General features: G+C 71.6%; 52 protein-coding genes (1 of these 52 running past the window's edge). 31 read left to right on the top strand and 21 right to left on the bottom strand.

Annotated elements, in window-relative coordinates:
* Together TSO221_RS22345 and TSO221_RS22340 are read right to left on the bottom strand one after the other, a co-directional pair.
* Positions 1 to 466, bottom strand: partial view of an acyl-CoA synthetase gene (locus TSO221_RS22345; RefSeq protein ID WP_247878189.1) — the start only. It extends 1,157 nt beyond the left edge of the window; the window shows 466 of its 1,623 coding nt (coding positions 1-466); its start codon is at positions 464 to 466; the stop codon falls past the left edge of the window.
* A gap of 260 nt (positions 467 to 726) precedes the next feature.
* Positions 727 to 1,695, bottom strand: coding sequence for a lytic transglycosylase domain-containing protein (locus TSO221_RS22340; protein WP_109120731.1), 969 nt, complete (start codon positions 1,693 to 1,695; stop codon positions 727 to 729).
* 391 nt (positions 1,696 to 2,086) lie between these two features.
* On the opposite strand from TSO221_RS22340, the gene TSO221_RS22335 reads away from it, so the two are divergent.
* From TSO221_RS22335 to TSO221_RS22325, 3 genes are read left to right on the top strand one after another with little or no spacing between them, the layout of a single operon-like run.
* Positions 2,087 to 2,698: a hypothetical protein gene (locus TSO221_RS22335; protein ID WP_109120730.1), complete on the top strand. Its 612-nt coding sequence runs from the start codon at positions 2,087 to 2,089 to the stop codon at positions 2,696 to 2,698.
* Positions 2,689 to 3,780: an NnrS family protein gene (locus tag TSO221_RS22330; RefSeq protein WP_158284173.1), complete on the top strand. Its 1,092-nt coding sequence runs from the start codon at positions 2,689 to 2,691 to the stop codon at positions 3,778 to 3,780. Before TSO221_RS22335 ends, TSO221_RS22330 begins: the two co-directional genes overlap by 10 nt.
* A gap of 25 nt (positions 3,781 to 3,805) precedes the next feature.
* Positions 3,806 to 4,309, top strand: a complete 504-nt coding sequence (locus TSO221_RS22325) for a hemerythrin domain-containing protein (RefSeq protein WP_109120728.1) — start codon at positions 3,806 to 3,808, stop codon at positions 4,307 to 4,309.
* On the opposite strand, the gene TSO221_RS22320 is transcribed toward TSO221_RS22325, so the two are convergent.
* Complete coding sequence (locus TSO221_RS22320) at positions 4,294 to 4,881, bottom strand: TetR/AcrR family transcriptional regulator (RefSeq protein ID WP_109120727.1); 588 nt, start codon at positions 4,879 to 4,881, stop codon at positions 4,294 to 4,296. The genes TSO221_RS22325 and TSO221_RS22320 overlap by 16 nt on opposite strands.
* 121 nt (positions 4,882 to 5,002) lie before the next feature.
* Between TSO221_RS22320 and TSO221_RS22315 the strand changes: the two genes are divergently transcribed.
* The 4 genes from TSO221_RS22315 (at position 5,003) to TSO221_RS22300 (ending at position 8,723) form a co-directional block, all read left to right on the top strand.
* Positions 5,003 to 5,488, top strand: coding sequence for a MaoC family dehydratase (locus TSO221_RS22315; RefSeq protein ID WP_109120726.1), 486 nt, complete (start codon positions 5,003 to 5,005; stop codon positions 5,486 to 5,488).
* Positions 5,489 to 5,801: 313 nt separating this feature from the next.
* Positions 5,802 to 6,179: a response regulator gene (locus tag TSO221_RS22310; protein WP_109120725.1), complete on the top strand. Its 378-nt coding sequence runs from the start codon at positions 5,802 to 5,804 to the stop codon at positions 6,177 to 6,179.
* A gap of 16 nt (positions 6,180 to 6,195) precedes the next feature.
* A complete protein-coding gene (locus tag TSO221_RS22305; RefSeq protein WP_109120724.1) occupies positions 6,196 to 6,819 on the top strand; it encodes a chemotaxis protein CheC in 624 nt (207 codons plus the stop codon).
* Between the two features lie 11 nt (positions 6,820 to 6,830).
* Entirely contained in the window at positions 6,831 to 8,723 is a 1,893-nt protein-coding gene (locus TSO221_RS22300) for a PAS domain S-box protein (RefSeq protein ID WP_109120723.1), read from the top strand.
* A gap of 325 nt (positions 8,724 to 9,048) precedes the next feature.
* On the opposite strand, the gene TSO221_RS22295 is transcribed toward TSO221_RS22300, so the two are convergent.
* From TSO221_RS22295 to TSO221_RS36035, 5 genes are all read right to left on the bottom strand, one after another.
* Positions 9,049 to 9,876 (bottom strand): 3-keto-5-aminohexanoate cleavage protein, encoded by an 828-nt coding sequence (locus tag TSO221_RS22295; protein ID WP_109120722.1) that lies wholly within the window; start codon positions 9,874 to 9,876, stop codon positions 9,049 to 9,051.
* A complete protein-coding gene (locus TSO221_RS22290; RefSeq protein WP_109120721.1) occupies positions 9,876 to 13,004 on the bottom strand; it encodes an efflux RND transporter permease subunit in 3,129 nt (1,042 codons plus the stop codon). Before TSO221_RS22290 ends, TSO221_RS22295 begins: the two co-directional genes overlap by 1 nt.
* On the bottom strand, positions 13,004 to 14,203 hold the full coding sequence (locus TSO221_RS22285) for an efflux RND transporter periplasmic adaptor subunit (protein WP_247878188.1): 1,200 nt from the start codon (positions 14,201 to 14,203) through the stop codon (positions 13,004 to 13,006). The genes TSO221_RS22290 and TSO221_RS22285 overlap by 1 nt, the downstream gene beginning before the upstream one ends.
* A gap of 11 nt (positions 14,204 to 14,214) precedes the next feature.
* On the bottom strand, positions 14,215 to 14,835 hold the full coding sequence (locus TSO221_RS22280) for a TetR/AcrR family transcriptional regulator (RefSeq protein ID WP_109120719.1): 621 nt from the start codon (positions 14,833 to 14,835) through the stop codon (positions 14,215 to 14,217).
* An 84-nt stretch (positions 14,836 to 14,919) separates the two neighbouring features.
* On the bottom strand, positions 14,920 to 15,741 hold the full coding sequence (locus TSO221_RS36035; protein ID WP_199229577.1) for a hypothetical protein: 822 nt from the start codon (positions 15,739 to 15,741) through the stop codon (positions 14,920 to 14,922).
* A gap of 137 nt (positions 15,742 to 15,878) precedes the next feature.
* On the opposite strand from TSO221_RS36035, the gene TSO221_RS22270 reads away from it, so the two are divergent.
* The 3 genes from TSO221_RS22270 to TSO221_RS22260 all read left to right on the top strand — a co-directional run bounded on the left by TSO221_RS22270 (position 15,879) and on the right by TSO221_RS22260 (position 20,996).
* Positions 15,879 to 16,538 carry a TetR/AcrR family transcriptional regulator gene (locus TSO221_RS22270; protein ID WP_109120718.1) on the top strand — a complete coding sequence of 220 codons (660 nt, stop codon included), beginning with the start codon at positions 15,879 to 15,881 and terminating at the stop codon, positions 16,536 to 16,538.
* Positions 16,531 to 17,676, top strand: a complete 1,146-nt coding sequence (locus TSO221_RS22265; protein WP_109120717.1) for an efflux RND transporter periplasmic adaptor subunit — start codon at positions 16,531 to 16,533, stop codon at positions 17,674 to 17,676. Before TSO221_RS22270 ends, TSO221_RS22265 begins: the two co-directional genes overlap by 8 nt.
* A 188-nt stretch (positions 17,677 to 17,864) precedes the next feature.
* Positions 17,865 to 20,996, top strand: coding sequence for an efflux RND transporter permease subunit (locus tag TSO221_RS22260; RefSeq protein ID WP_109120716.1), 3,132 nt, complete (start codon positions 17,865 to 17,867; stop codon positions 20,994 to 20,996).
* 3 nt (positions 20,997 to 20,999) lie between these two features.
* Here the strand turns inward: TSO221_RS22260 and TSO221_RS22255 are convergent, their stop codons facing one another.
* Complete coding sequence (locus TSO221_RS22255; protein WP_109120715.1) at positions 21,000 to 21,179, bottom strand: hypothetical protein; 180 nt, start codon at positions 21,177 to 21,179, stop codon at positions 21,000 to 21,002.
* Between the two features lie 397 nt (positions 21,180 to 21,576).
* Between TSO221_RS22255 and TSO221_RS22250 the strand changes: the two genes are divergently transcribed.
* The 10 genes from TSO221_RS22250 (at position 21,577) to TSO221_RS22205 (ending at position 32,897) form a co-directional block, all read left to right on the top strand.
* Complete coding sequence (locus tag TSO221_RS22250; RefSeq protein ID WP_109120714.1) at positions 21,577 to 22,128, top strand: Uma2 family endonuclease; 552 nt, start codon at positions 21,577 to 21,579, stop codon at positions 22,126 to 22,128.
* A 3-nt stretch (positions 22,129 to 22,131) separates the two neighbouring features.
* The gene (locus TSO221_RS22245) at positions 22,132 to 23,088 is read left to right on the top strand and encodes an MBL fold metallo-hydrolase (protein ID WP_109120713.1); all 957 of its coding nucleotides are present in this window, start codon (positions 22,132 to 22,134) and stop codon (positions 23,086 to 23,088) included.
* Between the two features lie 44 nt (positions 23,089 to 23,132).
* Positions 23,133 to 23,627: a chemotaxis protein CheW gene (locus TSO221_RS22240; protein ID WP_109120712.1), complete on the top strand. Its 495-nt coding sequence runs from the start codon at positions 23,133 to 23,135 to the stop codon at positions 23,625 to 23,627.
* A complete protein-coding gene (locus TSO221_RS22235; RefSeq protein ID WP_247878187.1) occupies positions 23,624 to 25,000 on the top strand; it encodes a CheR family methyltransferase in 1,377 nt (458 codons plus the stop codon). The genes TSO221_RS22240 and TSO221_RS22235 overlap by 4 nt, the downstream gene beginning before the upstream one ends.
* The gene (locus TSO221_RS22230; RefSeq protein WP_109120710.1) at positions 24,997 to 25,575 is read left to right on the top strand and encodes a chemotaxis protein CheW; all 579 of its coding nucleotides are present in this window, start codon (positions 24,997 to 24,999) and stop codon (positions 25,573 to 25,575) included. Before TSO221_RS22235 ends, TSO221_RS22230 begins: the two co-directional genes overlap by 4 nt.
* Positions 25,572 to 27,248 (top strand): methyl-accepting chemotaxis protein, encoded by a 1,677-nt coding sequence (locus TSO221_RS22225; protein ID WP_109120709.1) that lies wholly within the window; start codon positions 25,572 to 25,574, stop codon positions 27,246 to 27,248. The genes TSO221_RS22230 and TSO221_RS22225 overlap by 4 nt, the downstream gene beginning before the upstream one ends.
* A gap of 12 nt (positions 27,249 to 27,260) precedes the next feature.
* On the top strand, positions 27,261 to 29,396 hold the full coding sequence (locus TSO221_RS22220) for a response regulator (protein ID WP_109120708.1): 2,136 nt from the start codon (positions 27,261 to 27,263) through the stop codon (positions 29,394 to 29,396).
* Positions 29,393 to 30,469, top strand: coding sequence for a chemotaxis protein CheB (locus TSO221_RS22215; protein ID WP_109120707.1), 1,077 nt, complete (start codon positions 29,393 to 29,395; stop codon positions 30,467 to 30,469). Before TSO221_RS22220 ends, TSO221_RS22215 begins: the two co-directional genes overlap by 4 nt.
* Positions 30,469 to 31,254 (top strand): response regulator, encoded by a 786-nt coding sequence (locus TSO221_RS22210; protein ID WP_247878186.1) that lies wholly within the window; start codon positions 30,469 to 30,471, stop codon positions 31,252 to 31,254. Before TSO221_RS22215 ends, TSO221_RS22210 begins: the two co-directional genes overlap by 1 nt.
* A gap of 86 nt (positions 31,255 to 31,340) precedes the next feature.
* On the top strand, positions 31,341 to 32,897 hold the full coding sequence (locus tag TSO221_RS22205) for a hybrid sensor histidine kinase/response regulator (RefSeq protein WP_247878185.1): 1,557 nt from the start codon (positions 31,341 to 31,343) through the stop codon (positions 32,895 to 32,897).
* A 7-nt stretch (positions 32,898 to 32,904) separates the two neighbouring features.
* Here TSO221_RS22205 and TSO221_RS22200 read toward each other — a convergent pair whose 3' ends face one another.
* The 5 genes from TSO221_RS22200 to kynB all read right to left on the bottom strand — a co-directional run bounded on the left by TSO221_RS22200 (position 32,905) and on the right by kynB (position 38,252).
* A complete protein-coding gene (locus TSO221_RS22200) occupies positions 32,905 to 33,774 on the bottom strand; it encodes a VOC family protein (protein WP_109120705.1) in 870 nt (289 codons plus the stop codon).
* Between the two features lie 164 nt (positions 33,775 to 33,938).
* Positions 33,939 to 35,294: a TrpB-like pyridoxal phosphate-dependent enzyme gene (locus TSO221_RS22195; RefSeq protein ID WP_109120704.1), complete on the bottom strand. Its 1,356-nt coding sequence runs from the start codon at positions 35,292 to 35,294 to the stop codon at positions 33,939 to 33,941.
* 236 nt (positions 35,295 to 35,530) lie between these two features.
* Positions 35,531 to 36,364 carry a tryptophan 2,3-dioxygenase gene (gene kynA, locus TSO221_RS22190; protein WP_109120703.1) on the bottom strand — a complete coding sequence of 278 codons (834 nt, stop codon included), beginning with the start codon at positions 36,362 to 36,364 and terminating at the stop codon, positions 35,531 to 35,533.
* 11 nt (positions 36,365 to 36,375) lie between these two features.
* A complete protein-coding gene (gene kynU / locus TSO221_RS22185; protein ID WP_109120702.1) occupies positions 36,376 to 37,602 on the bottom strand; it encodes a kynureninase in 1,227 nt (408 codons plus the stop codon).
* Positions 37,599 to 38,252: an arylformamidase gene (gene kynB / locus TSO221_RS22180; protein ID WP_199229576.1), complete on the bottom strand. Its 654-nt coding sequence runs from the start codon at positions 38,250 to 38,252 to the stop codon at positions 37,599 to 37,601. Before kynB ends, kynU begins: the two co-directional genes overlap by 4 nt.
* Positions 38,253 to 38,380: 128 nt before the next feature.
* Here kynB and TSO221_RS35585 point away from each other — a divergent pair, with 128 nt between their 5' ends.
* From TSO221_RS35585 to TSO221_RS22160, 4 genes are all read left to right on the top strand, one after another.
* Entirely contained in the window at positions 38,381 to 38,806 is a 426-nt protein-coding gene (locus tag TSO221_RS35585) for a hypothetical protein (protein WP_158284172.1), read from the top strand.
* Positions 38,807 to 38,957: 151 nt separating this feature from the next.
* Entirely contained in the window at positions 38,958 to 39,434 is a 477-nt protein-coding gene (locus TSO221_RS35580) for a bacteriohemerythrin (RefSeq protein WP_158284171.1), read from the top strand.
* A gap of 89 nt (positions 39,435 to 39,523) precedes the next feature.
* The gene (locus tag TSO221_RS22165) at positions 39,524 to 40,762 is read left to right on the top strand and encodes an MFS transporter (RefSeq protein WP_109120699.1); all 1,239 of its coding nucleotides are present in this window, start codon (positions 39,524 to 39,526) and stop codon (positions 40,760 to 40,762) included.
* 90 nt (positions 40,763 to 40,852) lie between these two features.
* Positions 40,853 to 41,071, top strand: coding sequence for a hypothetical protein (locus TSO221_RS22160; protein ID WP_109120698.1), 219 nt, complete (start codon positions 40,853 to 40,855; stop codon positions 41,069 to 41,071).
* Here TSO221_RS22160 and TSO221_RS22155 read toward each other — a convergent pair.
* Positions 41,068 to 41,328 (bottom strand): hypothetical protein, encoded by a 261-nt coding sequence (locus tag TSO221_RS22155; protein WP_109120697.1) that lies wholly within the window; start codon positions 41,326 to 41,328, stop codon positions 41,068 to 41,070. The genes TSO221_RS22160 and TSO221_RS22155 overlap by 4 nt on opposite strands.
* Positions 41,329 to 41,396: 68 nt before the next feature.
* On the opposite strand from TSO221_RS22155, the gene TSO221_RS22150 reads away from it, so the two are divergent.
* The 5 genes from TSO221_RS22150 to TSO221_RS22130 all read left to right on the top strand — a co-directional run bounded on the left by TSO221_RS22150 (position 41,397) and on the right by TSO221_RS22130 (position 46,471).
* Entirely contained in the window at positions 41,397 to 42,422 is a 1,026-nt protein-coding gene (locus tag TSO221_RS22150) for a hypothetical protein (protein WP_109120696.1), read from the top strand.
* 278 nt (positions 42,423 to 42,700) lie between these two features.
* Positions 42,701 to 43,732: a quinolinate synthase NadA gene (nadA, locus tag TSO221_RS22145; RefSeq protein ID WP_109120695.1), complete on the top strand. Its 1,032-nt coding sequence runs from the start codon at positions 42,701 to 42,703 to the stop codon at positions 43,730 to 43,732.
* A gap of 10 nt (positions 43,733 to 43,742) precedes the next feature.
* Positions 43,743 to 45,353, top strand: a complete 1,611-nt coding sequence (locus TSO221_RS22140) for an L-aspartate oxidase (protein WP_109120694.1) — start codon at positions 43,743 to 43,745, stop codon at positions 45,351 to 45,353.
* Complete coding sequence (gene nadC, locus TSO221_RS22135; protein ID WP_109120693.1) at positions 45,338 to 46,171, top strand: carboxylating nicotinate-nucleotide diphosphorylase; 834 nt, start codon at positions 45,338 to 45,340, stop codon at positions 46,169 to 46,171. Before TSO221_RS22140 ends, nadC begins: the two co-directional genes overlap by 16 nt.
* Positions 46,172 to 46,183: 12 nt before the next feature.
* Entirely contained in the window at positions 46,184 to 46,471 is a 288-nt protein-coding gene (locus tag TSO221_RS22130; RefSeq protein WP_109120692.1) for a DUF1488 family protein, read from the top strand.
* Between the two features lie 26 nt (positions 46,472 to 46,497).
* Here the strand turns inward: TSO221_RS22130 and TSO221_RS22125 are convergent, their stop codons facing one another.
* From TSO221_RS22125 to TSO221_RS22105, 5 genes are read right to left on the bottom strand one after another with little or no spacing between them, the layout of a single operon-like run.
* Positions 46,498 to 46,806 (bottom strand): hypothetical protein, encoded by a 309-nt coding sequence (locus TSO221_RS22125; protein WP_199229575.1) that lies wholly within the window; start codon positions 46,804 to 46,806, stop codon positions 46,498 to 46,500.
* 41 nt (positions 46,807 to 46,847) lie between these two features.
* Positions 46,848 to 47,348, bottom strand: coding sequence for a sarcosine oxidase subunit gamma family protein (locus tag TSO221_RS22120; protein WP_109120691.1), 501 nt, complete (start codon positions 47,346 to 47,348; stop codon positions 46,848 to 46,850).
* Positions 47,341 to 50,280, bottom strand: a complete 2,940-nt coding sequence (locus tag TSO221_RS22115) for a sarcosine oxidase subunit alpha family protein (RefSeq protein WP_109120690.1) — start codon at positions 50,278 to 50,280, stop codon at positions 47,341 to 47,343. The genes TSO221_RS22120 and TSO221_RS22115 overlap by 8 nt, the downstream gene beginning before the upstream one ends.
* Complete coding sequence (locus TSO221_RS22110; protein ID WP_109120689.1) at positions 50,277 to 50,552, bottom strand: sarcosine oxidase subunit delta; 276 nt, start codon at positions 50,550 to 50,552, stop codon at positions 50,277 to 50,279. The genes TSO221_RS22115 and TSO221_RS22110 overlap by 4 nt, the downstream gene beginning before the upstream one ends.
* A 12-nt stretch (positions 50,553 to 50,564) precedes the next feature.
* Positions 50,565 to 51,815, bottom strand: coding sequence for a sarcosine oxidase subunit beta family protein (locus TSO221_RS22105; RefSeq protein ID WP_109120738.1), 1,251 nt, complete (start codon positions 51,813 to 51,815; stop codon positions 50,565 to 50,567).
* Positions 51,816 to 51,989: 174 nt separating this feature from the next.
* Here TSO221_RS22105 and TSO221_RS22100 point away from each other — a divergent pair, with 174 nt between their 5' ends.
* Entirely contained in the window at positions 51,990 to 53,168 is a 1,179-nt protein-coding gene (locus TSO221_RS22100) for a pyridoxal phosphate-dependent aminotransferase (protein ID WP_109120688.1), read from the top strand.
* Between the two features lie 206 nt (positions 53,169 to 53,374).
* Here the strand turns inward: TSO221_RS22100 and TSO221_RS22095 are convergent, their stop codons facing one another.
* Positions 53,375 to 54,895: a DegQ family serine endoprotease gene (locus TSO221_RS22095; protein WP_109120687.1), complete on the bottom strand. Its 1,521-nt coding sequence runs from the start codon at positions 54,893 to 54,895 to the stop codon at positions 53,375 to 53,377.
* Positions 54,896 to 55,281: 386 nt separating this feature from the next.
* On the opposite strand from TSO221_RS22095, the gene TSO221_RS22090 reads away from it, so the two are divergent.
* Positions 55,282 to 55,619 (top strand): helix-turn-helix domain-containing protein (locus TSO221_RS22090; RefSeq protein WP_199229574.1); only part of this gene is annotated, 338 nt, incomplete at its 3' end.

Genomic DNA, 55,619 nt, shown 5'->3' with positions numbered 1-55,619 from the left:
CGCCGACCGGCTCGGCGCCCTGGGCGTGCGGGTCGTCGATCCAGACGACGCGCGGCTTGCTCTCCATGCCGTCCAGCGCCGCGCGGGCGATCGACGCCAGGCCGCGGTCGACGATGAACAGCTTCGCCTCGCAGTGGCCGAGGATGAAGGCGACGGTGGCGGCGTCGAGCCGCGTGTTGATGGCGTTCAGCACCGCGCCGCAGCCGGGCACGCCGAAGTGCGCCTCCAGCATCGCCGGCGTGTTGGGGATCAGCACCGAGACCACGTCGCCGGTGCGGATGCCGGCGCGCTCCAGCGCGCTGGCGAGGCGGCGGGCGCGCTGCTCCAGCTCACGGTAGGTCAGACGGCGGTCACCGTAGATGCACGCCGTCTTGGTCGGATAGACCTGCGCGGAGCGGCGCAGGAAGTCGAGCGGCGTCAGCGGCTGGTGGTTGGCGGCGCGCTTGTTCAAACCGGACTCGTCCACGGCATCCTCCCTTTGGGCGTTCGCCGGCATGGTAGGGCGGGCGCGACGGGCCGGGCAAGGGAAAGGCGCGCGGCGGGGCGTTAAACCGCAGCTCCGAACACAAGATTTACACGGATTTCACGGATTTAGGCACGGATTGCACGGACGCTCTCAAGCCTGCGCGTTTGGGACGAACAGGCATTCTGCACGGATCAGGAAAGATCCGTGCAATCCGTGCCTAAATCCGTGAAATCCGTGTGAAAGCCCTTGTTTTCCGGCGATCAGAACCGCGTCGACGCACTCGGCGGGGTCTGGGCGACGCAAACGCTGTCCTTGCCCTTCAGGCTGCCGCAGCCGTCGCTGCGCTGGGTGACGAAGCGGATCTGCACGCGGTCGGGGTCGATGCCCGGCTGCAGGAACGCCTCGGCGATCTGGTAGCGGATGTTCGGCTTGGCCGCCTTGGCCGCCGGCTGGGCCGCGGCAACCTGCACCGGCGCCGGCAGCGGCGCCGTTTGCGGCTTCTCCCGGGCGGGCGCGGGGGCGAGCGCCGGCGGCGGAGCGGGCGGCGGAGCGGGCGGCGGCTCGGGCGCGGCGGCGACGAAGACCGGCGGCGGCGGGGCCATCGGCGCCTCGCTGCGGGCCGGCTCGGCCTTCGCCGGTTCCGGCTTGGCCTGTTCCGGCTTGGGGGGCAGGACGGCGACCTCCACCGCGGTGGCGCTGCTGGAGGCCGACGGCATGCGCGGCTCGTCCTTGCCGACCTTCGGCGTCAGCGCGGCGAGGTACATCTTCGTCTCACGCGGAAGCTTCTGCTTGCCGGCGAGGTGCTGCGCGTAGCACTTCGGACCGCAGTTGTAGGCGGCGAGGAAGCCCGGCGCGCCGAACAGATCGTACATCTCGCGCAGGTAGGCGGTGCCGGCCATGATGTTGTCGCGCGGGTCGGCCGGGTCGGAACCCAGGCCGTAGGCGTTGCGCATCAGGTCGTAGGTGCCGGGCATCACCTGCATCAGGCCGAGCGCGCCGGCCGAGCTGGTGATGACGCGCCCGTTGACGGTGGCGCGGCCGCCGCTCTCGCGCAGCATCACGGCGCGGATCCACGGCACCGGCACGTCGAAGCGGGCCGACGCCTCGCGCATGTGGGGGACCCAGCGGGCCAGGGGATCGTTGGGATCGATCGGCGCCTCGGCAGCCGGAGCTTCCGCCACCGGGGTCGGTTGGGTGGTTGCGCACCCCGCCAGACTGGCCCCGATCATCAGGAGAGCGCCAAGGGCAAACCGCGCCGAACGCTCTTTCGTGCCCGCCAGGGCCAGATTGCCGTGAATATTCACTAAAAAGCGCCCGATCCGATGTCATACGATCGATAGGAGTAGTTCGCTTTTTCAGTGAGACGTCCGGCCAAGTCAAGCGGCAAGGGCAGACTGCGACATCAGCTACGCCGTTTTTCCGATCTGTTCTGCCCAAGACGGAACATTTTGCAGACAAGCGTGGGACACAGCATTATCCGAACCCGAACCTTTTCCGAATCGTGCGCGGCACCGGTCGCGACTCGGACATGACCGCGCAACGGTTTGTCCGCGGTCAAATCGGACGGCGCCGCGCCGGGCTAGCGTGCACCCTCCCCTCACCGGCCGGAGTCTATGCCCCATGCCCTTCCCCGCCTTCTACGACCACGCTCCGCGCATCCGCGTCCGCGACCCGCTCAGCGCCTTCCTCGGCGCCAGCGACGACGGCGTGCTGGAGTACGGCTACGCCGACGCCGTCCGGCTCGCTGGGCATTCCTGCCCGACGCTGGCCGGCGCCTACCTGATGACGGTGAAGGCGCTGAACCACCTCTACGGCGACACGCTGCCGGAGCGCGGCGGCATCCAGGTGCACTTCCGCGAAACCGAGACCACCAGCGCCACCGGCGTGATGGGCCGGGTGGCGGCGCTGCTCACCGGGGCGGCGGGCGACGACGGCTTCAAGGGCATCGCCGGCCACTTCGACCGCCGCGACCGCCTGTTCTTCGGCGCCAACATCACCGGCGACATTGCCTTCCGCCGGCTCGACACCGGGGCCGGCGTGCAGGCGAGTTTCCGCGGCGCCGCCGTCCCCTCGTCGCCGGAGACGCGCGACCTGCTGCCGGCAGTGCTGAACGGCGCCGGCTCGGCCGGGGACGCCGAGCGCTTCCGCGCGCTGTGGCAGGGCCGGGTGAAGGCGATCCTTGTCGATCACGCCGACGACCCGGCGCTGGTGGAACTCGCCGCGTGGGCCTAGACGCCCCCGCCGCGCGCCGGCCGAGCGGCCACCGGGTGTTCTTCCCGCTGGCCCTGGCCTACGCCGGCCTGTCGGTGCCGTACTGGACGGCGGCCTACGCCGGCCTGCTGCCCGCCGCCTGGACACCGGCCGTGCACGCGCACGAGATGGTCATGGGCTACGCGCTGGCGGTGGTCGGCGGCTTCCTGCTGACCAAGCCGTCGCGCGGCGCGCTGGCCCTGGCGGTCACGGCGTGGCTGCTCGGCCGGGCGGCGGTACTGGCCGGGCTGCCGGCGGCACTGGCGGTGCCGATGACGCTGGCCTACCCGCTGGTGCTGTTCGCGCTCGGCGGCTGGCCGTTCCTGCGCGCCGCCAAGAGCGGCCACAACGCCGTCTTCGGCCCGCTGGTCGGCGCCTTCGCGCTGGCGGAAGCGCTGTATTGGGGCGGCGACGGCCGCACCGGCGCGCTGTTCGCCCTGCACGTGGTGGGTCTGCTGCTGTTCGCCATGGGCGGCCGCGTCATCCCCGCCGCCACCGCCGGCGAGGTGCGCCGCCAGGGCGGCCTGCTGGTCGAGCGGGTGCAGCCGCGCATCGAGTGGATCGGCATCGCCGGCGGCGTCCTCGCCACGGCATCGGTCGCCACCGGCTGGCTGCCGGAGGCGGGTGCCGCCGGCGCGGCGGTGACCGGGCTGGCGGCGTGGCTGCGGCTGGCGCGCTGGCGGACCTCGGCGGTGCTCGGGCGGCCGGACCTGTGGAGCCTGCACTTGGGCACCGCATGGCTCGGCCTCGGCTGGCTCGCGGCGGCGGTGGAGCGCGTCGCTCCCCTGCCCGGCGGCGCCGGCTGGCACCTGCTGGGCACGGCGGCGCTCGGCACACTGGCGGGCGCCATGATGGTGCGCGTCACCCTGCAGCGCGAGGCCTGCCCGCCGGACTTCCCGCCCGCCGCCACGCTGGCCGTGGTGCTCATCGGCGCCGCGGCGCTGCTGCGGGTTGGTGCGGGGTGGCTGGCGCCGGGCCTCTTGCTTCCGTTGGCCGTGCTCGCCTGGATGGCGGCGCACGGCTTGCTTTTCGTCGTGGTCGGGCGGATTCTGCGCCGCCGCTGACCGTTTGGACCGAGGAGGGTCCCCCATGCAGGCCATTTCCCAGACCGGCCGCCTCATCAACGAGGACCACGATCGCACCGCCGCCCTCCTCAACCGGCTGGAGACGCACCTGGAGCAGGCCGAGGCCCGCGGCATCCCCGCGCTCGATGAGGAGGTTCGCGCCCTGGTCGCCGACCTCAACACCGAGCTGGAGAGCGAGCTGACCACCCACTTCGACTTCGAGGAGCGGGTGCTGTTCCCGCTGATCGCGGACTCCGGCGGGCACGAGATGGTGCAGCACCTGTTCAACGAGCACGAGGTGATGCGCCCCATCGGCCGGCGCCTGCAGCGCTACTGCGCGCTGGCGCTGCGCGACGGCTTCGACGAGGACAGCTACGGCGCCTTCGTCCATTTCGGCTGGGACATCCTGGACCGGCTGGAGCGCCACCTGCAGATCGAGGAGACCGCCTTCCTGCTGGCCGTCGAGGCGCTGATGCTCAACAACCCGGACCTGGACGCGAAGATCGCGGCGGGCTACCGCGCGTCCTGACCGCACGCCGCGTCGATCAGCGCCGCCGCCGCCGCGGGGATGGCGCGCGCCGCCACGTCGGGGCCCAGCATCCGGCCGCCGGCGTAGGCACCCTGCATCAGCAGCAGCAGATGCTCGGCCAACGCCTCCGGCTCGCGTGCGGTGGCCTGCACCGCCAGATCGCGCAGATGGTCGCGCATGGCGCGGGCGTGGCGCTCGGCAATGGCGCGGCCGGGATGGTCGGTGTCGCGAAACTCCACCGTGGTGTTGATGAACGGGCAGCCGCGGAACTTCGGGTGCGCCGACCACTTGCCGAGCGCCGCGAACAGCGCCTTCAACTGCGCCCGCGGGTCGCCGGGGTGACGGGCCACGACACCCTGCCACCACGCCCAGAACTTGGCCTCGGTGTCCTCCAGCCACGCGCAGATCAGTTCGTCCTTGGAGGCGAAGTTCCGGTACAGGCTCATCTTCGCCACGCCGGAGCGGGCGATGATCGTGTCGATACCAACCGCGCGGATGCCCTCGCGGTAGAACAGCTCGGCCGCCGTGTCCAGGATCCGCTCGCGCGCCGTGCGGCGCCCCTCGTCGCTCATCGTCCCGCCCGCCAAAAACCGCGTTGACATGATACAGACCTGTCTCTACCATCGCAAGCCATGAGACAGATCTGTCTCAACACCATTTCGGCCCGCATTCCTATCGAGGAGCCCCGGACGCATGCTCTACCTCGACGACCTGAAGCCGGGCGACCGCCACACCGGCACCTCCGTGACCGTGAGCGAGGAGGACATCTTCGCCTTCGCCCGGCAGTTCGACCCGCAGCCCTTCCACCTCGACCCCGAGGCGGCGAAGGGCACGGTGTTCCGTGGTCTTGCGGCCAGCGGCTGGCACACCGCGGCGCTGACCATGCGGATGATCGTCGATGGCCCGCACACCTTCGCCGGCGGCTTCATCGGCATGGGCGTGGAATCGCTGGCTTGGCCGCGCCCGGTGCGTGCCGGCGATACGCTGACCGCCGAGAGCGAAGTGCTGGAGGTGCGCCCCTCCACGAAGCGGCCGGACCAGGGCGTGGTCCGCGTGCGCGTCGTCACCCGCAACCAGAACGGCGAGGACGTCCTGCACTGGACCGCGAACCTGCTGGTCCAGCGCCGCTCCCCCGCCGACGCGAGCGCCGAGGTGGATCGGCGCGCCGCCGCCGAATAGGCGGCCTCCCCACCTCCAAAGGCGGCGCCGGGCTCCCGGCCGCCGCCTTTTTTCTGTTTGATGACAAAGCGTTCCGCCTCACCATCGATACTTAAGAAAAATGCTGGGCATATCCGCCTATACGGCAGTCATGGCGCCCCGTCCAAACGGGCTAATGACCGTCTTCTTGTTGACGGCACTGGATAAACCCCTATTTGATCAACCCTGAAGTGGGAGAACATTCGCGGCATTGCAGCGTGTACGTGTCCAGCAACACGGCGCGCGAATCCTTGCCGCGGCGGCGATCCGACGCGGGCACGACGGCAAGGGCATCATGGCGGAAACGTTTCTTGTGGTGGACGACAGCAAGCTCGCCCGCATGGTGGTGCGCCAAGCCCTGCGCGACCTGCACCCGGACTGTGCCATTCTCGAAGCGGCCACCGGCCCCGAGGCCGACCAGGTGGACGGGGTCGACACGCTGACCGCCGCCTTCATCGATTTCAACATGCCCGATGAGGACGGGCTGAAGCTGGCCGCGCGCCTGCGCGCCCGCCGGCCCGACCTGCCGATCGCCATCGTCTCCGCCAACGCACAGACCGACGTGCTGGAGCGAGCCCGCGACCTCGGCGCGGCGTTCCTGGAAAAGCCGGTGTCCCGCGACGCGCTGGCCGGCTTCGTCGCCGCGCCCGCCGCGCAGCGCCGCAGCGCCTGAGCCGCGGGACCGCGCCATGCTGGAATCCTTCAGTGAGCTGGAGACGGACGCTCTGACCGAACTGGTCAACGTTTCGGTCAGCAAGGCGGCGGTGACGCTCAGCAAGATGGTGCAGGGCGGCGTGGCGCTGACCGTGCCGAAGGTGCACGTGGTGCCGCGCGCCTCGGCCGCCGCGGCGCTGACCGCCCGCCCGGACGACCAGCTGGTCGCCGTCGGCGAGGAGTTCCACGGCAGCTTCTCCGGCGCCGCGGTTATGGTCTTCCCGGTCTCGAACAGCCTGGAGCTGGTGCGCGCCGTGCTGCCGCACATGGCCGACCTGGACGAGATCATCGAGATGGAGCAGGAGGCGCTGAGCGAGATCGGCAACATCCTGATCAACAGCTGCCTGTCGACGCTGGCCAACATGCTGCACCAGCGCATCACCACCTCGCTGCCGCGGGTCATCTATGGTGCCGCGCTGGAGATCCTCACCTACGGCGGCACCGTGGAGTCCGACCAGGTGATGGTCTTCCACGTCGACTTCACGATGAAGGAACGCGGGATCAAGGGCTTCATCCTGATCGTCATGAGCGTCTCGTCGCTGATGGCGCTGCGCCAGAGCGTGGCGGCGATGATCGCGCCCTACGCCGGCCAGGCCTGAGGGGCGGCGCCATGTCCGACCTCGACTCACCGGCAGGATTCGACGACCTCGACGTCGGCATCATCGTGCTCGACGGGGCGCAGGCGGTGCGCGGCTGGAACCGCTGGATGGCGGAGCAGTCGGGCCTGTCCGCCGCCGACGTCCTGGGCAAGCCGCTGTTCGCGCTGTTCCCCGACCTCGCCGACAGCCGCCTGGCGCGCGCGGTGGAGGAGACGCTGGCCTTCGGCACCTCGTCGGTGGTCTCGCACTACCTGAACCCGAACCTGCTGCCGCTCGGCAACCGCGTCGGCGATCAGACGCAGCCGACGCACCAGTCGATCATCACCAAGCCGCTGCAGGGCCGCACCGGCTGCCTGCTGCAGGTGCACGACATCACCGTGTCGGTGCGGCGCGAGCGGCAGTTGCGCCAGGGGCGCGCCGCACGCTACCGCGCCATCGTCGACACCGCCACCGACGCCATCGTCACGGTGGACGAGAGCGGCATCATCCACTCCGCCAACCGCGCCGCGCACGCGCTGTTCGGCAGCGTCGACGGCGCGCTGGTCGACACCCCCGTCGCCGTGCGGCTGGAGCAGTTCGAAGAGGGCCGCACCCGCGTGCACCGCGCCGACGGGCGCGAGGTGCACGTCGACATCTCCATCGGCGCCTGGACGGCCGAGGGACGGCGCTTCTTCACCGCGATCATGCGCGACGTCACCGCGCGCATCGAGATGGAGCGCACCATCATCGCCGCGAAGGAGGAGGCCGTCGCCGCCCGCATCGCCGCCGAAACGGCGAACCGCGCCAAGTCGAAGTTCCTCGCCGCGGCGACGCACGACCTGCGCCAGCCGGTGCAGTCGCTGATGCTGTTCTCCGCCGCGTTGGCCACCGGGCAGGAATACGGCCGCACTCACGAGGTGCTGAGCCACATGGACAAGGCGCTGGGCGCGCTGAAGGGCCTGCTGGACAGCCTGCTGGACATCTCCAAGCTCGACGCCGGCATCGTCCACGCCAAGCGCGAGGCGTTCCCGATCTCCGACCTGATGGACGCCATCGATTCCGGCTACGCCGGGGTAGCCGCCGCCAAGGGGCTGGGCTGGTCGGTCAGCGCGCCGGACGTGGCGGTGCACAGCGACCCCAACCTGCTCGGCCGCATGGTGCGCAACCTGGTCGAGAACGCCATCCGCTACACCCGGCACGGCGTCATCGGCGTCGAGTGCGCGGTGCGCGGCGCCCGGCTGGCCATTTCGGTGCGCGACACCGGCATCGGCATCCCGCCCGAGAGCCTGGAGGAGATCTTCACCGAGTTCCACCAGCTCGCCAACCCGGAGCGCGACCAGAAGCAGGGCCTCGGCCTCGGCCTCGCCATCGTGCGGCGGCTGGCCGGGCTGCTCGACCACCCGGTGGACGTGCGGTCGGTACCGGGCCAGGGGTCGGTGTTCACGGTGGAGGTGCCGCTCGACCGCGTCGAGGCGGTGGGACCGGACGCACCCGAGCGGCTGGACGGAAGCGGCGTCTTCGCCATCCTGATCGACGACAACCCGGTGATCCTGATGGGTCTGCGCGCCCTGATGGAGCAGTGGGACTACACGCTGCAGACCGCGGAATCCTGCGACGAGGCGGTGGCCGAGCTGTCCGGCGCGGCGCGGGCGCCGGACGTGATCGTCGCCGACTACCGCCTGCGCGAGGAGCGCACCGGCACCCAGGCGATCCACACCATCCGCGCGCGCTTCGGCACGCACATCCCGGCGGTGATGCTGACGGGCGAGAACAGCCCGGAGTGCGTGCACGACAGCCAGACCGAAGGCTTCACCATCCTGCACAAACCGGTCGAGCCCGAGCAGTTGCGCCGCACGCTCGCCGAGGCGATCCGCGCTGCCGGCCTGCGCCGCCCGCGCAGCCGGCACGGGGTGAAGCAGGCCTAAAGGTCGCTCACCCCACTATCGCGACTCTATCCAAACCAGCAAGAGCAGAACCGGCTTCCGCACCACACACACTGGTAATACCGCTTTGGCCCGAAGACATGAAAAAGCCCGGTCGCCATAAGCGCCGGGCTTCAGTTGTTTCTATTTATTTAACTATTGGCGTTTCCTCCCCCGAAACCGATCCGGGGTTCCCCGTTCGACTTCGCTTGAAGGCTTTATGCCAAAGTCGAAGGCCACTTTGAAGCGATCTATGGTAATAGCGCCTTTATGCTTTCGGAGGGTCGGAACCTGCTGCCTAAGGCGTATTCCGTAAAGGGAATACGCCTTAAGTAGAAGCGCCGGCAAACAGCGCCCGCGCCTGCTCCGCGGTCGCCAGGGGGCGGCCCAGAAGCGGAGCGAGGTCCGCCGCCTGCCGCACCAGCGCCGCGTTGTCCGGCGCCACGCCACCATCGGCCAGCAGCAGGTTGTTCTCGAAGCCGACGCGGCCGTGCCCGCCAAAGGCCGCCGCCGCCGCGATGCAGGCCGTCTCGCGCCGACCGAAGGCACACACCGCGAAGGGCAGCGACCGGGTCCAGGCCGCCAGGAAGGGCAGCAGATCGCGCGGGTCCGACTGCTGGCCGGCGCTGTAGCGGCCGAGCACGAACAGCACGCTCGCCCCCGTCGCCGGCACCACGCCGCGCGCCAGCAGGTCGTCGAAGCGCCGCACATCGTCGGCGTCGTAGAGGATGTACTGGATCAGCGTTCCCGCCCCCGCCTGCTCGGCCAGGAAACGCGCGGCCTCGGGCTCCGACGCGGCGTCGGGCACGAGTTCACGCACGGCGGCGGACAACGCCTCGGGCCGCAGGGCACGCATCGCCGCCATCTGCTGGGCCGGGGTGTAGATCCCCACCGCCTCGGTGGTCGCCTGGATCAGCAGCCCGTCGCCCACCGCGCGCCGGATGGCGGCGGTGGCGGCGCGATAGGCGTCGGCGTCCAGCGTGTGCCGGCCATCGGCGTCGCGCACGTGCAGGTGGATCATCGCCGCTCCGGCCTCCCGGCAGCGAGCGGCCTCGCGGGCAAGCTCGTCCGGCGTCATGGGCAGCGCCGGGTGGTCGGCCTTGCCGCGGCGGGCGCCGTTCGGCGCCACCGCAACGATCAACGGCGCGTCGCCCATCAGTCCTCGCCCGCCGGCAGCGCGTGGCCGTGCTCGTCGTGCGCCGGGCGGCGGTGCAGCAGCCGCGCGGCGAGGCGTCCGGCGTCCTCCATGTACAGGAACAGCACCGGCGTGATGTAGAGCGTCAGCACCTGCGACACCACGAGGCCGCCGACCACCGCGAGGCCGAGGGGCTGGCGCAGCTCGGCCGCGGCGCCGTGGGCGACGGCGATGGGCAGCGTGCCCATGATCGCCGCCATGGTCGTCATCATGATCGGGCGGAAGCGCAGGACGCAGGCGCGCTCGATGGCGTCGCGCGGGGACAGTTTCTGCTCGCGCTGCGCCTCCAGCGCGAAGTCGATCATCATGATGGCGTTCTTCTTGACGATGCCGATCAGCATCAGAATGCCGATGACCGAGATGACGTTCAGCTCCTGCCCGAACACCTGCAGCGTCGCCAGGGCGCCCACCGCCGCCGCCGGCAGGCCGGACAGAATGGTCAGCGGGTGGACGAAGCTCTCGTACAGCACGCCCAGCACGATGTAGATCACCAGCACCGCCGCACCGATCAGCAGCGCCTGCCCCTTCTGGGCGTCCTGGAACACCTGCGCGGTGCCGGCGAAGCCGGTGGACACGGTGGCCGGCAGGCCGAGCCGCTGCTCCACCGCGCGCACCTGCTCCACCGCCTCGCCCAGCGCCGCGCCGGGGGCGAGGTTGAACGAAATGGTGACGGCCGGCAGCTGGCTCTGGTGGTTCACCGACAGCGGGCCGGCGGTGCGCTCGACGCGGGCGAAGGCGTCGAGCGGGATCAGCTTGCCCGTCGTGTTGCGGACATAGACGCGCGACAGCGCGCTGTCGTCCTGCTGGTACTTCGGGTCCAGCTCGATGAGGACCTGGTAGTCGTTGGACGGGGTGTAGATGGTCGACACCTGCCGCTGCCCGAAGGCGCTGTAGAGCGTCGAGCGCACCTGGTCCACCGCCACGCCCAGCGTCGCCGCCTTCTCGCGGTCGACGTGCACGTAGGCCTGCGGGCTGTTGAGCTGCAGGTCGGTGGTGACGTCCTGCAGGATCGGCACGTCGTGCAGCGCGCGCTCCAGCTTCTGCGACCACAGGTACAGGTCGGAGAGGTCGAGCGCCTGGACGGTGTACTGGTACAGGCTCTTCGACGCGCGGCCGCCGATGCGCAGGTTCTGGATCGGCTGGATGAAGGCGGCGAGACCGGGGATCTTCTGCATGTCGCGGCGCAGCTCCTGCACGATCTGCTGCGCCGGGGCACGCTCGTCCCGTGGCTTCAGGGCGACGAACATGCGCCCGGCGTTGCCGGTGGCGTTCGGGCCGCCGGCGCCGGCCGCGGCGTTGACGTACTCCACCGCCGGGTGCTGCTGCACCAGCGCCGCCGCCTGCCGCTGCAGCTCGGCCATCGCCGGGAAGGCGATGTCGGGCGCCGCCTCGGTGGTGACGAACAGCTGGCCGATGTCCTCGGTCGGAAAGAAGCCCTTGGGGATGGCGTTGTACAGGTAGGCCGAGCCCGCGATGGTGCCGAGGAACACCAGCCCGGTGATCGCCCGCCAGCGCAGCGCGCCACGCAAGGTCGCCTCGTAGCCGCGCAGCATGGCGTTGAAGCCGCCCTCCAGCACGCGGCCGAAGACGCCCTCCTCCTCGCCGTGCTTCTCGCGGGTCAGGAAACGCGAGCACAGCATCGGCGTCAGCGTCAGCGACACGAAGGCCGAGGCGGCGATGGACATGGTCACCACCACCGCGAACTCGTGGAACACGCGCCCCACCACGCCGCCCATCAGCAGGATGGGGATGAACACCGCCACCAGCGACAGCGTGATCGACACGATGGTGAAGCCGATCTCGCGCGAGCCCTTCAGCGCCGCCTCGAACGGGCGCATGCCCTCCTCGATGTAGCGGACGATGTTCTCCAGCATGACGATGGCGTCGTCCACCACGAGGCCGACGGCGAGCGTCAGGCCCATCAGCGACACGTTGTCGATGGAGAAGCCCATCTTGTACATGCCGGCCGCCGTGGCGATCAGCGAGATCGGCACCGCCAGCGCCGGGATCAGCGTCGCCGACAGCTTCCGCAGGAACAGGAAGATCACCATGATCACCAGCCCGATGGTGAGGGCCAGGGTGAACTGCACGTCCTCCACCGCCTCGCGGATCGACTGCGAACGGTCGTTGGTGACGCCGATCTCGACGCTGGGCGGCAGCTGCTGCTTGAAGGCGGGCAGCAGGGCGCGCACGCGGTCCACCACCTCCACCGTGTTGGCGTCGGGCTGGCGCTGCACCGCCAGCGTGATGGCGCGGGTGCCGTTGTACCAGTTGGCGATGCGGGTGTTCTCGACCGAGTCCAGCACCGTGGCGACGTCGCCCATGCGCACCGGCGCGCCGTTACGGAAGGCGATGATCAGGTCGCGGAACGCCTCGGCGTTGGGCAGCTGCGGGTTGGCGGCGAGGACGAGTTGCTGGCGCACACCCGACAGCGTGCCGACCGGCGTGTTGGCGTTGGCGGACGCCATCGCCTTCTGCACCTCGTCGATGCCGATGCCGCGGGCCGACAGCGCGTCCGGGTCGATCTGCACGCGCACCGCGTACTTCTGCGAACCATAGATCTGCACCTGCGCCACGCCGTCCAGGGTCGAGAGGCGCGGCTGCACGATGGTCTCGGCGTAATCGTTCAGCGTGGAGAGCGTCTGCGTGGGCGAGCGCAGCGACAGGAACAGGATCGGCTGGTCGGCCGGGTTGACCTTGCGGTAGCTGGGCGGGGTCGTCATCTCCGCCGGCAGGCGGCGCTGGGTGCGGGCGATGGCCGCCTGCACGTCGGCGGCGGCGGCGTCGATGTCGCGCTCCAGCACGAACTGGATGGTGATCGACGTGCTGCCCAGCACCGAGGACGAGGTGATGGTGTCGATGCCGGCGATGGTGGCGAACTCACGCTCCAGCGGTGAGGCGATGGAGGCCGCCATGGTCTCCGGGCTGGCGCCGGCCAGCGTGGCCGACACGCTGATGACCGGGAAGTCCACCCGTGGCAGCGCCGCCACCGGCAGCTGCCGGTACGCCGCCAGACCCGCGAGGACCAGCGCCGCCGTCAGCAGGATGGTCATCACCGGACGGCGGATGCACAGCTCGGAGATGTTCATCACGATTGCCCTCCGGATTGGGTCGGCTTCGCCGGGTCGGCGTTGCCGGTCTTGGCCCCGCCCTTGGTGTCACCGCCCTTGTTGTCGCTTGGGCCGCGCTCGGCGACCGGGGCGCCGGGGAACAGGCGGGACTGGCCGTCCACCACCACGCGCTCGCCGGCGGTCAGACCGCTGCCGATGATGGCGAGGTCGCCGTAGGTGCGCGCCACCGTGACGGTGCGCATGTCCACCGTGTTGTCGGGCTTCGCCACATAGACGAAGCGCCCCTCCTGCCCGGTCTGCACCGCGACCGCCGGCACCGTCAGCGCCTGCGGCTCGACGCGCAGCGTCAGCACCGTGTCGACGAACTGGCCGGGCCACAGCAGCGTGTCGGCGTTGGCGAAGGTGGCGCGCACCAGGATGGTGCCGCTCTGCTGGTCGACCTGGCTGTCCACGAAGGTCAGTTCACCCTCGGCGCGCGGGCCCTTGCCGCCCGGGATGCCCGCGGTGACCTTCAGCTTGCCGGCCGCCAGCGCGGCGCGGATCGCCGGCAGGCTGCGCTCGGCGACGTTGAAGGCGACGTTGATCGGGCGCAGCTGCGTGATGGTGACCAGCGGGTTGGCGTCGGCGGCGCGCACCATGGTGCCGAGCTTGGCGTTCACCGTGCCGGTGCGCCCGGCCATCGGCGCGTAGATGCGGGTGTAGCTGAGCGAGACCTTGGCGCTCTCGATGGCGGCCAGGTCGGCCTTCACCGTGCCTTCCAGGGCGTTGGCGGCGGCGACCGCGGCGTCGTACTGCTGGCGCGCGGCGACGGCGCTGCGGAGCAACTCGCCGTAGCGCACGACGTCGCCGCGGGCCTTCTCGAAGTTGGCGCGGTCGCGCTCCAGGTTCGCCTCGGCGACGCGCAGCTGCGCCTTCAAGGCCCGGTCGTCCAGCGAGAACAGCAGGTCGCCGGCCGCCACCTCCTGGCCCTCGGTGAAGTGCACGGTGTCCACCACCGTGTTGTCGACGCGCGCCTTGATGGCGATGGTCGCGATCGGCTGCACGGTGCCGATGGTGGACAGGTCTTCCGGCACCGCCTTCACCGCGGCCGCCTGCAGCACCACCGGGATCGACGGCTTGCCGCCGCTCCCCGCCTTGGCCGCCGTGGCGCCGGCTTCCGGCGCCATCTGGGTGTACCAGTAGCCGCCCGCCGCCAGCGCCGCGACCAGGAGGAGCATCACCAACCGCTTCATAGACCGAAACTCCCCGCGTCGTCGCCCGCCGGCCCCGCCAGCGCGCCCTTGAGTATGAGATCGAGAATGACGGCCTCCAGCCGCTCCGGCTCCGCGTCGCCGGCCATCATCACGGCGCCGCGCGCCATGCCGATGATCAGCAGCGGCGTCATCTCCATGTCCAGCGTGCGGAACCGCCCGGCCGCCCGCCCGGCCTCCAGCACCTCGCGCAGCGCCGCGGCGATGCGGCTGGTGCGGCGGCGCAGCACGGTGCGCATCTGCTCCGCCAGGTGCGAGTGGTCGCCGCCCAGCACCTTCAGCGCCGGCAGCTGCTCGGTGAAGGTGGTCAGCAGCGCCCGCACCTTGCAGGCCAGCACCGCCTCCGGCGCGGCACCCTCGGGCGGCGGGGCGTGCAGCCGCGCCTCCAGCCGGGCCAGCGCCTCGTCGAAGGCGTGCAGGTACAGCTCCTCCTTGGATGGGAAATAGCGGTACAGCGTGGCCTTGCCGACCCCGGCCTGCTTCGCCACGTCGTCCACCTGGACGTCATGGTACGGCCGGCGCGCGAACAGCTCCGCGGCGGCCGCGAGGATCGTCTCGCGCCGACGCACGCGCCAGTCGGGGGTGGTGTCGAGGGGCATGAAAATGAAACTCGCCGGTTCCAAAACCGGACGATATCGTTTCACACCCTAATAATCAAGCGGGGTGGTGGCCGGCCGAAAGTGCTAAGCCTCCACCCTCTCCGGCGCCGGGTACCGCGGCTCCAGCAGGCGGGAGGGCTGGTTGGCGGGCCGCAGGTGGGCGCCGTTGGCGCGGATGTCCTGCCACAGCTCCTCAAGATAGGGCAGACCGTTGAACAGGGCCACCGCCGCCAGCACGGAAATCGTGTAACCGGTGGGCAGCGGGTCCTCCTTCAGCCGCAGCGACCAGTCGGCCGGCCGGTCGCCGGCACCGACCATGGCCATCACCTCCGGCCAGTTCAGCACGGCGATGAAGGACAACGCCATCAGCGGCAGCATCTCCAGGAAGCTGTGCACGTGCTGCTCCAACGGCGTCACGTTGCGGTGCCGCACGGCGTAGCCGACATCCCACAGCGCCGTCGCCTCGTGCAGCACGAAGGACGCGATCATCATCACCAGCACCGGCGAGGTGATCTCCATGAACAGCGCCGCCAGGGTCGGCACGCCCATCTCCACCAACATGACGAGGTGCAGCAGGGATTCGTAGCTGCCGGTGGTGTGCTCGATGTCGGTGGCGCGGTGGCAGAGATAGTCGGCGACGCCGGAGGTGATCCACAGCGGCACCACGAAGAACATCAGGAAATCGCGCGTCACCTGCGCCACGTCGACGCTCCCGTCGGTCTGGCGCCACTCCCGCGCCCCCTCCTCGGTATCCATGCGATAGCGCGACAGATAGCCGCCGGCCGCCCGCGCGGCGCGGCGCATGCCTTCCTCCGCCCGGCTGCGTTGCTCGCGGTGGCGGAACAGGGCCGCCACCCCGACGCCCAGGGCGAGCACCGACACCGTCGTGAACAGGAACCCGCGCATGCCCCACTCCCCCATCGACCACTCCTCGCCCAGGGCCAACAGCGCCCGCCGCGCCCTGTTCCGGCAAAGCGCCGGCCCTGCCATTGACAAACGCCGGGTGCGTGTTTATTGAATGAACATTCATTCTATAGCGAACGATGCCGCACGAATCCCCACCCCAGCCGGCCCGCCGCACGCGCCGCAAGGAGGCCCGCCCCGCCGAGATGATCGAGGCGGCGCGCGACCTCTTCATCGAGCGCGGCTTCGCGGCCACCAAGCTGGAGGACGTCGCCCGCCGGGCCGGCGTTTCGGTCGGCCTGCCCTACGTCTATTTCGAGAACAAGGCCGGGCTGTTCAAAGCGGTGGTGCGCGAGTCCGTGCTGCCCAACATCCGTCTGGGCGAAGAACTGCTGGATAGCTACCCCGGCCCGACGGACGACCTGCTGCGCCTCATCGTCAACCGCTTCTGGCAAATGAACCGCGAGCCGTCGGCCGGCCTGCCCAAGCTGGTGGTGGCCGAGGCGACGAACTTCCCCGACATCGCCCGCTTCTACATGGAGGAGGTGGTGATGCGCGGCCGGCGGTTCTTCGCCCGCATCATCCAGCGCGGCATCGACCGCGGCGAGTTCCGCCCGGTCGATGTCATGCAGATGGCGCGCGTGATGGCGGCGCCGCTGTCTATGCTGACCATCTGGACGCACTCCCTCGCCCCGCACGAACTCGACCCCGGAGCGACCGCCGAGGGATTCCTCGACGCCTACCTCGACCTCGTTCTGCACGGCCTGCGGGCCGCACCCAAGGACACCCCCGATGTCTGAGACCTCCCCGCCCCGGCGCCGCGGCCTGCGCCGGATCCTCGTGACCCTGCTGGTGGTGGCGGCGCTGGCCGGCGCCGGCCTGCTGTGGCAGGCACGCAGCAGCGGGCAGGCGGCGGTCAACAAGGACGCCCCGGCGCCGGAGCGCGTGCTGGAACTCGCCGCGATCGAACTGACCCGCGCCGCGCCGCGCCGCCTGACCGAGACGGTGCGGCTGTCCGGCTCCGTCGATCCGGTGAACTGGACGGTGGTGAAATCCGAGGTCGCGGCGACGCTGGCAGAAGTGCTGGTGCGCGAGGGGCAGGCGGTGACGCGCGGCGACGTGCTGGCCCGCTTCGACACCCGCGACCTCGCCGCCAAGCTGGCCGAGAAGGAAAGCAACCTCGTCGGCGCCAGGGCACAGCTGGTCTACGCCGAGAAGACGCGCGCCAAGAACCTGGCGCTGCGCCAGAAGGACATCGTCGCCGAAAGCAGCTTCGACCAGGCGCAGAGCACGTGGCAGTTCCAGCAGGCGACCGTGCAGGCGCTGACCGCCCAGGTGGAGATGGCCCGCAAGGCGCTGAACGACGCGGTGGTGAAGGCGCCCATCGACGGCGTCGTCTCGGAGCGCACGGTCAACCCCGGCGAGACGCTGGCGGTCAACACCAAGATGTTCGGCATCGTCGACCTCGGCCGTGTCGAGGTGACGGCCACCGTGCCGGCCGACGACGTGGCGCGCCTGAAGCCGGGGCAGACCGTGCTGCTGCGCGTCGAGGGCTTCGGCGAGCGCGAGTTCCGCGGCACGCTGGCCCGCATCAACCCGCAGGCGCGGCCCGGCACCCGGGCGATCCCGGTCTACGTGTCGATCGACAACACCGACGGGGCGCTGCGCGGCGGCATGTTCGCCAGCGGCGACGCCGTGGTGGCCGAGGCCGGGAGCGCCGTGGCCCTGCCGCCGGCGGCGCTGCGCCGCGACGACCGGGGCGACTTCGTGCTGACCGTGGTGGACGGCCGCCTGGCGCGCGCCCCGGTGCGCCGCGGGCCGAGCTGGGCGCGCGGCGAACTGGTGCAGGTCGAGGGCCTGGAGCCCGGCGCCCTGGTGGTGACCGCCCCGCTGCCCGGCTTGCAGGCCGGGCAGGCGGTGCGCACGGCGGGGGTGTAGGAGCCTCCAGAAGCGTATGAAGCCCCTCTCCCTTGACGGGAGAGGGGTTGGGGAGAGGGTGGCGCCGGCGCATGCCGGCCGGAAACCCATCACCCGCCTGCCGGCGGCTCTCCCCCTCTCCCCCAACCCCTCTCCCGCGAGGGGAGAGGGGCTTTGAAGCGAACCGCAAGCAGGTCCAGGCCACCTCCATGCCCATCACCCGCATCAGCGTCGACAACCCGGTGTTCGCCACCATGCTGATGGTGGCGCTGATGGTGTTCGGCCTGTTCTCCTACCAGCGTCTGGGCGTCGATCAGTTCCCCGAGGTCGACTTCCCGCTGGTGGTGGTCTCCACCGAATACCCCGGCGCCAGCCCGGAATCGGTGGAGACCGACGTCTCCCGCCCGGTCGAGGAGGCGATCAACACCATCGCCGGCATCAAGACGCTGACCTCGCGCTCCTACGAGGGGCGCTCGGTGGTGATCGCCGAGTTCGACCTGAAGACCGCCTCCACCCAGGCGGTGCAGGATGTGCGCGAGAAGGTCTCGGCGCTGCGCCCGACCTTCCGCACCGAGGTGAAGGAGCCGCAGATCTCCCGCTTCAACCCGGACGACCAGCCCATCGTGTCGGTGGCGGTGAAGTCGGACATCCGGACGCTGCGCGACCTCACCACGCTGACCGACCAGATCATCCTGAAGCGCGTGCAGAACGTGCGCGGCGTCGGGCGCGCCACCATCGCCGGCGGCGTCAAGCGGCAGGTGCAGATCCGCCTGAAGCCGGAGCGGCTGGAGGCGCTGGACGTCGGCGTCGATGAGGTCGTGCGCGCCATCACCAACGAGAACCAGGACATCCCGGCCGGCACCGTCGAGGGCGAGGGACGCGAGCGCGTCGTCCAGGTCTCCAGCCGCTTCGCCACGCCGCAGCAGTTCCTCGATCTGATCGTCGCCCGGCGCGGCAACACGCCGGTGCGCCTGGGACAGGTGGCCGAGGTGATCGACGGCCAGGAGGAGCAGGACTCCGTCGCCCTGTTCAACGGCAAGCCGGCGTTGGCGGTGGACGTGGTGCGCGTGCAGGGTGCCAACACGGTGGAGGTCGCCAAGGGCCTGCAGAAGGCCGTGGCCGAGATGCGCCAGAGCGGCGCCGTGCCGCCGGACGTGGAGTTCGTGGTGGTGCGCGACACCGCGCGCGGCATCACCAACTCGCTGAACAACGTGCAGAAGACGCTGGTCGAGGGCGGCGTGCTGACGGTGCTGATCGTCATGCTGTTCCTGGGGTCCTGGCGCAGCACGGTGATCACCGGCCTGACGCTGCCGGTGGCGGTGCTCGGCACCTTCGCGGTGCTGCACTTCATGGGCTACACGCTGAACGTCATGACGCTGATGGCGCTGTCGCTGGCCATCGGCATCCTGATCGACGACGCCATCGTGGTGCGCGAGAACATCATGCGCCACCTGCACCGCGGCCAGACGCACCGGCAGGCGGCGCTTGACGGCACGGCGGAGATCGGGCTGGCGGTGCTGGCCACCACGCTGACCATCGTCGCGGTGTTCCTGCCCGTCGCCTTCATGGGCGGCATCATCGGCCGCTTCTTCCTGCAGTTCGGCGTCACCGTCTCGGCGGCGGTGCTGATCTCGCTGTTCGTCTCCTTCACGCTCGACCCCATGCTGTCGTCCGTGTGGTACGACCCGGCGGCGCACGGCAAGCACGGGCACGGGCCGTTCGGCCGCATCGCGCAGTGGTTCGAGCGCGCCTTCGAGAGCTTCGCCCAGGGCTACGGCCGGGTGCTGGCGTGGTCGCTGCGGCGGCGCTGGATCGTCATGGTCGCGGCGGCGGCGATCTTCTTCGGCAGCTTCACGCTGGTGCCGCTGATCGGCACCGAGTTCGTGCCGGCCGCCGACCTCGGCGAGACGGTGGTGGAGGTGGAGACGCCGGTCGGCTCGTCCCTCTCCTACACCACCGCCAAGGTCGAGCAGGCGGTCAAGGCGCTGCACGAGTTCCCGGAGATCGGCTACACCTACGCCACGGTGAACACCGGCGTCTCGGTGGGCAAGAACAAGGCGAGCGTCTATGTCCGCCTCGTGCCGATCGAGCAGCGCAAGCGCTCGCCCAACGACCTCGCCAAGCCGATCCGCGAGCGCCTCGCCGCCATCCCCGGCATCAGCATCAACATCGGCATTCCCGGCGTCGGCGGCGTGCAGAAGCAGATGCAGGTCTCGGTCCAGGGCCGCGACATCGCCGAGCTGGACCGCATTGCCGGCCAGATCACCGGCGCCATGAACCGCATCGCCGGCTACGTCGACATCGACAGCAGCCTGAAAGCCGCCAAGCCGACCCTGTCGGTGCAGTTGAACCGCGACCTCGCCAGCGACCTCGGCATCGGCACGGCGCAGGTGGCGTCCACGCTGCGGCCGCTGTTCGCCGGCGACAAGATCTCCACCTGGAAGGCGCCGGACGGCGAGACCTACGACGTGCACGTCCGCCTGCCGGAGCGTGCCCGCACCAACCGCGGCGACCTCGACCGCATCTACCTCGCCAGTTCGACCAAGGATGCCGACGGCAACCCGCGCATGGTGCCGCTGAGCCAGATCGCCGACGTGCAGACGACGCTCGGCGCCTCGCAGATCAACCGCCGCGACCTGGCGCGCGAGGTGCTGGTCAGCGCCAACGTGCAGGGCCGCCCGGCCGGCGACGCCGGCAAGGAACTGCAGGCGGCGCTGGCGCAGGTGCAGTTGCCGCACGGCTACCGCATCGTCTTCGGCGGCTCCACCAAGGACATCGCCGAGACGACGGGCTACGCGACGCAGGCGCTGAGCCTCGCGGTGATCCTGATCTATCTGATCCTCGCCTCGCAGTTCGGCAGCTTCCTGCAGCCCTTCGCCATCATGGCGTCGCTGCCGCTGTCGCTGGTCGGCGTGTTCCTCGGCCTGCTGGTCGCCGGCTCGACGCTGAACATCTTCAGCGCCATCGGCTTCATCATGCTGATGGGCCTGGTGACCAAGAACGCCATCCTGCTGGTCGACTTCTCCAACCAGGCGCGCGCCCGCGGCAAGGAGCTGCGCGAGGCGCTGGTCGAGGCCGGCATCATCCGCCTGCGCCCGATCGTCATGACCACGGCGGCGATGGTGTTCGGCATGCTGCCGCTGGCGCTCGGCATCGGCGAGGGCGCGCAGCAGCGCGCGCCCATGGCGCACGCGGTGATCGGCGGGCTGATCAGCTCGACCGTGCTGACGCTGCTGGTGGTGCCGGTGGTGCTGACGTTCCTCGACGGCATCTCCCGCCGCCTCAAGCGCTGGTTCGGGCGGAAGCGGCCGGACGCGGAGCGGATGGCGCCGGCGGAATAATCCTCAGTTCGGCCGTCGCCCCGCCTGCATCGCGCGCAGGTCCTCCTGGAGCATCGCCTGGAAGCGCCGCAGCGCGCTGCGCCGCTGCGGGTGGTCGGAACAGCCGGCGATCTCCCGATCGAGCATCGCCAGCATCGCGCGCGTCTCGTCCTCGGGCATCCGCCAACCGCACAGCGGTTTCATGGGCGGCCTCCGCCTGTTCATCGCTGGGACGCACCGACATACGCCCCCGAGGCGCGGCTGGAAAGCTCTCCAAAGGTCGAAGGGGCGGGTTCGCCGTTCGGCACCGCGTTGAATGCCAATCATCAGCCAAAAAAATTGGGCCGCCGAAGCGGCCCAAGTTTCAGGGAGGAAACAACGAAACGGGAGACGATACAGGAACCGTCTGAACATCATTACAGCCGAAGACCATTAATATCTGGTAAATGTCGCACCTATCCCGTCGATATACCGAAATCGAAAGTCGAATATCAAGAACCTGCAGCTCGAGCATTTCCACGCAACCTACGGCACCGAATGGGACTGGCGCGACGCACGGATAGTGATAACGTCACGACCACGACAGCCGCCGAGGAACCGCATGCCGCCCGACACCCTGCCCGCCACCACCGACTTCCTCGCCTGGGCGCGGCGCAGCGGCGGCCGGGCGGAGTTCGTGAACGGCACCGCGCAGCACCTGCCGGCCGGCTCGCTGGCGCACGACACCATCTGCGGCAACCTGTTCGCCGCGCTGCACGCCGGGGCCGACGGGATCGAGCGCCACGTCTTCCTGGGCGCGCTCGTGGAGGTGCCGGGCGTCGGCTATCTCAGCCCCGACCTCGTCTTCGGCACCTGGAGCCCGTCCGGCGACGAGGTCCACGTGCGCGGCCCGCAGCTCGTCGTCGAGGTCACCGCCCCCGACACCGCGGCGCGCGACCGCGGCTTCAAGTGGAAGGCGGTGCAGACGGTGGCGGCGCTGGAGCGCTACGTGCTGGTGGACGAGGCGGAATGGTCCGTCGAGGTGTTCGCCCGCGGCGCCGACGACGCGTGGCGCTACGAGCGGTTGACCGGGACGGAGGACGTGCTGAGCATTCCCTCCATCGGCTTCGCCATGCCGCTTGCCGCCGTGTACCGCGGCGTGTTCCGGGCCTGACGGATGCCGCGCTACCCGCTGTCCGACCACTGCGATGGCCGGCGCTTCCGCAACGTGCACGCCTCCACCGACAAGCGGTTCGCGGACGTGCTGCGCTTCTGGCGCTCCAAGGGCGAGTGGACGCCCTGGCCGGAGCGGGTGGACGACCCGCCCGCCCCGCCACCCGCCACGGCGCCGGACGGCCACGCCGCGCTGACCTTCGTCGGCCACGTCACCTTCCTGATCCGCCTCGGCGGCTGCACGCTGCTGACCGACCCTGTGTGGTCGCCGCACGCCGGCCCGTTCGGCCGGCTGGGCCCGAAGCGCACGCGGCCGCCCGCCCTGGCGTTCGAAAGGCTTCCGCCGCTCGACGCCGTGCTGGTCAGCCACGGCCATTACGACCACATGGACCTGCCGACCCTGAAGCGCCTGTCCGGCACGCCGGTGGTCGCCGGGCTGGGCAACAAGCCGTTCCTGGAGCGCCGCGGCGTCCGCCCGGTGCACGAGCTGGACTGGTGGCAATCGGTCGAGCTGGGCAGCGCCCGCATCACCTTCGTCCCGGCGCAGCACTGGTCGAGCCGCACGCTGTTCGACCGCAACACCACGCTGTGGGGCGGCTTCATCGTCGAAGCCGGCGGTGCGTGCGTCTATTTCTGCGGCGACGCCGGCTACAGCCCGCACTTCCGCGAGATCGCCGAACGCTTCCCGCGCATCGACGTCGCCCTGCTGCCGATCGGCGCCTATGAACCGCGCTGGTTCATGACGCCCCAGCACATGAACCCCGACGAGGCGGTGCGCGCCCACCGCGACCTCGGCGCCCGCACCAGCGTCGCCATGCATTTCGGCACCTTCCGCCTGACGCCGGAAGGCATCGCCGAGCCGGTCGCGGCGCTGGCCGGCGCCCGCACCGCGCACGGGGTGGGCGAGGCCGACTTCCGCATTCCCGCCTTCGGTGAAACGCTGGTGCTTGCCGCCGGTTGAGCGTTCGGCCCATGATGGGGCGCATCCGGGGGGAAAGCGGTTCCATGAGCGGTGTCCAGTTCGACGAGGGCGGGCGGTACGTCGTGTTCGGCCTGTCCGGCCGCACGCTGGCGCTGCCCGTCGCCGCGGTCGCCCGTTTCCTGCCGGTGCCGGCGCTGGAAGCGCCGCCGGCCCTGCCGCCGGTGGTGGCCGGGGTGTTCCGCTGGCACGGCCGGGTGGTACCGGTGCTGCGGCTCGACCGGCTGCTCGGCCTGGAAGAGTGCGCCATCGGGCTCTACACCCCCCTCCTGCTGCTGGAGCGCGACGACGGGCCGCTGGCACTGGCGGTGGGCCGCGTGCACGGTATCGCCGACGCGGAGCCGCAGGAGATCGCCGAGGACCTCAGCTTCGAGGGCTGCGCGCTGGCGGTGATCCGGCACGGCACGGGCACCGCCACGGTGCTCGACCCCAGCCGCCTGCTCACGCTGGCCGAGGAGCGCCGGCTGGAGGACTTCCGCACCCAGGCCACGGAAAGGCTCGCGCAATGGCAAACGCCGTGAGCGCGCGAACCCAGGCCGTGCTGGACGATCCCGCCTTCGCGATCGTGAAGGCGCAGGTGCTCCAGCGCACCGGGCTGGCCTACTACGCCGACAAGGACTCCGCACTCGCCGAGCGGCTCGCCCGCCGATTGGAGGAGCGCGGCGTGGCGCGGCTGAGCGAGTACCTGACGCTGCTCCCCGCGGCGGCGGAGTTCCAGGCGCTGGTCAACGAGCTGGCGGTCGGCGAGACCTTCTTCTTCCGCTACATCGAGCAGTTCGAGGCGCTGCGCGCCGTCGCCATTCCGGAATGCCTGCGCCGCAACCGCAACCGGCGGACGTTGCGGATCTGGAGCGCCGGCTGCGCCACCGGCCCCGAGGTCTACACGCTGGAGATCCTGCTGAAGCAGAACTTCGGCGCAGAGCTGGAGGGCTGGCAGGTGACGCTGCTCGGCACCGACCTCAACCGCGCCTTCCTCGACCAGGCGCGCCGGGCCAGCTACAGCCACTGGGCGGTGCGCGGCCTGCCGGAAGACACGCTGAACGCCTACTTCGTCCATCACCGGCAGAGCTGGCAGGTGCGGCCCGAGTACCGGGAATGGGCGACGTTCGAGGTGTTCAACCTCGTCGAGGGGCGGCTGCCCGACCCGGCCCGCGGACTGGCGGCGTTCGACATCGTGCTGTGCCGCAACGTGATGATCTACTTCGACGAGCCGACGCGCGCCCGGCTGCTGCGCGGCCTGCGCGACACGCTGGTGGACGGCGGCTGGCTGGTGGTCGGCCACGCCGAGACGGGGCCCGAGATCGGCGCCGTGTTGACGCCGGTCCCGGTGCCCGGCGCCACGCTGTACCGCAAGCCCGACCCGCTCTGCCGCGCCGCCGAACCGCCGCCCCTGCCGCCACTGGCCCAGCCCCTCCCCGCAGCGCGGCCGGAACCGCCGCGCACGCGCGCCGCGCTCAAATCCGCCGCCGAGCCCGCCGAGCCGCCACCGCGCACCGCTCCCACGCTCACCGACGTCGAGGAACTGGCGGAGCGCGGCGAGGCCGGTGCGGCGCTGGACGCCTGTCTGGAACTGGTCGAGCACGACCGCTTCAACGCCGCCGCGCACTTCCGCCTCGGCCAACTGGAGGACGAGGCCGGAGCCGGCGACCCGGTCGCCGCCTTCCGCCGGGCGCTCTACCTGGAGCCGGACTTCGCGCTCGCCGACTACCATCTGGCGCTGGCCTACTGGCGGCGCGGCAAGCTGGGGCCGGCGCAGCGGCACTTCCGCAACGCCCGCGACGGACTGGCGAAGCACACCGACGAGGAACTGGTGGCGCACGGCCGCGGCCTCACCGTCGGCGAGCTGCGCGGCATGATCGCGCTGTGGCTGTCCGGCGACGAGGCCCGCGGATGACCACAGCCCACCGCCGCATCGACTGGGACGAGGTTCGCGCCCGCCTCGCGCGCCAGCAGGCGGCGCTGGAGGATGCGTTCGCCGGCCGCGGCCCCTGGGCCGACGGGATGCTGCGCCGCCGCGCCATGCAGCTGGCCGGCGACGCCGACGACGGGCGGGCGGCCGACGCGATGACCGTGCTGGTCGCCCGCGGCGGCGCCGCCACCTACGCGCTCGAGGTGAAGCATCTGGCCCGCATCCTGCCGCTGCCGCGGGTGACGCCGGTACCGGGCGCGCCGCCGGAGTTGCTGGGGCTGATCGCCGCCGGCGGCCGGGTGATGCGCCTGTTCGACATCGACCGCCTGTGCGGCGGGGAGAGCGGCGCCGACACCGACGGCTTCGCCGTGACGCTGCGCGGCGGCGAGCGGCCCGCGGCGCTGCGGGTGGCAGCAGTGGAGGCGGTGCGGCCGCTGCCCGCGGCCGACCTGCGGCCGGTGGACGGCGGGCGACTGATAAGGGCGGTGACGGAGGAGCGCGTGGCGCTGCTCGACGTCGCCGCGGTTCTCGAACGGATCGGCGCGGCGGGGGAACGATGACGTTTTCGGTCAAGCACAAGCTGATGCTGGGGTTCGGCGCCGTCTGCGCGCTGGCGGCGGCGCTGGCGCTCTACCAGATGGACCGCTTCGCCATGGCCATGCGGGTGATGTCCGCGGTCGTCGTCAACGACGTCCGGGTCACCGACATGCTGCGCACCGTCACCGAACAGCAGGCCAACCTGCGCAGCGACCGCGAGACGGCGCTCAACACGGTGTCGCTGGCGCGGGCGCAGAACCGCACCGCCGACATCGGCGCCCAGCGCCTGCACTATCTGGAGGGCACGCGCCAGCTCCTCGATTCCATCGCCGAGATGAAAACCTTCACCGGCGAGCGCGCGGGCGGAGGCATCACCGACCGCCGCCGCGCCGCCTGGCAGGAGGCGGCGAACGCCGTCGGCGACCTCGACCGCGCTGCGCGCGCCATCGTCACCGAGGCGACGGTCACCTTCGATCTGCTGGAGCGCGGCCAGTGGGACGAGGCGCAGGCGCGCCGCCCGCGCCTGGACGAGTTGCGCCGCACCCTCGACGAACGGCTGGAGGCCATTGGCGCCATCATCCGCCGCCTCAATGAAACCGGGCGTGGCGAATTGGACAGCATCCACCAGGAGGTCACGGCCTCCTCGATCGCGGCGCTGGCGGGCATGGTGGTCCTGGCGCTGGTGATCGCCTACCTGATCGGCCGCTCGATCACCCGCCGGCTGAGCCTGGCCATCGACTTCGTCGGACGCGTCGGCGACGGCGACCTGACGCACAGCATCACCATGCCCGGCCGCGACGAGCTGACGGAACTCGGCCACCACCTCGGCGAGATGACGGCGCGTCTGCGCACGGTCGCCGGGACCACCCGCGGCACGGCCGAGAGCGTGCACGCCGCCACCGCGGAGATCCGCGCCTCCACCCAGCAGCAGGCGGCCAGCGTCGCCGAGCAGCTCGCCGCGGTCGAGGAGACCACGGCGACGCTCAGCGAGATCACGGAATCCGGCGCGCAGATCAACCGCCGCGCCCAGGACGTGGCGCGCGGCGCCCAGGCGGCTTCCACCGCGAGCGATTCCGGCCTGCGCGCGGTGTCCGACACCAACGAGGCGATGAACGCCATCCGCGACCAAGCGGAGGCGGTGGCCGAGAACATCGTGCTGCTGTCCGAGCGCACGCAGGCCATCGGCGAGATCATCGTGACGGTGAACGACATCGCCGAGCGCTCGCACCTGCTGGCGCTCAACGCCGCCATCGAGGCCGCGGCGGCCGGCGAGCACGGCCGGACCTTCGCCATCGTCGCCAACGAGATCAAGAGCCTCGCCGATCAGGCCAAGGAGGCGACGGCGCAGGTGCGCTCCAACCTCTCGGAGATCCAGCACGGCATCAACGCCTCGGTGATGCTGACCGAGGAGGCGGTGAAGCGCGTCGCCGCCGGCAAGCGGCAGACCGACGCCACCGAGGCGACCATCCGCGAGATGGCCGAGACCATCCAGGAGAGCGTCATCGCCTTCCAGCAGATCGTCGCCGGCACCAACCAGCAGCAGATCGGCCTGGAACAGGTGATCCAGGCGCTGCAGAACATCCGCGAGGCCAGCACCCAGACGGCGGCGGGGACCCGCCAGCTGGAAGGTGCGGCCGGCAACCTCAACGCGCTCGGCCAGGGGCTGGTCGACGCGGTGCGGAATTACCGGGTGTAGCCCCGACGCCCCATGACCGACATCCGCGAACGCCTGCTTGCCGCCTTCGACCTGGAGCACAAGGACCACCTCGCGGCCATCCGCGAGGCGCTGCGGGCGGCCGACGAGGGGCGCGGCGCCGGGATCGACATGGTGGAGATCCACCGCCGCGCGCACAGCCTGAAGGGCGCCGCCCGCGCCGTCGACCTGCCCGAGGTCGAGGCGCTGGCCCACCGCCTGGAATCGGTGTTCACCGCCGTGCAGAAGGGCGCCCTGCCCTTCGACGCGCGGGTGCACGTTCCCGTCCGCCGGGCGCTCGACGCCATCGAGGACTCCGTCGCCTGGGCGACCCGCGGCGGCCCGCCGGTGGACAGCGTCGACATCCTGGCCGATCTCGCCCGGCTGACCGGCGACGAGGCGGCTCCCGCTCCCGCCCTGCCCCCCGCAGCCGAGCCGGCGCCACGCCCCACCGCAACCGTCCGCACGCTGGTGCGCATCCGCGCCGAGGGGCTGGAGCGCCTGCTCGACACTGCGGCGGCACTGCTGCCCGAGGTGGAGGGCCAGGACCGCGTCGCCGACGAGCTGCGCGTGCTGCGCCGGGAGTGGGCCGGCATGGCGCAGGCGTGGCAGCGGCTGCGCCGCGGCCTCGACCGCGGCCTCGACAACGGGGGGGGGCGCGACGCCCACTTCACCGCCGCGCTGACCACCTTCGAGCGGCGGATGCGCGCCGCCGGCGCCGCGCTCGACGCCGCGCACCGCCACCACGATCGCGGCCTGTGGGCGCTGCGCCGTTGGGGCGGTGCGCTGCACGAGGACGTGCGGCGGCTGCGCATGGTGCCGGCGGAGACGCAGTTCGGCGGGCTCGGCCGGATGATCCGCGACCTCGGCCGCGGCCAGGGCAAGGACATCGAGGCGGACATCCGCGGCCTGGAGGTGGAGGCCGACCGTGCCGTGCTCCAGCGCCTCAAGGACCCGGTGATGCACCTCGCGCGCAACGCGGTGAACCACGGCATCGAGACGCCCGAGCAACGCATCGCGGCCGGCAAGCCGCCCGGCGGGCGCATCCTGGTCGAGGCGTCGGTGGCCGGCGGCCGGCTGCGGCTGCGCATCGAGGACGACGGCCGCGGCCTCGACCTTGCCGCCATCCGCCGCCGGGCGGCCGACGGCACGCCCGACGACCGCCTGCTGGACCTGGTGTTCGAGCCGGGCTTCTCCACCGCCGAGACGGTGACCGAGATCGCCGGGCGCGGCATGGGCCTGTCCATCGCCCGCCGCGAGGTGATCGGCCTGCAGGGCCAGCTCACCCTGTCGCCGCGGCCGGAGGGCGGCACCGTCATTCTGATCGAGGTGCCGCTCAGCCTGTCCGGCCAGCGTCTCGTCTTCGTCGAGGCCGGCGGGCAGGTGATGGCGCTGCCGGCCGCCGACGTGGTGCGCCTGCACCGCGCCGACGCGGCGGCGCTCGGCTCCCTGGAAGGCCGGCCGGTGGTGCGGATCGACGGGGAGGACGTGCTGGTCTCCAGCCTCGCGGCGCTGCTCGGCCTGCAGCCGCCCGCCGGTGTGCGGGAGCACGTGCAGCTCGCCGTGGTGCGCAGCGGCGAGCGGCGCACCGCGCTGGCGGTGGATGCGCTGGTCGCCACCCGCGACGCGGTGGTCGCCTCGGCCGAGGAGGCCGGGCTGGACCCGGCGCGCTTCATCGGCACGGTGCTGCTCGACGACGGCTCGCCCGCGCTGGTGCTCAACGCCGCGTCGCTGGGCGCTGCGGAGCCGGTGGCGCTGCCCGCCGTCGCCGCGGCGCGGCCGGCCGTCAAGCCGTGCATCCTGGTGGTGGACGACAGCATCACCACACGGACCCTGGAAAAGAGCATACTGGAGGCCCACGGTTACCACGTGGTGCTGTGCGTGGACGGGCGCGAGGCGCTGGAACGTCTGGGCACGCTCAAGGTTGACCTCGTGGTCAGCGACGTGGAGATGCCGCGCATGGACGGGTTCGCGCTGGTACAGGCGGTGAAGACCGACCCGCGGCTGGCCGACATCCCGGTCATCCTCGTCACCTCGCGCGGCAGCGACGAGGACCGCGAGCGCGGCATGCGCCTCGGCGCCGACGCCTACATCGTCAAGTCGCGCTTCGACCAGGACGACCTGCTGGAAAGGATCCGCCGGCTGCTATGACCCCGCCGAGCAAGGTGAAGGTGCTGATCGTCGAGGACTCGCCGGTGGTCCAGCAGTTGCTGGCGCACATCGTCGGCGGGGATCCGCGCCTGGAGGTGGCCGGCGTCGCCTCCACTGGCGAGGAGGCGTTGCGCGTGGTCGAGCGCGCCAGGCCCGATGTCGTGTCGCTCGACATCCGGCTGCCGGGTATCGACGGGTTCGAGGTGACCAAGCGCCTGATGCGCCAGCACCCGGTGCCCATCGTGGTGGTCGCCGCCGACGTGAACGACCTGAACATCCCCATGCGGGCACTCCAGGCCGGCGCGCTGGCGGTGGTGGAGAAGCCGGTGGGCTTCGGCCGTGCCGACTACCAGGCGGTCGCCCGCCACCTGTGCACGCAGCTGCACGGCATGAGCCAGGTCAAGGTGATTCGCCAGCGCGCCGAGCGCTTCGCGGTCCGCCCCCGCATCGGCGCCCCCACCCCCTGCGCCGCCGCCCCGGCGCGGCCGCCGGGCGGGCGCTACACGGCGCTCGGGCTGGTGGCCTCCACCGGCGGGCCGCCGGCGCTGGTCAAGGTGCTGTCCGGCCTGCCCAAGGCGTTCCCGCTGCCGATCTTCCTCGTCCAGCACATCGGCGCGCCCTTCGTCGCCGGCTTCGCGCAATGGCTGGAGACCGTGTGCCCGTTCCCGGTGGAACTGGGGCGTACCGGCGCCCGCCCGCTGCCCGGCCGGGTCTACGTGGCCCCGGGCGACGCGCACATGACGGTGGAGCACGGCGCCATCCGGCTGGCCGGCGACGCCCCGGTGTGCGGCCAGCGGCCGTCCGGCGACGTGCTGTTCAGCTCGCTGGCGACGGCGTACGGTGTGGGGGCGATGGGCGTGCTGCTCACCGGCATGGGCGAGGACGGCGCGCGCGGATTGCTAGACATGCGGCGCGCCGGCTCCTACACCATCGCCGAACACGCGTCGACCGCGGTGATCCACTCCATGCCGGGCACCGCTGTCCGCCTGGGCGCGGCGGTGGAGGAGTTGCCGCTGCCGCAGGTGGCGCCGCGCCTGGTGGCGCTGACGTTGCAGCAGATGGAGGGGGTGTGATGCCGGCCAAGGTCCTGGTCGTCATCGGGTCGCAGACGCAGGGTCTGCTCTTCAAGCACCTGCTGGAGCAGCAGGGACTGGAGGCGGAGTGCGCGGATGGCGTGCCCGCGGCGCGGGCGGCGCTGGCCGGCGGGCGCCCCGCGGCGCTGCTGGTCGATTCCTCCTCGCTCGGCGCCGACGGGGTGGCCGAGCTGCACGGCGAGGTCGACGGCACCCCCATGCTGGTTCTGGGCAGCGCCCCGCTGCCGGCGTTGGCCGGCGTGCAGCGCGCCGACGGCGGCGATCCGGCGGCGGCGGCGGCGGTCCTGGCCAAACTGCTCGCGGCCGCGCCGGCCGACGCCTCCTCACCGGCCGACATCCTGCGCCGCGGCCGGATCCTTGTGGTGGACGACAGCGTCACCTACCGCGAGTTCCTGCGCCTGGAGCTGGAAGCCGAGGGCTGCCGCGTGCTGATCGCCCGCAACGCCGAGGAGGCGGAGGCGGCGCTGAACGACGGCGGATTCGACTGCGTGCTGCTCGACCTCGTGATGCCGGGGACCAGCGGCGTGCAACTGTGCCGGCGCTTCGACCAGTACCGCCGCGATCACACGGCGCTGTTCCCGATCCTGATGCTGACCAGCCAGGAAACCGACGAGCAGCTGATCGCCTGCCTGGAGGCCGGCGCCGACGACTTCATCGGCAAGTCGCGGCCCATGGAAATCCTCAAGGCGAAGATGATGGCCCTGCTGCGCGGCAAGTTCTTCGTGGAGGACCGTTTGTCGGGCACGACTACGACCAACAGGTGATTCATACCGCTTTCGAGTGATTCCGCGACGACGCCACGCTCCGGTACGGTCATGGCTGCGCCCGGCACCAACGTGGAGACTCCTTCGTGACCGCCCAGCACCCCGTCGCCCCGTCGCACGGGACCGACGCGCCGATGCCGGCCAGCCTGGAGACGGCACGGCGGATCTGCCGCGCCGCCGGCGTGCCGGCGTTGCTGGTCGATTCGTCGCTGGCGATCGTCTGCGCGAACGCCGCGCTGGGTGCCCTTCTCGGCCGCCGCCCCACGGCCGGAGACCCGGCGCGGGCGGCGCTGCGCGACGCCGGCCCGGCGTTCGAGGCGGTGGCCGGCGCGCTGCTGGCGCAGGGCGGCCGGGCGCCCGACGCCGGCGTCCCGGTGGAGCTGCCGCTGCCCGACGGGCAGGCGCCGCTGCGGCTGCGCGCCATTCTCCTCGTCGAGCACGGGCGCGCCTGCGGCGTGCTGGCGCTCGGCGACGGCACCGCGCTGCGCGCCGCCGAGGACCTGCGCAGCGAGATCGAGCGCGCCGCCGCCGCCAAGTCGCGCTTCCTCGCCTCGGCCAGCCACGACCTGCGCCAGCCGTTCCAGGCCATGCGGCTGTTCCTGGAAGTGCTGCAGATGCAGATCACCGACGACAAGGCGCGGCAGACCGCCGGGCTGCTCGGCAACGCCATGGCGGCGGGCGAGAAGCTGCTGAATGCGCTGCTCGACATCTCCACCCTCGACGCCGGCACGGTGAAGGCCAACCCGCAGGTGTTCGACCTGGGGGATCTGCTGGCCGACCTCGCCGGGGAATTCCGCCCGCAGGCCGAGGAGAAGGGGCTGACGCTGCGCGCGCGGCTGTTCCCGGCGCAGGTGCGCAACGACCCGGTGCTGCTGGAGCGCATCGTCCGCAACCTCGTCTCCAACGCCATCCGCTACACCCGGCGCGGCAAGGTGCTGCTCGCCATGCGGCGGCGCGCGGGCAAGGTGCGGATCGAGGTGTGGGACACCGGCTTCGGCATTCCCGACGCGCAGACCGAGGCGATCTTCGACGAGTTCCACCAGCTGGAGAACCCGGCCCGCGACCCCAACCGCGGCCTCGGCCTCGGGCTGGCGATCGTGCGGCGCCTGTCGGCGCTGCTGAAGGCGCCGGTGGAGGTGCACTCGCGCGTCGGCCGCGGCTCGGTGTTCACGGTGATGCTGGAACCGACCGACCAGCCCCAGCCCACCCGGACGGAAGAGCCGGCGGGCCACGCCGCCGGTCCACTGGCCGGAACGACGGTGCTGGCGGTGGACGACGATTCCATGGTGCTGACAGGGTTGCAGCTCAGCCTGGAGGGGTGGGGCTGCACGGTGGTCTCGGCCGGCGACATCCGCGAGGTGTTCGTGCGCCTCGACCAGCTCGACGGCCCGCCGGACGTGATCCTCACCGACCTGCGCCTGCCCAACAAGGTCACCGGGTTCGACGTGATCGACCGCGTCCGCAAGATCTACGGCCGCGAGATCCCGGCGATCGTGCTGACCGGCGAGACCGGACAGGCCGAACTCGCCGAAGGCCAGCGCCGCCATTGCGCCTTCCTGCACAAGCCGCTGCACCCCATGGAGCTGAAGCGCGTGCTGAGCCAGGTGACGGCGTCCTGCGCCCCGGCGCGGCTGGCGGAGTAGAGGTCCCCTATCCCGGCAGCACCCGCGCCAGATCGAAGGTCTCGGCAAAGGCGATGGCCGCGCCGTGCGTGTGACGCGAGGCGACCCGCAGCACGCCCTCGCCGGCGATGGTGGGGAGCTTGCTCTTCTGCAGGACCTGCTGCGCCGCGTAGAAGTCCTTCACCTTGACCGCAAAGCCGGCGAAGCACGGGCGCGGCGCCGACAGCACCGGGTCGTCGGCCCACAAATGGGTCAGCGCCGCCGGCGGCGCCACGACGATCGGCGCACCGCCCGTCTGCACCACGCGGATCACGCCGCGCGGCTCGACGCGCGTGCCGAACAGGGTGGCGTAGGGGCCGGCCACCGCCTCCGGGTCGTCGGCGGCGACGATCAGCGCGGCCAGCGCGGTGGCGCCGTTCTCGTGCGTCAGGTACTCGGACCGCCAGACCACGTCGCGGGTGTGGTGCTGGCACAGGAACATCCGCCCGCCGGGCGTCGCCGCGGGCGCCACCTGGGTGATGGTGAAGCGGGCGTCGCGCCGGCCCTCCGGCAGATCGACGGGGCGGCCGAAGTCCACCGCCTCGCCGCCCGACAGGCCGGCGGCGGCCAGCTCCGCCTGCGCGCTGCGGGCATCGGCGGTCTTCAGCGCGGCGGCGGCGAGGCCCTCGCGGGTCTTCAGGAACTCCGACCACGCGGCGGTGGCCGGGCTCGGCTCCTCGATGGCGAGCAGCTCCACGTAGTCGTCGGCGAACATGATGGTGTGGTTGGCCGACTTCAGCTCGGTGTGGCGGCCGCGCGCCGTCAGCGTGAAGCCGAGCCGGGCGTACGCCTCGCGCGCCTTGTCCAGGTCGCGCACCGCGATCACCAAGTGGTCGATGCCGTCGATGCCGTGGGGCATGTCTCAAATTCCTCATCATACCCTCCCCCAGCCCCGCTGGGGGAGGAAGGGGCCCCATGCTACGCATGGGGAAGGTGGGGGCAAGGTCTTTCCGCGAAGCCGCCGCCCCCACCCTTCCCATTTCATGGGCCCCTTCCCTCCCCCTGCCCGGCAGGGGGAGGGATTCAGACCTCCGGCAGGTGCTCCAGCGCGTCCTTCAGCGCCGCCTCGTCGTACGGCACGTCCTGCAGCTTGCCGGCGAAGTAATCGGTGTAGGCCTGCATGTCGAAGTGGCCGTGGCCGGAGAGGTTGAACAGGATGGTCTCCGCCCTGCCCTCGGCCTTGCAGCGCAGCGCCTCGTCGATGGCGGCCTTGACGGCGTGCGAGGATTCCGGCGCCGGCACGATGCCCTCGTTGCGGGCGAAGGCCACCGCCGCCTCGAAGCACGTCGTCTGCGGGTAGGCGCGCGCCTCGATCAGGCCCAGCTCCATGACGTGGCTGACCATCGGCGCCATGCCGTGGTAGCGCAGGCCGCCGGCGTGGAAGCCCGGCGGCATGAAGGTCGAGCCCAGCGTGTGCATCTTCACCAGCGGCGTCAGGTGCCCGGTGTCGCCGAAGTCGTAGGCGTAGACGCCCTTGGTCAGCGTCGGGCAGGACGCCGGCTCGACCGCCACGACGCGGATGTTGCGGCCCTTCAGCTTCTCGCGGATGTAGGGGAAGGCAAGGCCGGCGAAGTTGGAGCCGCCGCCGGTGCAGCCGATGACGACGTCCGGCTCGTCGCCGGCCATCTCCATCTGCATCATCGCCTCCTCGCCGATGATGGTCTGGTGCAGCAGGACGTGGTTCAGCACGCTGCCCAGCGCGTACTTGGTGTCGTCACGGGCGACCGCGCGCTCCACCGCCTCGGAGATGGCGATGCCGAGCGAGCCCGTGCTGTCCGGAGTCTTCGCCAGGATGGCGCGGCCGGATTCGGTCATGTCCGACGGGCTGGCGATGCAGGTGGCGCCGTAGGTCTCCATCAGCGCGCGGCGGTAGGGCTTCTGCTGGTAGGAGACCTTCACCATGAAGACCTCGACCTCCAGCCCGAACAGCGATCCCGCGAACGCCAGCGAGCAGCCCCACTGCCCCGCCCCGGTCTCGGTGGTCAGGCGCTTGACGCCCTCCTGCTGGTTGTAGAAGGCCTGCGGGACGGAGGTGTTCGGCTTGTGGCTGCCGGCCGGGCTGACGCCCTCGTACTTGAAGTAGAGCTTGGCCGGCGTGCCCAGCGCCTTCTCCAGCCGGCGCGCGCGCACCAGCGGGCTGGGGCGCCACAGGCGGTAGACGTCCTGCACCGGCTCGGGGATGTCGATCCAGCGCTCGGTCGACACCTCCTGCTGGATCACCGCCATCGGGAAGATCGGCGCCAGATCGTCGGGACCGATGGGCTGGCCGGTCGCCGGGTGCAGCGGCGGCGGCAGCGGAACCGGCAGGTCCGCCGCAAGGTTGTACCACGCCCTGGGCATCCGATCCTCGCCCAGCAGATACTTGGTGCTTTCCGTCATGGCTGTTTTTCCTCCTGTGGCCGCTCTGCCGGCGGCGGTGGGAGGTTTGTATATCAGCAATGTCTGTTCGCGGAAGAGGCTTGCCCACGACGATCCGGAGCCCTCGGCCAGCGAATGGAACGCTGTGGAACACCATGGAACATTGTGCGGGGCCTGTTCAGTTCACACGCCGGATCGGCCGGCTCGAAAGGAAAATCATCCTAATACAGCCTCCCCGGCCGGTCAAGCGCCGCCGCTCACAAGTGCGTCCGCACGTCCCACAGTTCCGGGAACAGGCGGATCTCCAGCATCTTCCTGAGGTAGGAGACGCCGGCCGTCCCGCCGGTGCCGGTCTTGTGGCCGATGACGCGCTCCACCGTGGTGACGTGGCGGAAGCGCCACTGGCGAAAGTTGTCCTCCAGGTCGACCAGCTTCTCGGCCAGCTCGTACAGGCTCCAGTGGTGGTCGGGGTCACGGTAGACCGCCAGCCACGCCTTCAGCACGCTGTCGTTGGCCTGATAGGGCTGAGACCAGTCGCGCTCGACGCACGCGGCGTCCACCGGCAGCCCGGCGCGGGCCAGCGCGCGGATCGCCTCATCGTACAGGCTGGGGGAGTTGAGCGCGCGGTCCAGCAGGCCGGCGAGGTCCTCGCGGTGGCGGTGCGGCTGCACCAGGGCGGCGTTCTTGTTGCCCAGCGTGAACTCGATGGTGCGGTACTGGTAGGACTGGAAGCCGGACGCCTTGCCGAGGCTGTCGCGGAACGCCGTGTACTCGCTGGGCGTCAGGGTGGACAGCACGTCCCACGCCTGGATCAGCTGGTTCATCACCCGCGCCACCCGCGCCAGCATCTTGAACGCCGGCCCCAGGTCGCCGCCGGCGATGTGCGCCTTGGCGGCGCCCAGCTCGTGCAGGATGAGCTTCATCCACAGCTCGGTGGTCTGGTGCTGGATGATGAACAGCAGCTCGTTGTGGTTGTCCGACAGCGGCATCTGCGAATGCAGCAGCCGGTCCAGGCCGAGATAGTCGCCGTAGCTCATGTCCCGGCTGAAGTCGAGGTGGGCGCCGTGGTGCTGGTTGGTCTCGTCGGGCATGGCGTGTCTCCTCACGTCACCGCGGCGCGGCGGTGGAACTCGGGCCGATCCCAGGCCCTGGTGGTCAGGATGTCCTTCAGGATGCGCACGGCGTCCCGGACGTCGGCGTAGCGCAGGTAGAGCGGCGCGAAGCCGAAGCGCATGATGTCCGGCGCGCGGAAGTCGCCGATCACGCCGCGGGCGATCAGCGCCTGCATCGCCGCGTAGCCCTGGGGGTGCGCCACGGAGACCTGGCTGCCGCAGCGCTCCGGGTCCTCCGGCCCGACCGGCGTCAGGCCGAAGCCGGCGCACTCCCGCGCCAGCAGGTCGCGGAACAGCCGGGTCAGGCCGAGGCTCTTGCGGCGCACCTCGGCCATGTCGACCGCCAGCAGTTCGTCCACGCCGGCCTCCAGCGCCGCCAGCGCCAGCACGGCCGGCGTGCCGCACAGCGCGCGGCGGATGCCCGGCGCCGGCTCGTACGCAGTGCCGAAGGCGAAGGGTGCCGCGTGCCCCATCCAGCCGGTCAGCGGCTGACGGAACGCCGCGTGGTGGCGCGCAGCGACGTAGAGGAAGGCCGGCGCGCCCGGCCCGCCGTTCAGGTACTTGTAGCCGCAGCCCACCGCGAGGTCGGCGCCGCAGCCGTCGAGATCCACCGGCAGCGCCCCGGCGCTGTGCGCGAGGTCCCACAGCATCAGCGCCCCGGCATCCTGCGCGGCGCGGGTCACCGCAGCCATGTCGTGCATGGCGCCGGCGCGGTAGTCGACATGGGTCAGCATCACCACGGCGGTGTGCCCGTCGATGGCCGGGAGAATCCCGTCGCGCTCGACCATGCGCAGTTCGACGTCCGCAAAATCCGCCAGCCCCTGCACGATGTAGAGGTCGGTCGGGAAGTTGCCGCGCTCCGACAGCACGACGCGCCGCTCCGGCCGCATGCGCATCGCCGCGGCGAGCGCCTTGAACAGGTTGACCGAGGTGGAATCGGCCACCACCACTTGGCCCGGCGCGGCGCCGACCAGCCGGCCGATCTTGTCGCCGACGCGCTGCGGCAGGTCGATCCAGCCGGCTGTGTTCCAGGAACGGATCAGGCCCTTGCCCCACTCCGCGCGCACCACGCGTTCGACATGGCCCGGCGTCGCCCGGGGCAGCGCGCCCAGCGAGTTGCCGTCCAGGTAGATCACGCCGTCCGGCAGATCGAACCGTTCCCGCCGCCCGGCCAGCGGGTCGGCGGCGTCGAGGGCCGCCACCTCGTCCCGCGTCATCGCGGCAGCTCCCGCAGCACGGCGCGCACCGGCGCGGCGTCCAGGGCGGCGAGCTTCAGCGGCAGCGCGATCAGCTCGTAGTCGCCCGGCTCCACCCCGTCGAGCACCAGCCCCTCCAGGATGGCGAGGCCGTGAACGCGCACGCGGCTGTGCGCGTCCATGGTCTTGGAGGTCTGCGGGTCGAGCGACGGCGTGTCGATGCCGATCAGCCGCACGCCGTGCGCCGCCAGCAGGTCCACCGCGTCGGGCTGCACCGCCGTGAAGTCCTCGTCCCAGCGCTCCACCGGGTTGCGGGTGTAGGTCTTGAGGATCACCCGCGGCGGCGCGCCGTCCAGCCTGCCCGCCAGCGCGTCCACCGGCACCCGCGCCTCGCAGCCGCGCACGTCCACCACCCGGCAGCGGCCGAGATAGACCGACAGGTCCAGGTCGCCCACCGGCCGTCCCTCGGCGGCGTAGTGCAGCGGCGCGTCGGCGTGCGCGCCGGTGTGGGTGGACAGCGTGACGCGCGAGACGTTGACCGGGCACCCCGGGCCGAGCACCCAGGTCCGCACCTCCTCGTACGCGGTGTCGCCGGGCCACACCGGGATGCCGGGCCGCAAGGCCGGGCTGATGTCCCAGATGCGCAGCCCGGTGTCGTCTGTGGTCTGCACGCGCTCGTCCTCCTCCCGCCTTTCGACTCTATGTCGGATGCGCAGGGCTGCGCGTCCACCGCTCCCCGGCACCTTTCCGGACTCGGGCTGTTGGCGGTGGGACGTGATCGACTGAAAGGGAGATACCCATGCGACACGCGATGATCGCGGCCGTCTCGGCCCTCGCCCTGCTCAGCGCTCCGGCGTTCGCGCAGTCCACCTCCGGCAGCACCGGCGCCGGCACCAGCAGCACCGGCACCATGACCAGCCCTTCGGGCTCCACCGGCGGTTCCTCCACGCTCGACTGCACCGCCGCCAGCACCGATCCGCGCTGCCGCGGAATGTCGGGCAGTTCGTCGGGTGGCTCATCGGGCAGCGGTATGGGCACGTCGGGTAACAGCACGGGCACGTCGGGCGGCTCGATGACCGGCACGCCGGGCCATGCGACGGGCGGCGCCACCACCCCGACCGGCCCCGGCGGCGGCGCCAGCGGCAGTGCGGGTTCGTCCGGTGGTGCGGGCGGCGCCGGCACCGGCAGCTCGGGCGGAGCCGGCGGTGGCGGTTCGGGCAAGTAACCGGAATCATCGAAACAAACGAAAGGGCGGGCGCGCACTCCTGGTGCGCGCCCGTCCGCCTTTCGGCAGGCGCGGCAACGCACCCCAGGCATTTCTCGGGAAAGTTGGGCATAATGCATCACGGCACGTATCACGCTGGACCGAGGGCGCCATGGCCGAGAGCATCGACCACTACGAACTCCTGACCTGGGACGACAACCTGTCCGTCGGCGTGCCGGAGATGGACGGCGAGCATCAGGTCCTGGTGGGCCTCTACAACGACGCGGCCCGGGGCTTCGCCGCCGGCTGCGGCCGCGAGGAGAAGCGCAAGCTCCTGAACGAGCTGGACACCTACGCCTTCTACCATTTCGGCATGGAGGAGGCGCTGATGCGCGTCTGCCGCTACCCCAAGGCCCGGGAACACGGCGGCGAGCACGCCCGCTTCCGGCGCGAGCTGGCCGAGCTGAAGGCCGAGCTGGACGGCGCCGCGAACAGCACCGGGGACGAGGACGCGTTCGAGCAGCACGCGCTGACCTTCATCCGCACCTGGATCAGCCGGCACATCCAGGGCTCCGACAAGGCGCTCGGCGCCTTCCTGGCGGAGGCCGCGGCACGCTGGAGCGAGCAGCGGCCGGTCGCGGCGGACTGAGCGCGCGCATACTATCCCTGCGCGCAGAGCCCCTCGACGGGGCGCCGCGGCTCTGACATGGTCCTCGGTCCCGCCGTTCGCGCAGTGCCATGACCGAATCCTCCATCAAAGCCCCCGCCTTCCGCTCCGCGTTCCGGCACCGGTCGTACGCGCTGTTCTGGTCCGCCCGGCTCGGCTCCTGGCTGGCCGAGCAGATGCAGGCGGTCGCCGTCGGCTGGCAGATGTACGAGCTGACCGGCGACCCGCTCGACCTCGGCCTGGTCGGGCTGTTCCAGTTCCTGCCGACGTTGGCGCTGTCGCTGGTCGCCGGGCAGGTGGTGGACAGCTTCGACCGCCGCCGCATCCTGGCCGGCGCCCTGGCGCTGCAGACCGCCGCCGTGGGCGCGCTGTTCGCGCTGACGGCCGCCGGCGCGGCGACGCCGGGGCTGATCTTCGCGGTGGTGTTCGCCATCGGGCTGGCCAAGGCGTTCGCCGGGCCGGCGCAGAGCGCGCTGATCTCCGCCGTCGTGCCGGCCGAGGATCTGCCGAACGCCATCGCCTGGAACTCCACCGCCATGCAGACGGCGACCATCGGCGGGCCGGCGCTGGGCGGGATGCTGTACCTCGCCGGGCCGGCGGTGGTGTATGGCGTCGGAACGCTGCTGCTGTCGGTCGCCGTCGTGCTGGTGGCGGCGCTGCGGCCGCGGGCGGTGGAGCTGTCGGCGCGCGGGGTGTCCTGGGGCTCGCTGCTCGCCGGGGTCCGCTTCATCGGCAGCCGGCCGGCGATCCTCGGCGCCATCTCGCTGGACATGGTGGCGGTGATGCTGGGCGGGGCCGTGGCGCTGCTGCCGGTCTACGCCAAGGACATCCTGTTCGTCGGCCCGTGGGGCCTCGGCCTGCTGCGCAGCGCCCCGGCACTGGGCGCGCTGCTGACCGCGGTGGCGCTGGCGCGCTGGTCGGTGAAGCGGCACGCCGGCTGGCACCTGCTGGGCGCGGTCGCCGCCTTCGGCGCGGGAACGGTGCTGTTCGGCCTGTCCACCGACGCCGCGCTGTCCGGCGTGGCGCTGTTCCTGCTGGGCGCGGCGGACGAGGTCAGCGTGTTCGTCCGGCAGACGCTCATCCAGCTCGCCACGCCCGACCAGATGCGCGGGCGGGTCGGCGCGGTGTCGGGGCTGTTCATCGGCGCCTCCAACCAGCTCGGCGCCTTCGAGTCCGGCGTCACCGCCGCGTGGTTCGGCGTGGTGCCGGCGGTGGTGCTGGGCGGCGTCGGCTCCATCGTGGTGGCGGTGCTGTGGGCGTGGCGCTTCCCGGACCTGCGGCGCATCGACCGGCTGCTCTCCATCCGCTGAGCAACTGCGCGGGGGGTGGCACCACCGGAGATCCGCCTCCGGCCGTTTGCGCTCCCTCGCCTTCCGCGCTTGTCGATTAATGTCATAGGCATGACCGCCGCGACACTCATCTGCCTTGGCATGGCGTGGCTGGCCGTTTCCTGCGCGGCCGTGGGACAGCCGCGCCTCGCCGTCGCCTTCGTGGTCGGCACCGTGGACCTCGGGCTGGCCGGACAGGTGCTGCCACTGATCGACACCGACCCGCTGACCGTCGTCGCCGCCGGCACGGCGCTGCTCACGGTGTGCGGCACGGCGGCGGGCGGGGACTAGTAGTCGCGGTCGGGATGGTCGCGGTGGTCGCCCAGGCCCATGATGCCGACGCCCATGGCGACGCTGCCGAAGGTGATGCAGATCGAGCCGATGAACAGGTACAGCCCGATCCCCACGGAGTCCGCCGCGACGAGCAGCGTGCGCAGGCTGCCCACGTCGAACCCCAGCATGGCGGCGCAGAACACCAGCCCCGCCGTCACGCCGGCGGCGAGATGCTTGGCGAGGAAAAAGAGGGCGCTGCGTTCCTTCGGGGTCATGGGCCAAGTCTAGCCCTCGCCGGCTGGCCCGTCTATTCTCCGGACGGTGCAACGGGACGGGGCGGCGCGTGACCGGGGGAAGCCAGCTGGGTGTGACGGCGGTGATCGTGGCGGTGGCCGGATCGACGCCGCGCGTGGTCACCGTGCGCAGCGCCTTCGAGGTGCCCCCCGCCTTCCGCCGCGGCGACATGCTGCCGCCGCCGCGCGACGCCCTGCCCGGCGCCGCCTTCGCCCCGGAGCGCTTCCGCACCCTCCAGGAAGGCCTGCGCGCCGTGGCCGAGGAGTTGTCCGGGCTGTCGCTGCGCTACGTCGAGCAGCTCTACACCTTCGGCGACCGCCACCGCGACCCGCACGAGCTGTTCGGCGGCCCGCGCTCGGTCACCGTCGGCTATCTGGCGCTGGTGCGCGACGCGCCGACCGGCGGCGAGGCCGAAGCGGCGGAGTGGCGCGACCTCTACGACTACTTCCCCTGGGAGGACTGGCGCGACGAGCGCCCGGCGCTGCTCGACGCCATCGTCCTGCCGGCGCTGCGGCGCTGGGTGCAGGCCGCCACCGGCGAGGCCGAGCGCGACCGCCGGCAGGAACGCGCCCAACTCGCCTTCGCGCTGGACGGCGAGGGGTGGGATTCCGAGCGCGTGCTGGAACGCTACGAGCTGCTCCACGAGGCCGGGCTGGTGGTCGAGGCGTTCCGCGACCGCGAGCTGGAACGGCTCGCCGGCATCGACCCGCCCGACATTAACACGGAGGTGCGGCGCGACATGCCCCGGGCGCTCGGCCGGCCGATGGCGCGCGACGGCCGGCGCATCCTGGCCACCGCCCTGGAGCGGCTGCGCGGCAAGCTGAAGTACCGCCCCATCGTCTTCGAGCTGCTGCCGCCGACCTTCACGCTGAACCAGCTTCAGCTGGTGGTCGAGGCGCTGTCGGGCACGCGGCTGCACAAGCAGAATTTCCGCCGGCTGATGATCTCCGGCGGCTTCGTCGAACCGACCGGCGCCTTCGAAAGCCAGACCGGCGGCCGCCCCGCCGAGCTGTTCCGCTTCCGCCGCCAAGCCATCCACGAACGCACCAGCGCCCGGGCGATCCCGGAGGGGTGAGGAGCGCGAGCCCTCCCCTGCCTCCGGCGGGGGCGCAGAGCCGGTGCCGCAGGCAACGAGCGCCGAAGGCGATCGTAGGCGGAGCGCGGTCGCCCGACTTGCGGGCGACCGGTGGTTGGGTGGGGGCGACGCCGCTTCCAGGAATCAACGCCTGCCACTAACGCCGCTGCCCCCACCTAACCTCCCCCAGCCCCGCTGGGGGAGGGACCATGCTTGACTCCACCCCGTATTATACTCATTATGAGAATTATAGCTTCATCTCATAGAGAGCATAAGCCATGGACGCGATCACGCCCACCGCCCTGCGCCTGGAGTACACGCCCGAGATCGCGGCGGCGACCGCGCCGGTCTACGAGCGGCTGAAACGCGTCATGCCCGCCGTCGAGTGGCCGTTCCACGCCCCACTGGTGCACGCCATCAACCAGTTGAAGAAGGAGCGTGACGCCGTCGTCCTGGCGCACAACTACCAGACGCCGGAGATCTTCCACGGCGTGGCTGACATCGTCGGCGACAGCCTCGCGCTCGCCAAGCAGGCCGAGAAGACCGACGCCAAGGTGATCGTGCTGGCCGGTGTCCATTTCATGGCCGAGACGGCGAAGCTGATGAACCCGGGCAAGATCGTGCTGATCCCGGACACCGCCGCCGGCTGCTCGCTGGCCGAGTCCATCACCGCCGAAGACGTGCGGCTGCTGCGCCAGACGTACCCGGGCGTGCCGGTCGTCGCCTACGTCAACACCTCGGCCGAGGTGAAGGCGGAGGTGGACATCTGCTGCACCTCCGGCAACGCGGTGGAGGTGGTGGAGTCGCTGGGCGTGCCGCGCGTCATCATGCTGCCCGACGAGTATCTGGCCAAGCACGTCGCCTCGCAGACCAGCGTCGAGGTCATTGCCTGGAAGGGCCATTGCGAGGTGCACGAGCGCTTCACCGGCGACGAGATCCGCGAGTTCCGCGGCCGCTTCGACGACCTCGTCGTCATCGCCCACCCGGAGTGCCCGCCGGACGTGCTGGAGGCCGCGGACTTCGTCGGCTCCACCGCGCACATGATCCAGATGGTCGAGAAGCGCCGGCCGCCGCGGGTGCTGATGGTCACCGAATGCTCGATGAGCGACAACATCGCCGCCTCCCTGCCCGACGTCGAGTTCGTGCGGCCCTGCAACCTGTGCCCGCACATGAAGCGGATCACCCTGTCCAACATCCTGGAGTCCCTGCAGACGCTGGAGCCGCGCGTCGAGATCCCGTCCGAGCTGGCCGAGCGCGCCCGCCGCTCGGTCGAGCGCATGCTCGCCGTGCAGCCGAAACCCCGTGCGTGAGGATCCCATCATGCTGACCGTGCGCGATTCCGACGTGCTGGTCATCGGCTCGGGGCTGGCGGGGATGACGGTGGCGCTGAGACTGGCGCCGTACCCCGTCACCCTGCTGACCAAGACCGACGACCTGCCGGGCGGCTCCAGTGCCCACGCCCAGGGCGGCGTCGCCGCGGCGCTGGCGCCGGGCGACAGCCCGGGCAGCCACGCCGCCGACACCGTCGCCGCCGGCGCCGGGCTGGTGGACGCCGCCATGGCCGGGCTTCTGGCCGAGGAGGGCGCCGCCCGCGTCGCCGAGCTGCTGGCCGACGGCCTGCCCTTCGACCGCGACGCCGCCGGGCGCCCGCTGTTCGGCCGCGAGGCCGCGCACAGCGCCGCCCGCATCGTCCACGCCGGCGGCGACGCCACCGGCCGCACGCTGGTCACCGCGCTGGCCGAGCGGGTGCGCGCTGCGCCCTCCATCACCGTGCAGACGGAGGCGTTCGTCACCGACCTCGTGGTGCGGCACGGCCGGGTGTGCGGCGCGCTGGCCCACCATCCGGAGGGCTGGGTGCTGCACCGCTGCCCGCGCGTGGTGCTGGCCACCGGCGGCATCGGGCAGGCCTTCGCCCGCACCACCAACCCGGTGGAGGCGACCGGCGACGGCCTGGCGCTCGCCGCCCGCGCCGGGGCGTGGCTGTCGGACGTGGAGTTCGTGCAGTTCCACCCAACGGCGCTGGCGACCGACGGCGACGCTCCGGCACCGCTGCTGACCGAAGCGCTGCGCGGCGCCGGCGCCCTGCTGCTCGACCAGGATGGCCGGCGCTTCATGCCGGACGAGCATCCGCTGGCCGAGCTGGCGCCGCGCGACGTGGTCGCCCGCGCCATCGGCCGCCGCGTTGCCGCGGGGCAGCCGGTGTTCCTCGACCTGCGCCCGGCGCTGACGGCCAAGCCGGACGGCTTCCCGACCGTGCTGGGGTTCTGCGCCCAGGCGGGATTCGACCCGTGGACGCAGCCGGTGCCGGTGGCGCCCGCCGCGCACTACCACATGGGCGGGGTGTGGACGGACGCGCACGGGCGCACCAGCGTGCAGGGCCTGTGGGCCTGCGGCGAGGTCGCCTGCACCGGCGTGCACGGCGCCAACCGGCTGGCCAGCAACTCGTTGCTGGAGACGCTGGTGTTCGGCGCCCGCGTGGCGCGCGACGTGGCGGAGCGGGCAACGCCGCCCTCCCTGCCCTTCGCCCTGCCCGAGCCGCCCGCCGTGCCCGGCGACACTACAGCCCCCCTCGTGGAAAAGATCGTCGGCGCCACGCGCCGGGCGCTCTACACCGGCGCCGGGCTGGTGCGCCACGCCGACGGCCTGACCGCCGCCGCCCTGCGGCTGGAGCGGCTGGACTCCGACCTCGCCTCGCTGCCGCCGCACCCCCGCGCGGGTGCCGGCGCCGTACGCCGCTGGGGCGAGGCGCGCAACCTGCTGCAGGTCGGGCGCCTCGTGCTGCACGCCGCGCTGCGCCGCAAGGAGAGCCGCGGCGCCCACTGCCGCCTCGACTTCCCGCGCGAGGCCGCGCGACCCGAGCGCACAGCCTTCACCCTCGCCGACCTCGACCGGGCCGTGCCCGCCGGAGACACCGCATGCCGAACCCTCTGATCTTCGAGCCGATCGTCCGCAGCGCGCTGCTGGAGGACCTCGGCCGCGCCGGCGACCTGACGACGGACGCCATCGTGCCGGCCGACGCCGTCGCCACCGCGGTGATCGCCGCCCGCAAGGACGGCCGCGTCGCCGGGCTGGAGGCCGGGCTGACCGCCTTCCGCATCCTCGACCCGGACGTGGAGATCGGCGTCGAGGTGCGGGACGGCGGCGACGTGCGGACCGGCGGCGCCATCGCCACGGTGCGCGGCAGGGCCCGCGCGCTGCTGACCGGCGAGCGCACGGCGCTCAACCTGCTCGGCCGGCTGTCGGGCATCGCCACGGCGACGCGGGCGCTGGTCCAGGCGGTGGAGGGCACGGACGCCCGCATCGTCTGCACCCGCAAGACCACGCCGGGCCTGCGCGCGCTGGAGAAGCAGGCGGTGCGGCTGGGCGGCGGGGCGAATCACCGCTTCGGGCTCGACGACGCGATCCTCATCAAGGACAACCACATCGCCATCGCCGGCGGCATCCGGCCCGCCGTCGAGCGCGCCCGCGCCGCCGTCGGCCACATGGTGAAGATCGAGGTGGAGGTCGACACGCTGGCGCAGTTGGACGAGCTGCTGTCGCTAAAGGCCGACGCCGTGCTGCTCGACAACATGGACCCGGCGACGCTCAGGCGCGCGGTGGACATGGTGGCGGGCCGCATGATCACCGAGGCGTCGGGCAACGTGACGCTGCAGACCGCGCGGCCGATCGCCGAGGCCGGGGTGGACATGATCTCGGTCGGGTGGATCACCCACTCGGCGCCCAACCTGGACGTCGGCCTGGACATGTGACAGGCTGCGGGGATGCCGCTCTTCAGCTTCCCCGACGAGGCGCAGTGGGATGACGCCACCGCGACGCTGACCTTCACCGTGACGGTCGGCGAGTACGAGGGCACGGTGTTCGTCCCGCGCGCCGTCTTCACATCGCTGATGGAGCGCCGCCCGACGCCCGAGGAGGCCGACGCCTTCTTCCACGCCAACCGCCCGGTGTTCGAGAAGGCGGTGGAGACACGCATCATGGACCGCGCGCTGGATCCGGACGCGAACATCCACCTGACGGCGCGGGACGTGAGAAGGGCTATTCCAAAATAGTCCTGTAAGCTGCGCCTCGCTTCAACCTACCGCCGGAGACGGATCTCCGTCAGTGGCGGGAATCGCTTCAATGGAGAATTGTCTACCTTCCAGACATCAAGCTCGAACAGGTCTCCATTCTGATCCAGATTTAGGGTGACACTGACAAGTACACCGTCAGCGTCGTCGAAATCCGCTTCCCCAATTTCCTGGCCGAACCGGAGGTGGGGAGTGGTTTCATTGACGAAGCTCAAACTTCCCATTCCCCCGTCATTCATCTCTTCGACCACGCAATTCGCAAGGTCGTCAATGAGCTTGTCGTACCCCTGCTTCCCACGGATCAATGCGGCGATCAAGTCGCGCTCTTCGCTCCGTAAGCCTCGTCTCACCACAATCTTCACCCCTCTTGCGCAGCCGCCAACCACTCCTCGAAATGCCGCTGCGCCGCGCGCTGGATGGTCAGCTGGAACACCGGCGCGTCGCTGGTCTTCACCAGCAGCGCGTGCAGCTGCGCGAAGGCGCACAGCGCCGAGCGTCCCACCGGGAATACCCGCGGGTGCAGGTCGAGCGAGCAGCCCCTGTTGAGCAGCGTTACCGCATCCGGCCCGCGCAACGCGTAGGTGACGCGCGTGTCGCTGACGTCCACCGCCGTGCCATGCTCGCCGACCGTGTCGCGCAAGCGTCCGGTCAGCGCCTCGGCCTCGTCAAGGGCGCATTCCACCAGCCAGAAGGTCGGCTGCAGCCAGTACAGGCTGACGGCGCCGAGCACCGCGACGTTCGGTTCCGGCGGTGCCGCGCCCAGCACCGCGGCCACCGCATCGGCGAACGCCCGGTCGTCCGGACGGCCGCGCAGCGCGATGCGGCCGGCGGGGGGCATGAGGTGCACGGTGTCAGCCATGGAGGCGCTCCCCCTTCGGGTCGTAGAAGGCGGGCGGCACCAGCTTGGCGCGGATGCGCGTGCCGCCGGACAGCACGTCGACGTTCTCGCCCAGCCGCGCGCGCCCGGCCCGCACCATGCCCAGCGCCACCGGGTGGCCGAGCGTCGGGCTGAGCACGCTGGAGGTCACATGCCCGTCGCTGCCGCTCGCCCCCAGCACTTGGGCGCCGGCCGGCAGCAGCGTGTGGGTATCGGCGCTCAGCAGCCCGACCAGTTGCAGGCGGTTCGGGTCCACGCCCGCCGGCCGGGTCAGCGAGCGCCGGCCGGCGAAGTCGCTGGCCTTCTTCGCCACCCCCCTGGCCATGCCGATGTCGTCCGGCAGCGTGGTGCCATCCGTATCGACGCCGACATGGATAAACCCCTTCTCCAGCCGCAGCACCAGCAGCGATTCCACGCCGAGCGGCGTGATGCCGTGCGGCGCGCCCGCCTCCAGGATGCGCCGCAGGAACACCTCGGCGTGGCGGGCGTGCACGGAGACCTCGTAGCTCAGCTCGCCGGTGAAGCTGACCCGCGCGACGCGGGCCGTGAGACCGGCCACCGTGCCCTCGCGGTAGGCGAGGTGCGGAAAGGCGTCCGGCGCCAGGTCGATGTCGGTGCCCAGCGCCCGCAGCACGTCGCGGGCCTTCGGGCCGGCCAGCGTCATCACCGCCCATTGCTCGGTCACCGGCACCACCCAGACGTCCAGGTCCGGCCACTCGCACTGCAGCCATTCCTCGAAGATCAGCGGCACGCGGGCGGCGTTGCCGCTGGTGGTGCCGACCAGGAAGCGGTCCCCGGCGAGGCGGGTGATCACCCCGTCGTCGGCGACCACGCCGTGCTCGCTGACCATCACCACGTAGCGCGTCCTGCCCACCGGGATGGTCGAGACGGTCTGCACGTACATGCGGTCGAGGAACAGCCCGGCGTCGCGCCCGCTCACCTCGATCTTGCCGAGCGGCGAGGCGTCGAGCACCGACACCGCCTCGCGGGTCGCCAGCACCTCGCGGCGGATGGCCGCCTCCTCGCTCTCGCCCTCGCGGGGGTAGAACTCGGGGCGCCACCAGGGGCCGAAGTCGGCGAAATGGGCCTTCAGGCCGACGTGCACCGCCTCGGCCGGCAGGCGCAGGCGCGGGCGGTACAGCGCGCCGCGGTTCAGGCCGGCGATGGTTCCAAAGCTGACCGGATCGAAGGGCGGGCGGTAGCGGGTGGTGCCGACCTCGGCCGGCGCGCGGCCGGTCTCCCGCCCCATCAGCGCCAGGGCGACCACGTTGGAGGTCTTGCCCTGGTCCACCGCCATGCCGAGCGTGGTGTAGCGTTTCAAATGCTCGACCGAGCGGTAGTTCTCGCGGGCGGCCAGCGCGATGTCGGCGGTCGTCACGTCGTTCTGGAAGTCCACCCACGCCTTGCCCGGCCCCGGCACCTGCCAGAGCGCCGCCGGGCGGCCGTGCTCGACGGAGACGGCCTGCGGCGCCTCGCCCACCGCGCCGTTCAGCCCGGCCGCCCGCGCCGCCCGGATACCGGCGGCGAAGCCGGAGGCCAGCGCCGCGGCGGTGGTCGCCCCGCCCGCCGGGTGCAGGTGCGCCGGCCCGGCGCCGGGCAGGAAGGCGACGGCCTCGTCGCTCCAGTCGAGCTTGCCGCCGGACTGCGCCCACAGGTGCACGGTGGGGGTCCAGCCGCCGGACACCGCGAGCAGGTCGCAGGGCAGCCGCTCGGCGTACCCGTGCCCCGAGGCCGGCACGATGTCCACCGACCCGACCCAGCCGCGCCCCTGGGTGGCGCCGACCAGCGCCCCGGCGTGGACGCGCAGCCCCTGCCGGTGCGCCTGCCGCACCAGCGGTCCGTCGGCCTGCGGGCGGGAGTCGATGATGGCGGCGACCGTGCAGCCGTGCCTCGCCAGATCCAGCGCGGTGGCGTAGCCGGCGTCGGTGGCGGTGAACACCACCACGCGGCCGGCCGGCGCCACCGCGAAGCGGTTGGCGTAGGTCCGCACCGCGCCGGCCAGCATGACGCCGGGCCGGTCGTTGTCGGCGAAGGCCACCGGCCGCTCGATGGCGCCCTGGGCGTAGACGGCCTGGCGGGCGCGGATCTTCCACAGCCGCTGCCGCGGCCCGCGCCGGACGCGCGGCGGCAGATGGTCCTGCAGCCGCTCCGCCGCCGCGAAGAAGCCGTGGTCGTAGGCGCCGAACACCGTGGTGCGCGGCAGCAGCGTCACGTCCGGCATGGACGCCAGCTCGGCCAGCGCCCACGCCACCCAGGACGCCGCGTCCTGTCCGTCGATCTCCGCGTCCTCGCCCAGCAGCGCGCCGCCGAACGCAGGGTCCATCTCGGCGAGGATCACCCGTGCCCCGGCGCGCCCGGCGGCCAGCGCGGCGCCCAGCCCCGCCGGGCCGCCGCCGACCACCAGCACGTCGCAATGCGCGTGGAACGGCTCGTAGGTCTCGGGATCGGGTTGGGCGGGAGCCTCGCCCAGGCCGGCGGCGCGGCGGACGAAGGGCTCCCAGGTCTGCCAGCGCGGCCACAGGAAGGTCTTGTAGTAGAAGCCGCCGGGCAGGAAGCGGCCGAACAGGCGGCCGGCGACGCCGGTCAGGTCGAACTCGGCCGAGGGCCAGACGTTGACGCTGCGCGCCTCCAGCCCGTCGTAGACCTCGACCAGAGTCGCCTTGAGGTTCGGCTCCTCGTGGGCGCCGCGGCCGACGGTGACGATGGCGTTCGGCTCCTCGACGCCGGCCGCCATGACGGCGCGCGGGCGGTGCAGCTTGAAGCTGCGGCCGACCACCGTGGCGCCGCCGGCCAGCAGCGCCGAGGCCAGCGTGTCGCCGCCGAAGCCCTTGTAGGCGCGGCCGTTGAAGCTGAGGTGGCGCTCGTCGGTGCGGTCGATGCGGCCGCCCGCGGGCAAGCGGCGGAAGGGGGTCATTCCGTCACCTCCGGCTTCGGGTCCGTCATCCTGTAGACCGCCTTGATCTCATGGGTGACGGTGTCGCGGGCGAGGTTGAACCATTGCTGGCAGCCCATGCGGTGCAGCCAGCGCTCGAAGTGCAGGCCCTTCGGGTTGTCGCGCTCGAACAGGTAGCGGCCCCACTCCTGGTCCGAGGACTCGAGGTTTGGGCGGGCGATGTGGGTCTGGCCGCCGCAGAGGAACTCCGCCTCGTCGCGCGGGCCGCACCAGGGACAGGGGATCTGCATCATGGACGGGCTCCTCTAATGCGCGATGCCGGCCGCCGCGGCCTCGTCGATCATGCGGCCGGTGTGGAAGCGGTCCAGGCCGAAGCCGGTGGTGAGCGGGTGCGGCGTGCCGGTCGCCAGCAGGTGGGCGAAGGTGAAGCCGCCCGCCGGGATCGCCTTGAAGCCGCCGGTGCCCCAGCCGCAGTTGAGGTACAGCCCCTCAACCGGCGCCGGCCCGATGATCGGGCTGGAGTCGTGCACCACGTCGGTGATGCCCGCCCACTGCCGCATCATGCGCAGCCGGCGCAGGCCCGGGAACATCTCGCAGAAGCCGGCGATCACGTCCTCGGTGGTGCGGAAGCTGCCGCGCTGGGCGTAGCTGGGGAACAGGTCGAGCGCACCGCCGACCACCACCTCCCCCTTCGGCGACTGGCTGACGTAGACGCCGGTGGAGGGCGACAGCACGACGGTGTCGAGCACCGGCTTGATCGGCTCCGACACCATGGCCTGCAGGGCGTAGCTGACGATGGGCAGGCGGAAGCCGGCCATCGCCGCCAGCACGCCGGAATGCCCGGCGACCGCCAGCCCGACCCTGCCGGCCCGGATGGTGCCGCGTGAGGTCTCGACGCCGACGACGCGCCCGCCGTCGCGCAGGAAGCCGGTCACCTCGCAGTTCTGGATGATGTCGACGCCGCGCGCGTCCGCCGCCCGCGCGTAGCCCCAGGCCACCGCGTCGTGCCGGGCCATGCCGGCGCGCCGCTGGATGAAGCCGCCGAGCACCGGGTAGCGCGCGTCCGGCCCCCAGTTCATCGCCGGGATCAGGTCGCGCACCTGCTGGCGCGTCAGGACCTCGGCGTCGATGCCGTTGACGATCATGGCGTTGGCCCAGCGCGCCACCGAGTCCAGGTCGTGCCGGCTGTGCGCCAGCGTGACGATGCCGCGCTGGCTGAGCATGACGTTGAAGTTCAGGTCCTTGGACAGCCCCTCGTAGAGCTTCAGTGACAGCTCGTAGAACGCCGCGCTCTCCGGGTAGAGGTAGTTGGAGCGCACGATCTGGGTGTTGCGCCCGGTGTTGCCGCCGCCGAGCCAGCCCTTCTCCAGCACCGCGACGCGCCCCACCCCGTGCTCCCTGGCGAGGTAGTAGGCGGCGGCGAGTCCATGCCCGCCGCCGCCGACGATCACCACGTCGTACTCCGGCTTCGGGTCCGGCGTGCGCCACGCCGGTTTCCAGCCGGTGTGGCCGCCCAGCCCCTCGCGCAGCAGGCGGAACAGCGAATAGCGGTCCATGGACAGGATGGCGGACACGATGGCGGCTCCCGCGGATGTGCGCGCGAACGGTAGCGCAGCCGCGGCACCCCCTTCAATACAGAACTGTATGGTGACGTATGCGCTAACGCCGGCTTGCGCCCTGCGATGAATTGGCGCTATGGCCTTGTGAAAATCGTTCTCAGGGAGTGTATCGTGCGTTTCTCACCGCTCGTCGATCGCGTCGCCGGCAAGGGCGCCGATGCCTGGCGCATCCATTGGGAAGCGACGCGCCAGCGCGCCGAGGGCCGCGAGCTGATCCTGCTGACGGTCGGCGACCCCGACCAGCCGCCGCCGGCCGTGCTGATCGACGCCACGGCGGAGTCGCTGCGGCGCGGACGCACCGGCTATTCCCCCATCGTCGGCTATCCCGAGGTGCGCGCCGCGGTGGCGGCCAAGCACGCCGCCCGCACCGGCCGGCCCTGCACCGCCGACAACGTGGTGCTGGTGCCCGGCGCCCAGGCCGGCCTGTACTGCGCGCTGCAATGCCTCGCCGGGCCGGGCGACGAGATCGTGGTGCCGGAGCCGATGTACGCCACCTACGAGGCGGTCGCCGGCGCCACCGGCGCCAGGCTGGTGAACGTGCCGCTGCGGCCGGAGGTCGGCTTCCACATCGACCTCGCGGCGCTGGAGGCGGCGATCACGCCGGCCACGCGGGTGCTGTGGATCAACACCCCGCACAACCCGACCGGCGCCGTGATGACCCGCGCCGAGGTCGAGGCGGTGGCCGCCCTCGCCCGCCGCCACGACCTGTGGGTGCTGTCCGACGAGGTGTACGCCGATCTCGCCTTCACCGGCGCGCACACCAGCCCGTGGGCGCTGCCGGACATGGCGGAACGCACCGTCGTGATCTCCAGCCTGTCGAAGTCGCACGCCGCGCCGGGGCTGCGCTTCGGCTGGATCGTCTGCCCGGAGCCGATGGCGAAGCACCTGTTCAACCTGCTGCTCTGCATGCTGTACGGCGGCCCACCGTTCATCCAGGACGGCGCGCTGGCGGCGTTGACGACGGACCCGCCGGAGGTGGCGGCGCTGCGCGCCGACTACGCCCGCCGCGCCACGCTGATGAGCGGCCTGCTGAAGGACGCCCCGAACTGCCGCACCGCGCCGCCGGAGGGCGGCATGTTCGTGCTGCTCGACGTGCGCGGCACCGGCATGAGTTCCGAGGCCTTCGCCTTCGGCCTGCTGGAGGCGGAGGGCGTGGCGGTGCTGCCCGCCGACGGCTTCGGCCCGAGCGCCGCCGGCCACCTGCGCATCTCGCTGACCCAGCCGGACGCCGTGCTGACGGAAGGCGGCCGGCGGATCGTGCGGTTCGCCGAGAGGGTGGCGGCACACTGAAAAAGCCCCTCTCCCTCGACGGGCCAGGGGTTGGGGAGAGGGGAAAAGCACCGGCTCCTTGGGAACCGGGTCACCACGAAGGCACGAAGACACGAAGGCGGCAGGCATACGCTCCTCACCTTCGTGTCTTCGTGCCTTCGTGGTGAAAAGCGTTGTCGGCACCCAGCGCTCCCCCTCTCCCGCGAGGGGAGAGGGGCTCCCAATCGCTACCCCCGCCCTTCGATCGGTACCGGCACGTAGCGCAGGTCGCCGTGCCGGCTGACCAGCATCAGCACGGTCCTTCGCCCCTGATCGCGCGCCGCCTTGATCTTGGACAGCACGTCCTCGGGCTTCCTCACCGGCTCCTGGCCGATCTCGACGATGACGTCGCCGACCTCGATGCCGCGGGCGGAGGCGGCGCTGTTCTCCGACACCTCGGCGACCACCACGCCCTCGGCGTCGGCGTCAAGCTCGAAGGTCTCGCGCAGGTCCGGCGTCATCGGCGCCAGCGTGAGGCCGAGCGCCTTCTCTGACTTCACCGAGCCGCGCGGCGGCGTCGGCCCGCTGGAGCCGGCGGCGGCCATCTGCGTCTCCGGCTCCATTTCGCCGATGGTGACCTTGATGAACTGCTCCTTGCCCTCGCGCATCAGCTTGACGTCCACCGGCTTGCCCGGCTCGGTCGCAGCGACGATGCGCGGAAGCTGGCGCATCTTCTCGATGTCGCGGCCGGCGAAGGTGAGGATCAGGTCGCCTTGGCGGATGCCGGCCTTCTCGGCCGGGCCGCCGGGGGTGACGCTGGTGACCAGGGCGCCCTTCTGCTCGGAGACGTTCAGGCTCTCGGCGAGATCCTGGCTGATCTGCTGGATCTGCACGCCGAGCCAGCCGCGCCGCACCTCGCCGCGCTCCTTCAACTGCTCGATCAGCGGCCGGGCCAGCGCCGACGGGATGGCGAAGCCGATGCCGACGCTGCCGCCGGTCGGCGAGTAGATCGCCGTGTTGATGCCGATGACCTCGCCCGCGAGGTTGTAGAGCGGCCCGCCGGAGTTGCCGCGGTTGATGGCGGCGTCGGTCTGGATGTAGTCGTCGTACGGCCCCTGGTGGATGTCACGCTGGCGCGCCGACAGGATGCCGGCGGTGACCGAGCCGCCCAGCCCGAACGGGTTGCCGATGGCGACGACCCAGTCGCCGACCTCCATCTTGTCGCTGTCGCCCCAGCGGGTGGCCGCCAGCGGCTGCTTCGGCTCGACCTTCAGCACCGCGAGGTCGGTCAGCGGGTCGGAGCCGACCAGCTTCGCCGCCAGCCGCGTGCCGTCGTGCAGGATCACGGCGATCTCCGACGCGTCGGCCACCACGTGGTGGTTGGTGGCGACGAATCCGGCCGCGTCGATGATGAAGCCGGAGCCGAGCGCGGTGGCCGGCTTCTGCTGCTGTTGCTGCTGGCGCTCACGGAATTCCTTGAAGAACTCGTTGAACGGGGAACCGGGCGGGAAGCTCGGCATGTCGGGCAGGCGCTGCCCGCCGCCGCCGGGCGCCGGCTGGGAGGTGGAGATGTTCACCACCGTCTGCAACTGCGTCTTGGCCAGCGGCGCGAAGGTCATGGGCGCCATCTGGGGCGCCGAGCGCGCAATGGGCGCGTCGGCGGGCTGCGCCGGGTCCTGCGCCGCCGCCGGCAGCGCCAGCGCACTGGCCAGGACAGTGGCCGCCGCGAGCCGCGTCAGGCGTACGGCGGGGGCGAGGGGGTCGAGCATGGGGCGTCTCCGTCCGTGGAGCGGCACCGGCGCGCCCACCGCGGGCACCGCCGTCGCTTTGCAAAACAGCGGCGGAGCCTCGGCGTTTCCAAGACGAGGGGCGGTTTGAAAGGGAAACCACTCCTGCGGTACTTTTTAAAAGGCGGAGCTATCCTTTCAAACCGCGCCGCCGCCCGGCGGGCCTAGGCGATCCGGCGGATCGGGTGGCCGGCGTAGTGCGCCGAAAAGGCTTTGCCGCGCAAAGTTATGCTGGTATTTTCCAGATCGGACGCCGATATTGATCTCCACAGACAATCATCGCCCATCAATCTGAACGCCCGAACGAAGCCACCAAATTGGTGTGCGCCCCGTTTGGTTGTGCGCGAACCTGTACGAGCATCTCAGGAATGACGCAGAATACACTCTGGCAGCCGAGCGACATCAACGCCGAACCCGGCGCCGAAGGCGGCGAACAGGACTCCCCGAAGCGCCGCGGACGCATCCCGCAGTCGGCGTGGCCGCAGATCCTGGAGCGCTACCGCGCCGGGGCCACGCTGTCGGCGATCGCGCGGGAGTTCGAATGCACGCCCAGCGCCATCTCGTACATCGTGCGCAAGGCCGAGGCGAGCGGCGCCCTGACCGCTGACGCCCCCGCGGCCGACACGCCCGCCGACGCCGAGGCTCCGGCCGCAGTTCCGGCCCCGGCCCCGGCCGCTGCCCCCGCTCCCGCCGCGGAGGCGCCGCC

The organism is Azospirillum sp. TSO22-1, from assembly GCF_003116015.1.
GTDB lineage: Bacteria > Pseudomonadota > Alphaproteobacteria > Azospirillales > Azospirillaceae > Azospirillum.
The sequence above is the reverse complement of the archived record's forward strand: the minus strand, read 5'-3'. Positions and strand labels throughout refer to the sequence as shown.

Coding starts and splice junctions, on each gene's coding strand:
- TSO221_RS22340 (WP_109120731.1), bottom strand. CDS start 1,695: ATGATCGGGGCCAGTCTGGCGGGGTGCGCAACCACCCAACCGACCCCG.
- TSO221_RS22335 (WP_109120730.1), top strand. CDS start 2,087: ATGCCCTTCCCCGCCTTCTACGACCACGCTCCGCGCATCCGCGTCCGC.
- TSO221_RS22325 (WP_109120728.1), top strand. CDS start 3,806: ATGCAGGCCATTTCCCAGACCGGCCGCCTCATCAACGAGGACCACGAT.
- TSO221_RS22320 (WP_109120727.1), bottom strand. CDS start 4,881: ATGAGCGACGAGGGGCGCCGCACGGCGCGCGAGCGGATCCTGGACACG.
- TSO221_RS22315 (WP_109120726.1), top strand. CDS start 5,003: ATGCTCTACCTCGACGACCTGAAGCCGGGCGACCGCCACACCGGCACC.
- TSO221_RS22310 (WP_109120725.1), top strand. CDS start 5,802: ATGGCGGAAACGTTTCTTGTGGTGGACGACAGCAAGCTCGCCCGCATG.
- TSO221_RS22305 (WP_109120724.1), top strand. CDS start 6,196: ATGCTGGAATCCTTCAGTGAGCTGGAGACGGACGCTCTGACCGAACTG.
- TSO221_RS22300 (WP_109120723.1), top strand. CDS start 6,831: ATGTCCGACCTCGACTCACCGGCAGGATTCGACGACCTCGACGTCGGC.
- TSO221_RS22295 (WP_109120722.1), bottom strand. CDS start 9,876: ATGGGCGACGCGCCGTTGATCGTTGCGGTGGCGCCGAACGGCGCCCGC.
- TSO221_RS22290 (WP_109120721.1), bottom strand. CDS start 13,004: ATGAACATCTCCGAGCTGTGCATCCGCCGTCCGGTGATGACCATCCTG.
- TSO221_RS22285 (WP_247878188.1), bottom strand. CDS start 14,203: ATGCTCCTCCTGGTCGCGGCGCTGGCGGCGGGCGGCTACTGGTACACC.
- TSO221_RS22280 (WP_109120719.1), bottom strand. CDS start 14,835: ATGCCCCTCGACACCACCCCCGACTGGCGCGTGCGTCGGCGCGAGACG.
- TSO221_RS36035 (WP_199229577.1), bottom strand. CDS start 15,741: ATGCGCGGGTTCCTGTTCACGACGGTGTCGGTGCTCGCCCTGGGCGTC.
- TSO221_RS22270 (WP_109120718.1), top strand. CDS start 15,879: ATGCCGCACGAATCCCCACCCCAGCCGGCCCGCCGCACGCGCCGCAAG.
- TSO221_RS22265 (WP_109120717.1), top strand. CDS start 16,531: ATGTCTGAGACCTCCCCGCCCCGGCGCCGCGGCCTGCGCCGGATCCTC.
- TSO221_RS22260 (WP_109120716.1), top strand. CDS start 17,865: ATGCCCATCACCCGCATCAGCGTCGACAACCCGGTGTTCGCCACCATG.
- TSO221_RS22255 (WP_109120715.1), bottom strand. CDS start 21,179: ATGAAACCGCTGTGCGGTTGGCGGATGCCCGAGGACGAGACGCGCGCG.
- TSO221_RS22250 (WP_109120714.1), top strand. CDS start 21,577: ATGCCGCCCGACACCCTGCCCGCCACCACCGACTTCCTCGCCTGGGCG.
- TSO221_RS22245 (WP_109120713.1), top strand. CDS start 22,132: ATGCCGCGCTACCCGCTGTCCGACCACTGCGATGGCCGGCGCTTCCGC.
- TSO221_RS22240 (WP_109120712.1), top strand. CDS start 23,133: ATGAGCGGTGTCCAGTTCGACGAGGGCGGGCGGTACGTCGTGTTCGGC.
- TSO221_RS22230 (WP_109120710.1), top strand. CDS start 24,997: ATGACCACAGCCCACCGCCGCATCGACTGGGACGAGGTTCGCGCCCGC.
- TSO221_RS22225 (WP_109120709.1), top strand. CDS start 25,572: ATGACGTTTTCGGTCAAGCACAAGCTGATGCTGGGGTTCGGCGCCGTC.
- TSO221_RS22220 (WP_109120708.1), top strand. CDS start 27,261: ATGACCGACATCCGCGAACGCCTGCTTGCCGCCTTCGACCTGGAGCAC.
- TSO221_RS22215 (WP_109120707.1), top strand. CDS start 29,393: ATGACCCCGCCGAGCAAGGTGAAGGTGCTGATCGTCGAGGACTCGCCG.
- TSO221_RS22210 (WP_247878186.1), top strand. CDS start 30,469: ATGCCGGCCAAGGTCCTGGTCGTCATCGGGTCGCAGACGCAGGGTCTG.
- TSO221_RS22200 (WP_109120705.1), bottom strand. CDS start 33,774: ATGCCCCACGGCATCGACGGCATCGACCACTTGGTGATCGCGGTGCGC.
- TSO221_RS22195 (WP_109120704.1), bottom strand. CDS start 35,294: ATGACGGAAAGCACCAAGTATCTGCTGGGCGAGGATCGGATGCCCAGG.
- kynA (WP_109120703.1), bottom strand. CDS start 36,364: ATGCCCGACGAGACCAACCAGCACCACGGCGCCCACCTCGACTTCAGC.
- kynU (WP_109120702.1), bottom strand. CDS start 37,602: ATGACGCGGGACGAGGTGGCGGCCCTCGACGCCGCCGACCCGCTGGCC.
- TSO221_RS35585 (WP_158284172.1), top strand. CDS start 38,381: ATGCGACACGCGATGATCGCGGCCGTCTCGGCCCTCGCCCTGCTCAGC.
- TSO221_RS35580 (WP_158284171.1), top strand. CDS start 38,958: ATGGCCGAGAGCATCGACCACTACGAACTCCTGACCTGGGACGACAAC.
- TSO221_RS22165 (WP_109120699.1), top strand. CDS start 39,524: ATGACCGAATCCTCCATCAAAGCCCCCGCCTTCCGCTCCGCGTTCCGG.
- TSO221_RS22160 (WP_109120698.1), top strand. CDS start 40,853: ATGACCGCCGCGACACTCATCTGCCTTGGCATGGCGTGGCTGGCCGTT.
- TSO221_RS22155 (WP_109120697.1), bottom strand. CDS start 41,328: ATGACCCCGAAGGAACGCAGCGCCCTCTTTTTCCTCGCCAAGCATCTC.
- nadA (WP_109120695.1), top strand. CDS start 42,701: ATGGACGCGATCACGCCCACCGCCCTGCGCCTGGAGTACACGCCCGAG.
- TSO221_RS22140 (WP_109120694.1), top strand. CDS start 43,743: ATGCTGACCGTGCGCGATTCCGACGTGCTGGTCATCGGCTCGGGGCTG.
- nadC (WP_109120693.1), top strand. CDS start 45,338: ATGCCGAACCCTCTGATCTTCGAGCCGATCGTCCGCAGCGCGCTGCTG.
- TSO221_RS22130 (WP_109120692.1), top strand. CDS start 46,184: ATGCCGCTCTTCAGCTTCCCCGACGAGGCGCAGTGGGATGACGCCACC.
- TSO221_RS22120 (WP_109120691.1), bottom strand. CDS start 47,348: ATGGCTGACACCGTGCACCTCATGCCCCCCGCCGGCCGCATCGCGCTG.
- TSO221_RS22115 (WP_109120690.1), bottom strand. CDS start 50,280: ATGACCCCCTTCCGCCGCTTGCCCGCGGGCGGCCGCATCGACCGCACC.
- TSO221_RS22110 (WP_109120689.1), bottom strand. CDS start 50,552: ATGATGCAGATCCCCTGTCCCTGGTGCGGCCCGCGCGACGAGGCGGAG.
- TSO221_RS22105 (WP_109120738.1), bottom strand. CDS start 51,815: ATGGACCGCTATTCGCTGTTCCGCCTGCTGCGCGAGGGGCTGGGCGGC.
- TSO221_RS22095 (WP_109120687.1), bottom strand. CDS start 54,895: ATGCTCGACCCCCTCGCCCCCGCCGTACGCCTGACGCGGCTCGCGGCG.